The organism is Bradyrhizobium tropiciagri, assembly GCF_001189845.1.
Lineage (GTDB): Bacteria > Pseudomonadota > Alphaproteobacteria > Rhizobiales > Xanthobacteraceae > Bradyrhizobium > Bradyrhizobium tropiciagri.
The window spans coordinates 1-56,826 of the sequence record NZ_LFLZ01000024.1; the positions used below are offsets into that span (position 1 = coordinate 1).

General features: G+C 62.8%; 51 protein-coding genes, 1 tRNA gene and 3 pseudogenes (1 of these 55 only partly in view). 41 read left to right on the forward strand and 14 right to left on the reverse strand.

Annotated features, from left to right (window positions below; genetic code table 11):
• The first annotated feature begins 201 nt into the window (after positions 1-201).
• From AKN84_RS19940 to AKN84_RS19950, 3 genes are all read left to right on the forward strand, one after another.
• The gene (locus AKN84_RS19940; protein WP_050422359.1) at positions 202-1,200 is read left to right on the forward strand and encodes a GlxA family transcriptional regulator; all 999 of its coding nucleotides are present in this window, start codon (positions 202-204) and stop codon (positions 1,198-1,200) included.
• A 99-nt stretch (positions 1,201-1,299) separates the two neighbouring features.
• Positions 1,300-1,827 (forward strand): tautomerase family protein, encoded by a 528-nt coding sequence (locus tag AKN84_RS19945; protein ID WP_050422360.1) that lies wholly within the window; start codon positions 1,300-1,302, stop codon positions 1,825-1,827.
• 342 nt (positions 1,828-2,169) lie between these two features.
• Positions 2,170-3,870 (forward strand): vWA domain-containing protein, encoded by a 1,701-nt coding sequence (locus tag AKN84_RS19950; protein WP_050422361.1) that lies wholly within the window; start codon positions 2,170-2,172, stop codon positions 3,868-3,870.
• Between the two features lie 332 nt (positions 3,871-4,202).
• Here AKN84_RS19950 and AKN84_RS19955 read toward each other — a convergent pair.
• A pseudogene (locus AKN84_RS19955) lies at positions 4,203-8,091 on the reverse strand (PAS domain-containing protein).
• A gap of 370 nt (positions 8,092-8,461) precedes the next feature.
• On the opposite strand from AKN84_RS19955, the gene AKN84_RS19960 reads away from it, so the two are divergent.
• From AKN84_RS19960 to AKN84_RS19970, 3 genes are all read left to right on the forward strand, one after another.
• Positions 8,462-8,860, forward strand: a complete 399-nt coding sequence (locus AKN84_RS19960; protein WP_050422362.1) for a phasin family protein — start codon at positions 8,462-8,464, stop codon at positions 8,858-8,860.
• A gap of 258 nt (positions 8,861-9,118) precedes the next feature.
• Entirely contained in the window at positions 9,119-9,556 is a 438-nt protein-coding gene (locus AKN84_RS19965; RefSeq protein WP_050422363.1) for a phasin, read from the forward strand.
• Between the two features lie 186 nt (positions 9,557-9,742).
• Positions 9,743-9,819 (forward strand) — tRNA-His (locus tag AKN84_RS19970).
• A 494-nt stretch (positions 9,820-10,313) separates the two neighbouring features.
• Here the strand turns inward: AKN84_RS19970 and AKN84_RS19975 are convergent.
• The 3 genes from AKN84_RS19975 to AKN84_RS19985 all read right to left on the reverse strand — a co-directional run bounded on the left by AKN84_RS19975 (position 10,314) and on the right by AKN84_RS19985 (position 13,262).
• Entirely contained in the window at positions 10,314-10,511 is a 198-nt protein-coding gene (locus AKN84_RS19975; protein ID WP_050422364.1) for a hypothetical protein, read from the reverse strand.
• 67 nt (positions 10,512-10,578) lie between these two features.
• Positions 10,579-11,949 (reverse strand): styrene monooxygenase/indole monooxygenase family protein, encoded by a 1,371-nt coding sequence (locus AKN84_RS19980; protein WP_050422365.1) that lies wholly within the window; start codon positions 11,947-11,949, stop codon positions 10,579-10,581.
• A gap of 89 nt (positions 11,950-12,038) precedes the next feature.
• Positions 12,039-13,262: an acyl-CoA dehydrogenase family protein gene (locus AKN84_RS19985; RefSeq protein WP_050422366.1), complete on the reverse strand. Its 1,224-nt coding sequence runs from the start codon at positions 13,260-13,262 to the stop codon at positions 12,039-12,041.
• A gap of 511 nt (positions 13,263-13,773) precedes the next feature.
• On the opposite strand from AKN84_RS19985, the gene AKN84_RS19990 reads away from it, so the two are divergent.
• The 11 genes and pseudogenes from AKN84_RS19990 (at position 13,774) to AKN84_RS20040 (ending at position 24,614) form a co-directional block, all read left to right on the forward strand.
• Entirely contained in the window at positions 13,774-15,195 is a 1,422-nt protein-coding gene (locus AKN84_RS19990) for an LLM class flavin-dependent oxidoreductase (RefSeq protein ID WP_050422367.1), read from the forward strand.
• A gap of 6 nt (positions 15,196-15,201) precedes the next feature.
• A complete protein-coding gene (locus tag AKN84_RS19995; protein ID WP_050422368.1) occupies positions 15,202-15,972 on the forward strand; it encodes an ABC transporter ATP-binding protein in 771 nt (256 codons plus the stop codon).
• Positions 15,973-15,979: 7 nt separating this feature from the next.
• Positions 15,980-16,860, forward strand: a pseudogene (locus AKN84_RS20000) (branched-chain amino acid ABC transporter permease).
• A 3-nt stretch (positions 16,861-16,863) separates the two neighbouring features.
• Positions 16,864-17,931 carry a branched-chain amino acid ABC transporter permease gene (locus AKN84_RS20005; RefSeq protein WP_050422369.1) on the forward strand — a complete coding sequence of 356 codons (1,068 nt, stop codon included), beginning with the start codon at positions 16,864-16,866 and terminating at the stop codon, positions 17,929-17,931.
• 109 nt (positions 17,932-18,040) lie between these two features.
• Positions 18,041-19,363, forward strand: coding sequence for an ABC transporter substrate-binding protein (locus AKN84_RS20010; RefSeq protein WP_233475284.1), 1,323 nt, complete (start codon positions 18,041-18,043; stop codon positions 19,361-19,363).
• 19 nt (positions 19,364-19,382) lie between these two features.
• Positions 19,383-20,168, forward strand: a complete 786-nt coding sequence (locus AKN84_RS20015; protein ID WP_050422370.1) for an ABC transporter ATP-binding protein — start codon at positions 19,383-19,385, stop codon at positions 20,166-20,168.
• Between the two features lie 16 nt (positions 20,169-20,184).
• Complete coding sequence (gene sfnG / locus AKN84_RS20020) at positions 20,185-21,270, forward strand: dimethylsulfone monooxygenase SfnG (protein ID WP_050422371.1); 1,086 nt, start codon at positions 20,185-20,187, stop codon at positions 21,268-21,270.
• Positions 21,271-21,502: 232 nt separating this feature from the next.
• Positions 21,503-22,531, forward strand: coding sequence for an ABC transporter substrate-binding protein (locus AKN84_RS20025; protein WP_050422372.1), 1,029 nt, complete (start codon positions 21,503-21,505; stop codon positions 22,529-22,531).
• A 10-nt stretch (positions 22,532-22,541) separates the two neighbouring features.
• Complete coding sequence (locus AKN84_RS20030) at positions 22,542-23,534, forward strand: ABC transporter permease (protein ID WP_050422373.1); 993 nt, start codon at positions 22,542-22,544, stop codon at positions 23,532-23,534.
• Positions 23,534-24,322 (forward strand): ABC transporter ATP-binding protein, encoded by a 789-nt coding sequence (locus tag AKN84_RS20035; RefSeq protein WP_050422374.1) that lies wholly within the window; start codon positions 23,534-23,536, stop codon positions 24,320-24,322. The genes AKN84_RS20030 and AKN84_RS20035 overlap by 1 nt, the downstream gene beginning before the upstream one ends.
• Before the next feature lie 10 nt (positions 24,323-24,332).
• Entirely contained in the window at positions 24,333-24,614 is a 282-nt protein-coding gene (locus tag AKN84_RS20040) for a hypothetical protein (protein WP_128971007.1), read from the forward strand.
• Between the two features lie 213 nt (positions 24,615-24,827).
• Here AKN84_RS20040 and AKN84_RS20045 read toward each other — a convergent pair whose 3' ends face one another.
• On the reverse strand, positions 24,828-25,145 hold the full coding sequence (locus AKN84_RS20045; RefSeq protein WP_050422376.1) for a helix-turn-helix domain-containing protein: 318 nt from the start codon (positions 25,143-25,145) through the stop codon (positions 24,828-24,830).
• Positions 25,142-25,867 (reverse strand): AraC family transcriptional regulator ligand-binding domain-containing protein, encoded by a 726-nt coding sequence (locus AKN84_RS20050; protein WP_050422377.1) that lies wholly within the window; start codon positions 25,865-25,867, stop codon positions 25,142-25,144. The genes AKN84_RS20045 and AKN84_RS20050 overlap by 4 nt, the downstream gene beginning before the upstream one ends.
• Before the next feature lie 196 nt (positions 25,868-26,063).
• On the opposite strand from AKN84_RS20050, the gene AKN84_RS45755 reads away from it, so the two are divergent.
• Positions 26,064-27,044, forward strand: a complete 981-nt coding sequence (locus AKN84_RS45755) for an alpha/beta hydrolase (RefSeq protein WP_128971008.1) — start codon at positions 26,064-26,066, stop codon at positions 27,042-27,044.
• A 61-nt stretch (positions 27,045-27,105) separates the two neighbouring features.
• On the opposite strand, the gene AKN84_RS20065 is transcribed toward AKN84_RS45755, so the two are convergent.
• Genes AKN84_RS20065 through AKN84_RS20085 form a run of 6 tightly spaced genes read right to left on the reverse strand, consistent with a single transcriptional unit; the run spans position 27,106 to position 31,655 of the window.
• Positions 27,106-28,716: an ABC transporter substrate-binding protein gene (locus AKN84_RS20065; RefSeq protein WP_050422380.1), complete on the reverse strand. Its 1,611-nt coding sequence runs from the start codon at positions 28,714-28,716 to the stop codon at positions 27,106-27,108.
• Positions 28,679-29,152 (reverse strand): ABC transporter ATP-binding protein, encoded by a 474-nt coding sequence (locus AKN84_RS49150; protein WP_244485306.1) that lies wholly within the window; start codon positions 29,150-29,152, stop codon positions 28,679-28,681. The genes AKN84_RS20065 and AKN84_RS49150 overlap by 38 nt, the downstream gene beginning before the upstream one ends.
• Positions 29,149-29,505 carry an ATP-binding cassette domain-containing protein gene (locus tag AKN84_RS49155; protein WP_244485308.1) on the reverse strand — a complete coding sequence of 119 codons (357 nt, stop codon included), beginning with the start codon at positions 29,503-29,505 and terminating at the stop codon, positions 29,149-29,151. The genes AKN84_RS49150 and AKN84_RS49155 overlap by 4 nt, the downstream gene beginning before the upstream one ends.
• A gap of 22 nt (positions 29,506-29,527) precedes the next feature.
• A complete protein-coding gene (locus AKN84_RS20075; RefSeq protein ID WP_050422381.1) occupies positions 29,528-30,298 on the reverse strand; it encodes an ABC transporter permease in 771 nt (256 codons plus the stop codon).
• Positions 30,295-31,347, reverse strand: a complete 1,053-nt coding sequence (locus AKN84_RS20080) for a taurine ABC transporter substrate-binding protein (protein WP_157863325.1) — start codon at positions 31,345-31,347, stop codon at positions 30,295-30,297. Before AKN84_RS20080 ends, AKN84_RS20075 begins: the two co-directional genes overlap by 4 nt.
• A gap of 32 nt (positions 31,348-31,379) precedes the next feature.
• Positions 31,380-31,655, reverse strand: a complete 276-nt coding sequence (locus tag AKN84_RS20085) for a hypothetical protein (protein WP_128971012.1) — start codon at positions 31,653-31,655, stop codon at positions 31,380-31,382.
• On the opposite strand from AKN84_RS20085, the gene AKN84_RS20090 reads away from it, so the two are divergent.
• From AKN84_RS20090 to AKN84_RS20100, 3 genes are all read left to right on the forward strand, one after another.
• Complete coding sequence (locus tag AKN84_RS20090; protein ID WP_050422383.1) at positions 31,654-32,652, forward strand: alpha/beta hydrolase; 999 nt, start codon at positions 31,654-31,656, stop codon at positions 32,650-32,652. The genes AKN84_RS20085 and AKN84_RS20090 overlap by 2 nt on opposite strands.
• Positions 32,653-32,860: 208 nt before the next feature.
• Positions 32,861-33,643, forward strand: coding sequence for a MetQ/NlpA family ABC transporter substrate-binding protein (locus AKN84_RS20095; protein WP_050422384.1), 783 nt, complete (start codon positions 32,861-32,863; stop codon positions 33,641-33,643).
• Positions 33,644-34,070: 427 nt separating this feature from the next.
• Positions 34,071-35,045 carry an aliphatic sulfonate ABC transporter substrate-binding protein gene (locus tag AKN84_RS20100; protein WP_050422385.1) on the forward strand — a complete coding sequence of 325 codons (975 nt, stop codon included), beginning with the start codon at positions 34,071-34,073 and terminating at the stop codon, positions 35,043-35,045.
• A 40-nt stretch (positions 35,046-35,085) separates the two neighbouring features.
• Here AKN84_RS20100 and AKN84_RS20105 read toward each other — a convergent pair whose 3' ends face one another.
• Together AKN84_RS20105 and ftrA are read right to left on the reverse strand one after the other, a co-directional pair.
• A complete protein-coding gene (locus tag AKN84_RS20105; RefSeq protein WP_128971013.1) occupies positions 35,086-35,604 on the reverse strand; it encodes a nuclear transport factor 2 family protein in 519 nt (172 codons plus the stop codon).
• Between the two features lie 501 nt (positions 35,605-36,105).
• Positions 36,106-37,149 (reverse strand): transcriptional regulator FtrA, encoded by a 1,044-nt coding sequence (ftrA, locus tag AKN84_RS20110; protein WP_347337357.1) that lies wholly within the window; start codon positions 37,147-37,149, stop codon positions 36,106-36,108.
• 59 nt (positions 37,150-37,208) lie between these two features.
• On the opposite strand from ftrA, the gene AKN84_RS20115 reads away from it, so the two are divergent.
• From AKN84_RS20115 to groL, 20 genes and pseudogenes are all read left to right on the forward strand, one after another.
• On the forward strand, positions 37,209-37,964 hold the full coding sequence (locus AKN84_RS20115) for a carbon-nitrogen hydrolase family protein (protein WP_157863326.1): 756 nt from the start codon (positions 37,209-37,211) through the stop codon (positions 37,962-37,964).
• Between the two features lie 22 nt (positions 37,965-37,986).
• Positions 37,987-38,616: an MSMEG_1061 family FMN-dependent PPOX-type flavoprotein gene (locus tag AKN84_RS20120; protein ID WP_050422388.1), complete on the forward strand. Its 630-nt coding sequence runs from the start codon at positions 37,987-37,989 to the stop codon at positions 38,614-38,616.
• A 15-nt stretch (positions 38,617-38,631) separates the two neighbouring features.
• Complete coding sequence (locus AKN84_RS20125) at positions 38,632-39,390, forward strand: MBL fold metallo-hydrolase (RefSeq protein ID WP_050422389.1); 759 nt, start codon at positions 38,632-38,634, stop codon at positions 39,388-39,390.
• A gap of 119 nt (positions 39,391-39,509) precedes the next feature.
• Positions 39,510-39,815: a YciI family protein gene (locus tag AKN84_RS50720; protein ID WP_128971015.1), complete on the forward strand. Its 306-nt coding sequence runs from the start codon at positions 39,510-39,512 to the stop codon at positions 39,813-39,815.
• Positions 39,816-40,062: 247 nt separating this feature from the next.
• The gene (locus tag AKN84_RS20130) at positions 40,063-40,953 is read left to right on the forward strand and encodes a DMT family transporter (protein ID WP_050422390.1); all 891 of its coding nucleotides are present in this window, start codon (positions 40,063-40,065) and stop codon (positions 40,951-40,953) included.
• Between the two features lie 675 nt (positions 40,954-41,628).
• Positions 41,629-42,303 (forward strand): ABC transporter permease subunit, encoded by a 675-nt coding sequence (locus tag AKN84_RS20135; RefSeq protein WP_244485312.1) that lies wholly within the window; start codon positions 41,629-41,631, stop codon positions 42,301-42,303.
• Positions 42,300-43,028, forward strand: coding sequence for an ABC transporter ATP-binding protein (locus tag AKN84_RS20140; protein WP_050422391.1), 729 nt, complete (start codon positions 42,300-42,302; stop codon positions 43,026-43,028). Before AKN84_RS20135 ends, AKN84_RS20140 begins: the two co-directional genes overlap by 4 nt.
• Before the next feature lie 20 nt (positions 43,029-43,048).
• Positions 43,049-44,134 carry an ABC transporter substrate-binding protein gene (locus AKN84_RS20145; RefSeq protein WP_050422392.1) on the forward strand — a complete coding sequence of 362 codons (1,086 nt, stop codon included), beginning with the start codon at positions 43,049-43,051 and terminating at the stop codon, positions 44,132-44,134.
• 40 nt (positions 44,135-44,174) lie between these two features.
• The gene (locus tag AKN84_RS20150; RefSeq protein WP_050422393.1) at positions 44,175-44,600 is read left to right on the forward strand and encodes an OsmC family protein; all 426 of its coding nucleotides are present in this window, start codon (positions 44,175-44,177) and stop codon (positions 44,598-44,600) included.
• Between the two features lie 2 nt (positions 44,601-44,602).
• Entirely contained in the window at positions 44,603-45,934 is a 1,332-nt protein-coding gene (locus AKN84_RS20155) for an LLM class flavin-dependent oxidoreductase (RefSeq protein WP_050422394.1), read from the forward strand.
• Positions 45,935-46,348: 414 nt separating this feature from the next.
• Entirely contained in the window at positions 46,349-47,974 is a 1,626-nt protein-coding gene (locus tag AKN84_RS20160; protein WP_202814702.1) for an ABC transporter substrate-binding protein, read from the forward strand.
• Positions 47,975-47,983: 9 nt separating this feature from the next.
• Positions 47,984-48,544, forward strand: a complete 561-nt coding sequence (locus tag AKN84_RS49160) for an ABC transporter permease (RefSeq protein ID WP_244485314.1) — start codon at positions 47,984-47,986, stop codon at positions 48,542-48,544.
• The gene (locus tag AKN84_RS48555; protein WP_347337358.1) at positions 48,541-48,900 is read left to right on the forward strand and encodes an ABC transporter permease subunit; all 360 of its coding nucleotides are present in this window, start codon (positions 48,541-48,543) and stop codon (positions 48,898-48,900) included. The genes AKN84_RS49160 and AKN84_RS48555 overlap by 4 nt, the downstream gene beginning before the upstream one ends.
• Entirely contained in the window at positions 48,897-49,805 is a 909-nt protein-coding gene (locus AKN84_RS20170; protein ID WP_128971017.1) for an ABC transporter permease, read from the forward strand. Before AKN84_RS48555 ends, AKN84_RS20170 begins: the two co-directional genes overlap by 4 nt.
• Complete coding sequence (locus AKN84_RS20175; RefSeq protein ID WP_244485316.1) at positions 49,703-51,556, forward strand: dipeptide ABC transporter ATP-binding protein; 1,854 nt, start codon at positions 49,703-49,705, stop codon at positions 51,554-51,556. The genes AKN84_RS20170 and AKN84_RS20175 overlap by 103 nt, the downstream gene beginning before the upstream one ends.
• A gap of 30 nt (positions 51,557-51,586) precedes the next feature.
• Positions 51,587-52,810: an acyl-CoA dehydrogenase family protein gene (locus tag AKN84_RS20180; protein ID WP_050422397.1), complete on the forward strand. Its 1,224-nt coding sequence runs from the start codon at positions 51,587-51,589 to the stop codon at positions 52,808-52,810.
• Positions 52,811-53,015: 205 nt separating this feature from the next.
• Positions 53,016-53,540, forward strand: a complete 525-nt coding sequence (locus tag AKN84_RS20185; protein WP_050422398.1) for an OsmC family protein — start codon at positions 53,016-53,018, stop codon at positions 53,538-53,540.
• Positions 53,541-53,561: 21 nt separating this feature from the next.
• A complete protein-coding gene (locus tag AKN84_RS20190) occupies positions 53,562-54,623 on the forward strand; it encodes an LLM class flavin-dependent oxidoreductase (RefSeq protein ID WP_050422455.1) in 1,062 nt (353 codons plus the stop codon).
• A gap of 230 nt (positions 54,624-54,853) precedes the next feature.
• Positions 54,854-55,141, forward strand: a complete 288-nt coding sequence (gene groES / locus AKN84_RS20195) for a co-chaperone GroES (RefSeq protein ID WP_050422399.1) — start codon at positions 54,854-54,856, stop codon at positions 55,139-55,141.
• 85 nt (positions 55,142-55,226) lie between these two features.
• A pseudogene (gene groL / locus AKN84_RS20200) lies at positions 55,227-56,826 on the forward strand (chaperonin GroEL); it runs 25 nt beyond the window's last position.

The window sequence follows — 56,826 nt, forward strand, 5'->3', positions numbered from 1 at the left end:
GGGGGCGTCCACCCCATCAACCACCGCATTTGATCGTGAACGGGATTGTGGCTCCAGCGACGCGCAACAATGCGCAGTTGGGGTAATGGGTCCTGGCTTTCGCCAGGACGACGCTGAGGACGTTTTCAATTTTGGCGCGGCTTGTCCGGTCGCGCGCGCGATGGCAGGATTACCCCATTCTGGGCAAGATCGGACACGGCCATGCCACTCATCCGGATTTGGGTCTATGACGGCATCCTGGCTTCGGGCGTTGCCGGCATTGTCGACGTGTTCACCGCCGCCAATTCGGTGGCGGCGAGCCGGCCTCGGCGCGGCGACGGCAAGCCGGCGCCGTTGCGGTGGCGCGTCGAGTCACTGAATGGCCGGCCGGTGCAGACGGTGTCCGGTCAGGTCATCGGCGTCGACGGGCCGATCAGCGCGCGCTCTGCGGCGGATGCTGTGGTGATTCCGGGGCCGTTCGTCGGTGACATCGAGCGCTTCTTCGCGCGGCTCGATGTGATCGAGCCGTTGCTGGCCGCGCTGCGGCGGCAGCACGAGCGCGGCACCCTGCTCGCGTCCTATTGCACCGGCAGCTTCATCCTCGCCGAGGCCGGCCTGCTCGACGGCCGGGTCGCGACCACCCATTGGGCGAAGGGGCGGACATTCGCGATGCGCTATCCGGCGGTGGACCTGCGCGTCGCCGAGATCCTCACCGAGCAGAACCGGATCATCTGCTCGGGCGCGGTGACCACGTCGCTCAATCTTGCGCTGCGGCTGGTCGAGATGTTCGCCGGCGCCGACGTGGCGACCGAGACCGGCAAGCTGATGCTGATCGACGGCAACCGCGTCTCGCAGGCGTCCTACGCCAGCCGCACCCACGACATCAGGCATTCCGATGCACTGGTGGCGCGGGCGCAGAGCCTGATGGAGAGGTCGCTGCAACGGGGCTTCAGCCTCGCCCGGCTGGCCCGCGGCCTTTCGGTCAGCGAGCGCACCTTGAACCGCCGCTTCAAGCTCGCGGTCGGCGAGGCCCCGCTGCAATATCTGCAGGCACTGCGCGTCGATGTGGCCAAGCGTCTGATCGAATCCAGGCGGCTGAAGCTTGACGCCGTCAGTGCCAGCGTCGGCTACAACGATCTGTCGACCTTTCGCCGCCTGTTCAAGCGCGAGACCGGGCTCTCGCCACGCGAGTACCAGCGCCGTTTTGCGCGTGCCGCCTGACGCTGTGTCCGAATTACCTCTGAGAATGGCGATACTGCCACTGCTGCCGGAGGTACCCCGCGCATAGACCTCGAGTTGGCAACAACAGGAGGTCTCTCAATGCCAATGATCGATGTGACGATTCCCGAAGGAGCCCTGAAGCCGGAAGCGGAAGCGCGCCTCGTCAAGGAGCTCGGCGATATCCTGATCGGTCACGAGGGATTCGACCCGGCCAACAAGGTTGCGCAAAGCGTCACCGTCGTGTTCGTGCATCGGCCGGACGCGGTCTATGTGGCGGGCGCGCCGTCGCCGACGCCGCGCTATCGCATCGTCCCGACAGTGCCCGAGGGGCAGTACACCGAAGCCTCGCGCGCGGCCCTGGTGAAGGACGTGACCGCCGCCGTGGTGCGCGCCGCCGGCGGGTCGTTCGAGGATGTGGCGCCGCAGGTCTGGGTGTTTCCAACCGAGATCCCCGACGGGCAGTGGGGCAGCCGCGGTGTCATTCGTCCGCTATCGGACATCCAGGCCTTCATCGCCGGCGAGCACGAGCGCGAGGTCGGCGCAGCGCGCCTTGCGCGGCGGCGGCGCATCAAGGCGCTGGAGCTTCTTGCGGGCGCGCTCGATGCGGCGGGCCGCGGCGTCGACTAGTACATGGCAGCGTGCAAGGGAGCGTCATCCGTGATGACGCTCACAACCGTGGTGATGGCGATTGCAACGTTGGAAACGATTTAATCGTCATGTGCGTGTCGCATCAGTCCAAACAGCTGTCGCAATAGTCCAAGTGTCCAGACGCAAGTTGCGCCAATAGAAGGTGCTTTGGCGTTTCGTTGCGCGCACGCCGTCATTGTGTCGCGTCGGCAATCCGGCCAACAAAAAGCAAAATCGAGATTGATGGAGGGCGCGGCTGACGCAGCGCGGTGATCTCACGACACGCCGCGTCGTCGCAGCCGTCTTTGCCCTCCGATTGTCTCCAGCATCGAGGATCGATCCGTGATCAAGGTTTTTCGCCGCTTGTTCGTTGCCGGCCTGCTGTCGCTCGGCCTGGCGCTGCTGTCATCTCACGGCGCCCGGGCGCAAGGGGCCAATACGGGGACCGACACCATTCTCGTGCTCGATGCTTCCGGCTCGATGTGGGGCCTGGTCGACGGGCAGAGCAAGATCTCCGCTGCACGCCAGGCGGTCGATGCGATCCTGTCGAAATGGAATCCTGCGGATCGTCTCGGCGTCATGGTCTATGGCCATCGCTCGAAGGGCGATTGCAAGGACATCGAGCTGATGGTTCCGGTCAGCAAGTTCGATCCGGCGAGGATCAAGGCTGCGATCGACGGCATCAACCCGAAAGGCAAGACGCCGATCTCGGATTCGCTGCGTGCCGCCGCCGAGGCGCTGCACTCGACCGAGAACAAGGCCAACGTGATCCTGGTCTCCGACGGGATCGAGACCTGCGCGCCGGATCCGTGTGTGGCCGCGGCCGAGCTGAAGAGGGCCGGCATCGGCTTCACCGCCCATGTGATCGGCCTCGACGTCGCCGATCCCGCGGCCAAGAGCCAGCTGCAATGCATCGCGCGGGCGACCGGCGGCGTCTATCTCGATGCCGGCAACGCCGCGAGCCTGACCGGCGCGCTGACCAAGGCGGTGGCGGCGACGCAAGGCACCAAGGTCGCGAGCGAGGCGCCGCCGAAGCCGGTGGCCGCCGATCCCTATCTCGGCAAGAACATCCGCGGCGTGGCGCGGCTCGCCGAAGGGCTCGATCCGATCAGCGACGAGGACGTCAATTGGGGCGTCTACAAGCGCGCCGGGACCGAGAAGGGCGAGCATGTCAACACCTTCTACGGCGCGCCGTTCGCCGACAACATCGCGCCCGGCGATTACATCGTGGAGGTGAGCTACCGGCAGCTCAAGCGCGAGTTTCCGCTCAAGGTCGAGAGCGGCAAGCCGACTGCGCTCGACGTCATCCTCGATGCCGGTTACGTCACCAGCGAGGGCTCGGTGGCAGGCGGCGCGGGCAAGGTCGACGATGTGGTCTGGCAGGTCTTTGACAAGGGCGGCAGACTGATCGCGCAGGAATACGACGCGGTGCCGCGCTTCGTCCTCGCCGCGGGCAGCTATACGCTGACCCTGACCAAGGGGCAGTCGAAGACCAGCAAGCCGTTCTCGGTCGCTGCCGGTGACTTCAGCAACGTCCAGCTCACCCTCGATGTCGGCAAGCTGATCGTGACCTCCACCTATGCCGAGGGCGGGCCCAAGGTCGAGAAGGACATCGTGGTCGCGGTCCACCAGCCGGCGAACTCGAACGGCGACGAGGGCGAGAAGGTCGCGCAGGAATACGACGCCGAATCGAAGTTCGATCTGCCGACCGGCAGCTACGAGGTGAGGGTGGCGGTCGGCGAGGCCAGGGGAACGGTGCGCGCGGAGGTGAAGTCCGGCGCGCCGAGCCGCGTCACGGTCAATCTCAACGCCGGCGTGGTCGGGATCAAGGCCGACGGTGCCCAGGAGATCGACATCGTGGGCGCCGAGCGCGACATCAACGACGAGCGCAAGCGCATCTCTGTGACGTATGATGCAGCCGCCAACGTCGCGCTCAGCGCCGGCGACTATGTCGCTGTTGCCATCTATGCCGACGGCCAGAAGGCGGAAAAGCCGTTCTCGATCGCCGCCGGCAAGCGCCAGACGCTGGAGATCAAGCAGTAGGGCGACGGTAGCGTTGTCTCTTGGGTGCGCCCGCGAGGCTCACACGTCTTGCAAGGTGGGCACGCTCTTCTCTTGTGAGGTGAGTACGCTCTTCGGCTCCCTCCCCCCTTGTGGGGGAGGGTGGGGAGAGGGGTAAGCCCCGGGCGAGATGATTGACGAGAGCATCGCTTTCGCAATCTCGGTCGCGTCGTCGAACTGAGACCAACATGGAAAGAGTGTGCCGTGTGGCACCCCTCTCCCCAACCCTCCCCCACAAGGGGGGAGGGAGCCCGACCGCCTGTGCCTCCCTTACCGCAAGCGAGAGAGTGGACTTCGCGTAGAAGCACCACTTATCACGCCCTTGCCGCGGCGTGGGCGAAGGTCACCTCGATCAGCGTGCCGGTGCGGCCGCCGGTCCGGATCTGGAATTTGGCGCGGTTGGCTTCGACCAGCGCCTTGGTCAGCGACAGGCTGACGCCGCCGGAGCCGGCCTGATCGGTCGGCGTCGGGGCGCGGAACGGCTCCAGCGCGGCGGCGACCTCGTTGTCGTTGAGGCTCTGGCCGGTGTCGCGCACGCGCAGCATCACCTCGCCGAAATCCGACAGCGCGGTCGAGACGATCACCTGGCCGCCGGCATTGGCGAGATGGATCGAGTTGCCGATCAGGTTCAGCGTGATCTGGCGCAGCGCGCGGGCGTCGGCGACGACAGGCGGCAGCGTGTGCGCGAGCGAGGTGCGGATGATGATGCGCTCGCGGTTGGCCTGCGGCTGCATCACCGCGACGCAGCTCTCCACCATCTCGTTGAGGTTCTGGCTGGTGAAGGCGAGGTCGAGCTTGCCCGTCTCGATCCGCGACAGATCGAGCAGGTCGTTGACGATCGCGATCACCCGCTCGCCGGAGGCGCGGATGTCCTTCATGTATTCGACATAGCGCTCGTTGCCGAGCGTGCCGAAGCGCTCCGATATCATCACCTCGCGAAGCCGATGATGGCGTTGAGCGGCGTGCGCAGCTCGTGGCTGATCCGCGCCAGCATGTCGGTCTTGGCGTTGGCGGCGCGTTCGGCGAGCCGCCGCGCCTCGCGCACTTCGCCCTCGCTCTTCCTGGTCTGCGAGAGATCGCGGAACACGGCGAAGAAGTTCGGTCCGTCGGCGCGGGTGCGGCCCATCGTCACCGACAGCGGGATGAGGCCGCCCTGGCGCACGCGGCCGAGCGTCTCGCGGCCATGGTCGAGCAGGCTGGCGACGCCGGCGGATTTCACGCTCGTGAGATAGTCGAAGATGCCGTGCTGGCTCTCCGGCGCGAACAAATCGGCGAGATTGCGCGTGATGAACTCGTCGCCGTCATAGCCGAACAGCGCCTCGGCGCTGCGATTGCAGGAATGGATGTTGCCTTCGGCATCGAACATGATGATGCCTTCAGCCGCGGTGTCGAGGATGGCGCCGAGTTCTTCCGCGTCGGCGTGGCGGCCTGCGGCGGCGGCGGTGCAAGCACGGGCTCGGCGGCCGCGGCCTCCGGCTCAGGATCGCGATCAGACAGGGCAGCCGCGATCGCGGTGTCCTCGTCGAGCGTGCGCGAGAAGATCAGCGCCAGCGCGCAATCGTCGTCCCAGCTGATGGTGTGCAGCCGTGCCTCCGCGGACACCTGCTCTGCCTGGCCGTCCTGGTTGGCGGAGATCGTCACCGGGGTGCCGGTGCTGGAGCTGCTGCTTGCCTGCGAGACACCGGGCTCGACATAGAGTGCGTCGAGCCCGCCGGCGGCTTCGAGCGCGTGCAGGCTGTCATAGCCCATCCGCGCGAGGAAGGCGTGGTTGGCGTAGAGCAGGCGATCGAGCCGGTAGATCAGGATGCCGACCGGCAAGAGATCGAGCAGTGCGCGGTCGCGCCGGGAGTCAGCGCGCGGCGCGGGCTCGGCCGCGGCGAGCCAGCTGGGTTTTGGCGCGTCGGCCGGTGTCTCCGGTTGCGCGACCGTCTCTGGCTGCGATGGCGCCTCCGCCTGCTGCGATGGTTCGTTCGCGGGCGGCGCTTCGGCAACTGGCGCGATGCTGGCGCTCTCATTCGTCGTCGCGGTGAGGCCGGCCTCGCTCTCGAGCCGCGCCGACAATTGGCGCGCGAGCTCGTTGAAGGCGTTGTTCTCGACCGGCGTCAGCGACGGCGGTCTTGTGTCGCCGGCGGGGCGGAACGGCACCACATTCGGTGGCGGGTCCTGGCGCACTTCGTGCGCTTCCTCGTTCGTTTCCACGGCGTGATCCGGATCGGCTTGGTTTGAAGTCTCTGCTGCTATCGGCTCGGTCAATTCCTCGGGTGGTGCACTCGCGGTCGTATCGGGCGGCGGCTCCGCATGCGGCGGAGGATTTTCATGCGGCGGCGCATCGGTGCGCCGCGCAGGCGCAACGCCGGCCGACAGCGATCGCGGCGCGATCGAGCCGCTGAAGAACTCATAGCGGCGCAATGCGGCGAGTCGCGCAAGGCCGTCGAGGTCGCGACACACACCAAAGCCACGATAGCCGGCGAAATTCCGGCTGCGATCGAACACCGGCAGGCCGGACAATTCGACCGGCAGCCGGCCGCCGCCGTCGACGGGCCAGTTCAGCGTGATGCCGCTCCAGGTGTCGTGGCTGGCGAACGCCTGCAGGACGCGGCCTTCGGGATCGAGGCCGAAACTCTCGGCGATGTCGCTCCACAGCCTGCCGAAGCCTGCCGCGGTGTGCAGGCCGATCAGGCGGGTGAATTCGTCGGAGCCGAGCGAGAAGCGGGCCTCGTGGTCCATCTGCCACATGAAGCGCAGCGGATGCCGCCGCACCGGCAACGGCTCGTCGAGCCAGGATGGCGGCGGCGCCGACGCCAGCGTCGCTGGCTCCGGCTCGGCGGCGGGCGGCGGAGCAGGCGCATCCGCAATCGCATAGGGCGAGGGATCGGCAGGTGGCGCCGATGTTTCCGAAGTGGGCGCGTGTGCGGTCTCTTCGGGACCGGGCGTGGGCTCAGGTGCGGGCGCTTCGACCCCTGTCTCAGCGGGCAATTCGATCAGCGCTTCCGATATTGGCTCCTCGACCGCGGCGGTTTCGTCAGGCGTGGTGTCGAGAGACGTGGTCTCGACTGGTGCTGGCGCTTCGTGCGCGCGTTCTGCCGATGCGAGAGGTGGAGCAAGGTACGCAGGCGCTTCGAGCTCTGCCTCAGCGGGCACCTCGATCAGCGCTTCCGATATTGGCTCCTCGACCGCGGCAGTTTCGTCAGGGGTGGTGTCGAATGCGGCAGTCTCGATGGGCGCGGTCTCTGCGTGTGTCTCTTCCGACGCCGGAGATGGAGCAACGTCCGCAGGCTCGGATGCGATCGTGCTGACGACCGGCTCGATCGCGACCTGCTCTTCCAGCTGCGGATCCAGCGCATCGAACAGCGTGAAGGTGGCCGGCATGTCGCAGACCAGCGCGGGGGCTTCTTCCTGCGCGGTTGGTTGCTCGACGGCGGCAGGTACCGGCGGCGGCGCCACGGCTGCGGCCTCTTGCGGCGCGGCTGTGCCTGCCGGCGCTTCCGGGACAGCCGTCTCCGGCGCAACCGGCTCCGGCACGACCGGCGCCGCAGCTTTGGCGGCGAAATGCAGGGCGGGCTTGATCAGTGCGATCAGCGCGCGATCGGCGCCGCGGCCGATCCGCTGCAGCACGACGCGGCCGACTGCAACGCTCGCCGCCGCGCGGCCCTGCGCCAGCGCTTCGCCGCGCGCGGCATCGAGGCCGGCTTCGGTGAGATCATGCAGGCCGGGCAGCGAACGCGCCGCCTCATTGGCTGCGATCAGAAGTCCGTCGCCGTTGAAGGCGGCGGCCGGACGCGCCAGTCCCTGCACCAGCCGTTGCAAGCGCTCGGCGAGCGGCATGCTGCGGCCACTGGCATTGAGCGAGGTCATCAGGATGCCGTGGCTGCCGTCTGACAGCTCGATGCGCGCGCAGCCGCAGGTCGCGAGCATGCCGAGTGCCGCGCCGAAGCCGCGCAGCCGCTCCAGCCGCACCGCGCCGTTGGCGGCGAGGTTGTAACCGAGCCGCGCGACCTGGCGGCGATGTGGATCGGCCGGGCCGAAGGCGCGCTTCGCCAGCTCGGCGCCATTGGCGGCACCGAATACCTGCGCGCCGACCGGATTGGCCCAGAGAATCCGTGCGCCGTCGGCCGACCACAGCCATGCCGGCAGGGCGCCCGTCGCATGGTCCGCCAGCCTCACATCGCCGAGCGCCTGGATCTGGAATTCCGCGTCACTCATCACGCAAGATTTGACCGCATAGGTTTGGCTTTTTCCTCGCATTGCCGAAGCGCCGGCAGCCGCAGGACGACAGCCTTAACAGAAGGTTAGTATCGCAAGCGGGGGGCGGCAGGTCCATGTCCGCAGCGAAACTGCCCCCGCCAAAGGCGGGATAACGTTAACTCGGCTGAACGATCCACAGCCGATTGGCGTTGTCCGGCAGAGCGGCTGCGACAGCGTGTTGCGGAACCAGGGCGGCGCCGCGTCACACCTGCGATTGCAGTGCCGCGATATATCGCGCCGTCTATTCTACCTTGTAGTCTACCCTGTATTCCACCTTGGGCCCGCAGGGCCAACCGGCGGGCCGATCACCAAGCGAGGGAGAGCGACCATGAGCGACAACGGGCGTGACCATTTCGAGATCCCCAAGTTCGAGATCCCCAAGGATATGCGGTCGATGGCGGAGGCGAGCTTCGATCAGGCGCGCAAGTCATTCGAGCAGTTCGTGACCAACGCGCGCGACACCGCCGGCAAGCTCGAGGAGCGCAATGCCACGATGCGCGCCGGTGCCAAGGACCTGTCCACCAAGGCGCTGTCCTATGCCGAACAGAACGTGCAGTCGTCGCTCGACTATGCGCAGTCGCTGCTCAAGGCCAAGGACCTTACCGAGGTGATGCGGTTGCACAGCGAATATGTGCAGGGCCAGATGCGCGCGCTCGCCGAGCAGGCCAGCGAGATGGGCCAGGCCGTCAGTCGCGCCGCGATGGATGCGGTCAAGCCGAAGAGCTGACGGGACCGCCGATCCGGGCCGGCTGTGGCCGGCCCGGGCGCGGTAACGCATATTCCGCCACATAAAAAATATGGCGTCGCACGCGATCGCACGTTGCGTTGCACAAAATTGACATGATATGGGTGTTTATTAGGCGGGCCCGACGAAGGGCACTCCCGTGAATCAAGGCAGCGTGATCCATTTCAGCGCTCCCGGCCTGCTGGCTCCGGGACGTCCGCAATGGTCACATCTACTCACCCGTTGCGAAGGATTACACGTATGACCAACCCGTCCGATCCGTTTTCCGCCTCGATCATCCCGTTCGAAGTTCCCGAGCAGGTCCGCGCGTTCGCCGAGAAGGGCGTGCTGCAGGCCCGTGACAGCTACGCCAAGTTCAAGGACGCTGCCGAGACCCACAACTCGACCGTCGAGGCCGTCTTCACCTCGATGAACAAGGGCGCGACCGCCTATTCGGCCAAGCTGATCGAGTTCTTCAAGGCCAACACCAGCTCGTCGCTCGACTTCGCCCAGGAGCTGTTCAGCGTGAAGTCGCCGACCGAAGCGGTCGAGCTGTGGACCTCGCACGCCCGCAAGCAGTTCGAGACCTACACCGCGCAGGCCAAGGAACTGGCCGAGCTCGGCCAGAAGGTCGCCAGCGAGACCGCCGAGCCGATCAAGGCCAGCGCCGCGAAGTTCACCCAGCAGCCGGCCGCCTGATCGCGATCTGCCTGAGATAGCGAAAGGCCCGGACCTTGTCGGTCCGGGCCTTTTTGCTGCCGCGGACCGCTAAGCGGCCCGAGATAAGACCGGAAATCGGCGCGTTAAGCGCTTGCCAAAGACGGGCGTTGCACCTAGTTTCCGCCCGAAATCGCCGCCCCCTTGCGCGGGGCCGTGCGTCAGGATGCAGTTGTAGCTCAGTTGGTTAGAGCGCCTGTCTGTGGAACAGGAGGTCGGTGGTTCGAGCCCACCCAACTGTACCAGCAAAATCAATTTCTTACACTAGCACCCCTCGATGCCGCGAGCAGTCACCATAGCACAACTGCGGCGGAGAATGGATGACATACCACGAAATAAGTCGCTGATAGCTATGCTAGTTTTTGCGTCATGGCTGAAAGGCCGAGCTCAAATCGCAATTTTCAAAGTCTGCTAAGACAGGAGGTCAAATGAAAAAATATGCATAAAGATCAATATTTTGTCTGCGATTTTGCTCTTTCATAGCTACCGATTAGCTACCACTAGGGCTGGAACGCGATCTGGTTCTAGGAACAGTTCATTGTGACATCATGGCTGGAAAGACGCGGGTTTCAGCAAGACAAAGAAGCTGCCCGGAAAGGCAATTGTCAGAGGCGGTGCGGGAACGGCCCCGCGCGGACGGTGCGCGGCATCCTCAATGATGCCGTCGCGAGGCGGCATCATTGAAGCCAACCCGGCCCATGGCGTCCGCAAACCCAAGGGCAATGTATGAAGGCGTCGATTACGTGCCTCGGTGGCCTGCGCGATGGAGGTGCCGAGGCTGCTCGGTGAGATGCGTGTCGCCGCAACTCGCCACTTCGCCGAAGCGCACAATCTGCACGATGAAAACGCGAAAGGCCAGGTTCGCCGGGAAAGCCGCAAGGAACTGCGCTAGCGGCTGGATATGCGCAAGCGTCGTTTCGCCACTGTCACCGGCCATGACGCAAGCCGCACGATGCGATCTGCCCGGCCTTTGGTCGCCAACACCTGCGGGACAACGCAGTCGCTTATGTGGAGATAAGCGAACGCTCGTCGGCCTTAGCTTGCGCAAATTGCTTTGGTGCCTTGAACCTCGCCAGGACAGTCTCGGCGGCCTCTCCCGCCAAATCCGAGATGAACTTGCCGATCTGCTCTCGAGTCTGGATACCAAGCAGTGGCTTTGGCTCTGAGAGAAAATCGAAGAACGCGCTTCCGATCCTTGCGTTGACCGCAGCGGCCGGGAATAGCAGCTCGGCATGCGTTGCATATTTTTCGTCACCCAGGAACAGCCGGGTAACTTCCGTTGCAGCCTCGGCGCGATACTCCCAATGCGAATTGAATTGGTCCTGCAGCCACTCGTAGGTGATCTTGCCCGTGTGCTCCCTGAGCGCCCTTATTAGCAGCACGGATTGAACGACCGCATTCTGCGCTCCCTGACCACCGATCGGATCGAAGGAAACTGCGGCATCGCCGATCGCGGCAACAGGGTGTCCATTTTTCGTGCGGGCAACGGCACGCCGAACGGTCGGCGTGACTGCGCCGAGGAACCATGAGTGCGGGTCCTCATGCAGCGGCTCGAGCTGCTCGACCAACGCCAGATCTTCCGGGAAATATGTCGCGAACAGCTTCACCACGGCGTCGCGCGCGCTTTGGGTATCGGTCGCGGATTTGAACAGGTCGATCCACGGACTGCCTGGCTTGGCGAATCCGATGAAGGCTCGTGTGGCGCCGGCATCCTTGTGCAGGTAGGGGCCAAAAAAAGTTTCACCAAAATCGGCATGGATGGTGAACCAGTTGTGCCTGGCGCCGTCCGAACTGCGATAGGCGAACTGGTGATCGGCGCGATCCGCCCCCTTGAACGTCGCAAGCAGTAGATGCCGCTGCGGCTCCGCGTAGACAGTGCGATCCGGGTCAGCCGGGAACAGCGAGGACAGGCTGCCTTTTCCAGTCGCAACGAGGGTGAGATCGACCTCCGCGGCAATTGCATCGATATCCTCTGTCGTGACCGTACGCACGACGAATTTGCCGCCTCGGGCGAGGAAGCGACCCAGCCGATCGTCGGCGCGGAGCCGCGTATCGACAGCTTGCGCCCGATAGTTGAACGGACGGTCGAACTCGATGATCGGAGTTCGGGCTTCGCCGGTGCCGGAAAATATCCGAACGCTCATCCCGGTGCTGGTTCCGATATCGTAGAGGTCCTCGATAATCTCGGCATCGTATTCCAGGGATTTGCCGAAGTAGACGGCGGTCCCGGTCGGAGGCACATCGTTGCGCAGCGACGCGCGGTCTCGATCGCTGTAGATGGTGACGTCAAACCCGGCGTTGACGAGGCCAAGCCCGGCCGTCGTCCCGGCGAGACCTGCTCCGACAATGGCGACTTTCCGTTTGATGTTCGACACGTGGCTCTCCTGAAGAAATTGCTTATGCCAAGAAGCGAGGCCCGGGCATGCACCGTCTCAACGGGCTAAACTGCAGAGCGCGCAATCTTCTAACGGGTGTGCTGCCCAGCCCGACGAACGCCGGCACTCCATGCATATGGAAGGGCCTCGCCATTCAATTCATGTGCGCCGATTGCACGAAGCTTGAAGATCGCGGGATTGTGGGAAGCGATGGTGCGCGCGTTGCGCCAGTGCCGATCGATCGCGAGCTTCTCGGAGCTGAGAGAGGCCCCGCCAACCTCGAAAAGCGCGGTCACGGCGTCGAGAACCAGCTTGATGACGACCACCTGGGCCTCGGCTGCCGCGAGCTCGGAGGCATCGAGCTGCTGAGGGTCTTGGTGGCGACCGTCAAGGGTCCGCGCGAGCTCGTCGACCGCCGCGAGGACCGTCGCTCGCGCAGCGAATGCCGCGCTGAACAGCTGCCCGATGACCTGCTGCACAAGGGGATCATTCCGCGGCAGGTCGGCGACAGCGTGGGAAAAGGTGCGGGTTCGCGCCTTGATCCATTCGGTCGTATCGATGGCGGCGCGTTTTGCGATTCCTGCGAGGGTCGCGAGCAGGATCAACTGAACGTGGGCGGTTCCGAAGACGCGGCCTTCCGTTCCATAGCCCGGACCGACAATGCGGTCCGGACCGACCGTTACATCCTTGAACTCGGCCGTGCCGCTCGCGGTTAGCCTCTGGCCGAAGCCGTCCCAGTCGTCCTGAACGTCGACGCCGGGCTGGTTGGCGTCGACAAGAACCGTGACCCGTTTGCCGTCCTGGTCTGCCGCCACGATCAGATGATCGGCATAGAGGGTGCCAGTCGTATAGTATTTTGTGCCATTGAGCCGGAGCGCGGCTCCCTCCGACGTCACGGCGGTTTGATAGCGATCGACCGCGCCAATGCCAGGTTCAGTCACCGCGACGCCGAACAGTGCGCCGTTTGCGATTGTCGTGAGCCACCGCGCTTTGACGGTCTGATCCGTGTTGAGCCGCAAGTCCTCGACCAGGTTGAAGTGAGCTCTCAACGCCTGAGGCAGGTTGGAATCGGCGGCTGCAAGCCCGATCAGCAGGTCGAAGGTCTGACGAAGAGTTGCGCCAAGTCCCCCGAACTCAACTGGTACGCGCAAGGCCCCGAAGCCTGCCTCCTTCAACAGTCTGATCTCGTCGAATGGCAGTGTGCGGTTTCGTTCGCGCGCCACCGCCCCCGCCGCGATCTTCGCGAAGATCGGTGCAAACCGTGTTTCCAGCTCGTTGTCGCTCGTCGTGGGGTTTGCAACGTGAATGGTCATCGTTCCGCTTCAGCTCGTTCTGACATCAATCTTGATGCCTTGAAGAATAGTCTGCTCCCGGCCGTGAGCCAGACTGTATTTGCGCTGGATCGAAGACGAACGTTCGGAGCAGTGCGTCGTACGAAGAAAATTCTGCCGTACACCATGATGTCTGAATCTGTCGCGGCGCTATTCGCTCTTCGTCGAAGATCGGCCGAGATGAACGCGACGATGGTCAATTCGAGAGAAGTGTTCTCCGAAGCGAGGCGCGACGCGGCGGATCGTATCGAGATTCAAATGCGTCGGGGCGATTTATTGTCGTGGTCCGTATGAGTGCGCTGCTCAACGTTGCTCGACGATCACGGATTGGAATTCGTCGAGAGAGATTTTCTCATCCCGCAAATGGCTGCGACGAAAGATGCGCATCGAAAAGTACCGATAAACGCGATGGACCATCGATCGCTTGTTGTGGCGAGATACCGTCGAAGGAAGCGAGAGCATCGCAAATGAGCGATGCAACGGAGAGATGTGCATGGCGCGACAGATTCGGTTCAACGCGTTCGACATGAATTGTGTCGGCCATCAATCTCCAGGTGTCTGGGCGCACCCGCGAGATCGCTCTTATAAGTACAAGGACCTCGACTATTGGCAGGACCTTGGGCAAACGCTGGAACGCGGGATTTTCGACGGCATCTTCATCGCTGATGTCATCGGCTATTATGATGTGTACAAGAATTCCCTGTTCCATGCACTCGAGCAGGCGGCGCAAATCCCGGTCAACGATCCCTTGCAGCTTGTGGCGCCGATCGCGCTCGCAACCGAGCATCTCGGCATCGGCATCACAGCATCGACCTCATTCGAGCATCCCTACAGCTTCGCCCGCAGGCTCTCCACCGCGGATCACCACAGCAAGGGCCGTGTCGGCTGGAACATCGTGACCTCGTATCTGGAGAGCGGGGCGAAGAATATTGGTCAGGGCGGATTGCGCCGCCACGACAATCGGTATGAGGTCGCGACCGAATATGTCGAGGTTCTTTACAAATTACTCGAGGGTAGCTGGGAGGAGGGGGCTGTCCTGCGCGATGCCGGGAAACGGATCTTCACCGACCCGTCGAAGGTTCATGAAATCGGGCACAAGGGAAAATACTTCGACGTGCCGGGCTATCATCTCTGCGAGCCGTCGCCGCAGCGGACGCCGCTGCTCTACCAGGCGGGTGCGTCGGGCCCGGGCAAGGCCTTCGCGGCTCAGCACGCGGAATGCGTGTTTGTCGCCGCACCGATCAAGCCGGTTCTGAAATCCTATGTCGCCGAGGTGAGGCGGCAGGCGGCCGAAGCCGGCCGCGATCCGCGCAAGATCCTGACCTACAATCTGGTCACGGTGATTGTCGACGAAACCGACGCCAAGGCGGAGGCGAAGTTCAGGGAGTATCAGCAATACGCCTCCTACGACGGCGCGCTTGTGTTCATGTCGGGCTGGAGCGGCATCGATTTCGGGCAGTATGCGCCGACCGATCTGGTCAAGAAGGTCGAGACCAACGCGATCGTGTCCGTCGTCGATCATCTTGCCAGCGGCAGCAAGTCCTGGACCATCGAGGAGCTGGCGCGCTGGGGCGGCATCGGCGGCCTCGGTCCGGTGTTCGTCGGCTCGCCGTCGACGATTGCCGACATCCTGCAGGAGTGGGTCGAGGAGACCGACGTCGACGGCTTCAACCTCGCCTATGCGGTGACGCCGGAGACCTTCGAGGACGTGGTCAATCTGCTGGTGCCGGAGCTACAGAAGCGCGGCGTCTATCCGACGGGCTATCGTCCGGGGACGCTGCGCGAGAAGCTGTTCGGCGAGGGGCCATATCTGCCGTCGAGCCATCCTGCTGCGGCCTATCGTGATATCGAGGCGGTCAAGCGGAGCGCCGCCCAGGCGGCCGGCGTGGCCGGGCGACAGCCGGTCGAGGCCTGAGGCGCAATGTCCGGACCGATCCTGCAACTCCGCGACGTGTCCCTGTCCTTTCAGGGCATCAAGGCGCTCAACGCCCTGAGCTTCGAGGTCGCGCGTGGCGAGATCTGCGCGCTGATCGGTCCGAACGGAGCCGGCAAGAGCTCGCTGCTCAACATCATCAACGGGGTGTATCGGGCCGACAGCGGCAGCGTCACGTTCAATGGCGAGCGGTTCATCCGGATTCGCCCGGCGCATGCGGCGCATCTGGGCGTGGGCCGGACCTTCCAGCATAACGCGTTGTTTCGTCACTTAAGCGTTCTCGACAATGTGCTGGCCGGACTGATCAGGCATTCCCGAACGACGCTCCTCGAGCACGCCTTTGGCCTTGGCCGGGATCGACGCGAGTCCCGCGAGTTCAAGCGTCGGGCGGACGAGATCATCGCGTTCCTGGACCTGACCAGGCATCGCGACACAGTGGTGGCGACGCTTCCCTATGGCGTTCAGAAACGGGTCGATCTCGCACGCGCATTGGTCGGCCGTCCGAGCCTGCTGTTACTGGACGAGCCGATGGCCGGAATGAACCAGGATGAGAAGCACGTGATGAGCCGCCTGATCCTAGAGACCAATGCAAGCCTCGGCACCACCATCGTGCTGATCGAGCACGACATGAGTGTCGTGATGGGGCTCTCGCATCACGTGGTCGTGCTCGACTACGGCCGCAAGGTTGGGGACGGCTCTCCGGAAGAGGTGCGCAAGAATCCGGACGTGATCTCGGCCTATCTGGGCACGGCGCATTGAGGTCGAGATGAGCTTCTTCATCGAAACGCTGGTCGGCGGTCTGCTCGCGGGCGTCATGTACTCGCTGGTTGCGATCGGCTTCGTGCTGGTATTCAAGGCCTCCGGCGTTTTCAACTTCGCGCAGGGGTCGATGGTATTGTGCGCGGCACTCACTTTCGTGTCGCTGCGCGACAAGGGAATTGACTTCTGGTTGGCGGCGCTGATCACGCTGGCGGTGATGGTTCTGATCGCGATCGCGGTCGAGCGCGTCGTCTTGCGGCCGCTGGTCAATCGACCGCAGATCACCCTGTTCATGGCGACGCTCGGAGTGTCCTTCGTGATCGAGGGGCTCGCACAGATCGTGATGGGTGCGAGCGTGCACGAGCTCGATCTCGGCATCGTCGATACGCCGATCGAGATCGGCGGGGTTCAGGTCAGCCAGTTCGACCTCGTCGCAGCAGGCACCGCCGGGATTCTCGTGGTCGCGCTCTCGATCTTCTTCAACAAAACCCGCGTCGGGATCGCGCTGCGAGCGATCGCCGATGATCCGCAGGCTGCACTCTCGATCGGGATCCGGTTGCAAACCCTGTGGCAGATCGTTTGGGGTGTTGCCGGCTTCGTATCGCTGGTTGCGGGCCTGCTGTGGGGCGCACGCCAGGGCGTGCAATTCGCGCTGACTCTCGTGGTGCTGAAGGCGCTGCCGGTGCTCATCATCGGTGGGTTTACCTCGATCACGGGCGCGATCGTCGGCGGCCTGATCGTCGGTGCGGGCGACAGCCTGGCGGAAATCTACCTCGGAAGCCTGTTGGGAGGCAGCGTCTCGACCTGGTTTTCGTATGTGCTGGCGGTCGCTTCCTCCTGGTCCGGCCGGCCGGTCTGTTCGGCGAAGCGCCGATCGAAAGGATTTGACGCATGTCGACGATCGGCACAGAAGCCATCGAAGGGTTCAACCCGTCGCACGAGACCGCGCAGAGCGTGCGCGACCGGCTGCGCGCAGGCTCGGTTGTGGTGTTGCTCGCCGCACTCGCGGGCATTCCGCTTGTAGCGAACGACTACTGGCTCAACGCCGTCCTGATCCCGTTCCTGATCATGTCGCTCACGGCACTGGGGCTGAACTTGCTGATGGGCTATGCGGGACAGGCCTCGCTCGGCAGTGGCGGGTTCATGTCGGTCGGCGCGTATGCGACCTACAATCTGCTGCTGCGCCTGCCGGAACTGCCGCTGCCGGTCAGCCTGCTGCTCGGGGGCATCATTTCCGGGCTGGTGGGGGTCGTCGCGGGGCTGCCGAGCCTGCGGATCAAGGGCTTCTACCTCGTCGCATCGACGCTGGCGACCCAGTTCCTGCTGGAATGGCTGTTCAATCAATATGGCTGGTTCTCGAACTACTCGACCTCGAGCTCGATCTCGGCGCCGCGGCTGGCGTTCCTCGGCCATGATCTCTCGAGCCCGGCCGGTCGTTATCTCCTGACCCTCGCCACCGTCGTGGTGGTGACGGCCGTTGCGGCACGGCTGGTTCGCAGCCAGACCGGCCGGACCTGGATGGCGATCCGCGACATGGACACCGCGGCTTCGGTGATCGGCATTCCCGTATCCGCCGGAAAGCTGAAGGCGTTCTTCGTGAGCTCGCTGGTGATCGGGATTGCGGGCGCGCTCTGGGCCTTTGCCTATCTTGGCACCGTCGATGCACGCAGCTTCAATCTGGACCGTTCGTTCCAGGTGATGTTCGCGATCATCATCGGTGGCATGGGCAGCGTCCGTGGCAATTTTCTCGGTGCTGCCTTCATGATCTTCGTGCCGATCCTGCTCGATCATCTCGGGGGCGGGGTGTTCGGCGGCGCGGTCGATCCCGGACAACTCGAAAACTTTCAGAAGGCGCTGTTCGGTGCGCTGATCGTCTGGTTCCTGATCAAGGAGCCGCGCGGTCTTGCAGCATTGCTGTCGCGAGCGTGGACGCGGCTCGCATCGCGGATCAACCGTTAGCACACGACAAACCCGTCGCATGTGGGCGTGAACCACCTGCGCGGTCGAACATGAATTCTAAGGTCAAATGGAGGGTAAGCAGATGTCTTTGTGGAAGCAGAAGCGGATCATGAGCAAGGCAGTCGGACTGGCGGCGCTCGCTTTGTCGGCCGCTGTCGGTACCAGTGCCTCGGCGGAGGAGGCAAAAACGCAATACTTCCCGCTCGCGACCTTCCGGGTCGGCGCCTATGCGTCGAGTGGCATCCCGGTCTGGGCCGGCGAGATCGACTATTTCCGCTACATCAACGAGGTGGAAGGCGGCATCAACGGAATCAAGCTCGTCTGGGACGAGTGCGAGACCAATTGGGAAGTCGAGAAGGGCGTCGAATGCTATGAACGCGTGAAGGCTGGCAAGAACGGATCGCCGGTTCCGATCTTCTTGCCGCATGGTGATCCGATCTCGAAGGCGCTGACCGAGAAATCGGTGGCCGACAAGATTCCGCTGGTCACGATCGCGTATGGCCGGACGGAGGCTATCGACGGGCGCGTCTTCCCCTACAGCTTCCCCGTCGTCTTCAGCTTCTGGAGCGAAGCCTCGTCGGCGGTCAATTTCATCGCGGAGAAGGTCGGCGGCAAGGACAAGCTGAAGGGTCTCAAGATCGCGACCGTCTATCACGATTCACCTTACGGCAAGGAAACCCAGGTCCCGCTCGCCCATCTCGCGAAGACCTATGGCTTCGAGGACATCCAGATTCCGGTGCCGCATCCCGGCAATGAGCAGTCGGCGCAATGGGCCAAGATCCGCCAGCTCAAGCCCGACTGGGTGTTCTTGCGCGGCTGGGGCGTGATGACGCCGGTCGCAATCAAGACCGCCGCCAAGGTGGGCTTCCCGGTCGATCATATCATCGGCGGCATCTGGTCGGGCTCCGAGGAGGACGTCCGGCCCGCCGGCGCGGTCGGCAAGGGTTATCTGGCGGTCACGCCATTCCCTGCGGGCGCCAATTTCGAGATCCATCAGAAGCTGAAGAAGTACATCCTCGACAAGGGCCTGAGCGATCTCAAGGATCCCAAGAGCTTCGGCTCGGTCTACTACAATTCCGGCGTCGACGAGGCGATCGTCGCGGTCGAGGCGATCCGGACCGCGCAGGCACATTTCGGTGTGCGGCCGATCAATGGCGAGGAGGCGCAGTGGGGGCTCGAGCATCTCGACCTCTCCGAGAAGCGTCTCGCGGAAATCGGCGCCACAGGCCTGCAGCAGCCGCTTAAGCTTTCGGCCAAGGACCACGAGGGCGGCGGTGCCGGCAAGGTGCTGCAGTGGGACGGCGAGAAGTGGAACGTGGTGTCGAACGGCTGGGTGAAGTCCGATCGGGACCTGTTGCTGCCGCTGATCTACGAGCGTGCAGCCGCCTATGCCCGGGAAAAAGGCATCACGCCGCGCGACGCGACCAACTGACGTCGCCTGAGGGATCGCTATGAGCACGTCTTCGTTTCTCGAGGTCGACAACATCGAGGTCCTCTACGGTCAGGCGATCCTGGCCCTGCGCGGCGTGTCGCTCAGGGTCGAGCAGAGATCGGTCGTTGCTCTTCTCGGCGCCAATGGCGCCGGGAAGACCACGACCTTGAAGGCAATCTCCAACTTGCTTGGGTCCGAACGCGGTCACTTGAGCCGTGGCGCGATCACGTGGCGCGGCGAGGTGACGAGCCGGCTTGACCCGGCCGATCTCGTTGCCCGGGGCGTGGTCCAGGTTCTTGAAGGCCGTCATGTCTTTCCCCAACTTACGGTCGAGGAGAATCTGCTCAGCGGCGGCTTCGTGCGTCGGCCGAGCCGTCGCGCGCTCGCCGACGATCTTGAGCGCGTCTACACTTGGTTTCCGCGGCTCAAGCAGCGCCGCAGCGCGCGTTGCGGCCTGACGTCGGGCGGCGAGCAGCAGATGGTCGCGATCGGGCGCGCGCTGATGACGCATCCGACTCTCGTGCTGCTTGACGAGCCTTCGATGGGGCTCGCACCGATCATCGTGGAGGAGATCTTCCACATCATCCGGGATCTCAACAGGAACGAGGGGGTCAGCTTTCTGCTGGCCGAGCAGAACGCGCATCTCGTGCTTCAGTTTGCCGATCACGGATACATTCTCGAGAACGGCAGGGTCGCCGCGTCAGGCACGGCGGCCGAGCTGGCCGAACGTGACGACGTTGCAGAATTCTATCTTGGTGCCGCACCGGCTGGAACGGCGGTATCCCTTCAAACCCCGATCGTCTGAACAGGAGCGACGCCTCATGGCCATTCGTTTCGGATATTGGATGCCGCTCGGCAGCGGCGGATTCGTCATCAGCAACGTGCCCCAGCGTACCGATTGGACGCTCGACTACAATGCTTCGCTCGCGCGGGAGGCCGAAGAGCTCGGTTTCGAATATGGCCTGGCGCCGGCACGCTTCATCGCGAGTCATGGCTGGGAGCTGCAGCAGGAAGCCATCACCTGTACGGCGGTGCTCTCGGCCCAGACCAAGCGGCTGAAACTCATCAGCGCGATCCACACCGGCTTCTGGCATCCCGCGATGATCGCGAAGGTGGGCGCTACGATCGATGTCTATTCGAAAGGGCGATTTGCCATCAACATCCTGACCGGCTGGTTCAAGGATGAGTTCCGCGCCTTCGGTGAGCCCTGGCTGGAACATGATGAGCGCTACCGTCGCTCGGAAGAGTTCATCCAGGTGCTCAAGGGGCTCTGGACACAGGACCGTTTCACCTTCAAGGGCGATTTCTACAGCATCAATGATGCCTGGTTGAAGCCGCGCCCGATCTCGCAGCCCTATCCGGAGATCTTCCAGGGCGGCAATTCCAAGGCCGCGCGGCGGATGGCTGCGAAATATTCGGATTGGTACTTCCTCAACGGCACGACGGTCGAGGGTGCCAAGCAGCAGATCGACGAGGTCCGCGCGCTCGCCAAGGCAGAGGGGCGCACCGTCAAGTTCGGGCTCAACGGCTTCATCATCCAGCGGCCGACCGAGCGGGAAGCGCTCGAGCAGCTCGAGGCGATTGTCGCAGGCGCAGACCCCGAGATCGTGCAGGCCTTCGCCGAACAGGTGAAGCAGGCCGGCGCATCGACTGCGGACAAGATCGGGATGTGGGCGGATTCGAGCCACGCCAATCTGGTGCAGCCCAACGACGGCTTCAAGACTCGCTTATTTGGTCCTCCCGAGCTGATCGCCGAGCGCATCCGCGCTTACGAGGCCATCGGCGTCGACATGATCCTTTGCGCCTTCCTGAACTTTACCGACGAACTGCCGGCGTTCGGCCGCGAGGTGATTCCGCTCTTGAACTCGGCCAAAGCCAGCAGAGCCCATGAGCCTGAACCGGCTTGAGGCGGCCGCAGCAGAATGTGGAAAAGGAATGAGTTGCGACCGTATGCGAATTCAAAACAAAGCGCGCGCAAAGTGAACGATTAGCAGCGCGCGCGTCGCTATTTTCGCAGCTTGCTCGACACATTGGAACTGACGACGCATCATCACCACGCATCGACGGACACCGCGCCGGTCGTTGTAACGGTTCTCGTTGATCAACTTTGAATCATCAGATTGGGACTGGAGCTTCGAAATGAGCAAATCGGAACGACGTCACAAGGTCAGCCGGCGTACCTTCCTGCGGGCGACGGGTGCTGTGGGGCTCGTGGCATCCGGCGGCATCGCGGCGAGCAATGTTTATTCGCCGGCGATCGCCGGTCCGGCGCCGAAAATCAGGTTGGCCTGGACCGAGGTGGCCGCCTGCCACTCGCCGCTTGGCTTCGGCCTGGCGAAGGGGATTTATGCCAAGCATAACATCGACGTTGAGCTGTTCTACCAGGGAGCGAGCGGCCAGACATTGATTCAAGCACTGGCGACGGGCAAGGCCGACGCCGGCGCCGGCCTGATCGGCGACTGGCTGAAGCCGCTGGAGCAGGGATTCGATGTCAAGCTGTTCGTCGGCTCGCACGGCGGTTGCCAGCGCCTGCTGGCCTCGCAGGCGTCGGGGATCAAGGATGTTGTGGGTCTCAAGGGCAAGACGATCGCGAGCTATGATGTGGTTTCGCCGCCGAAAGTGGCCTTCCAGGTGACACTCGCGAAGGCGGGCATCGATCCGGAGACCGACGTCACGTGGAAGGTCGTGCCGTTCGATCTGGTCGGTGAAGCCGTCAATCGCGGCGAGGCTGACGTCGCGGCCCATCTCGATCCCTGGGCCTACTCGATCGAGAAGAAGTTCAACTTCGTCAAGATCGCCGATACCCAGACCGGCGTCTATCAAGGCCATACCTGCTGTGTGCTTGGCGCCAACGGCCCCTTTCTGAACGCCAACAAGGACGCGCTGCGCCGGCTTGCGGAGGCCAACATCGAGGTCCACGAGTACACTGCGAACCATCCCGACGAGGTGGCGGCCTGGTATCTCGAAACACTGAAGCCTGCGGGTTTGACGCTTGCCGAGCTCACCGAAATTCTCGGAACTCTGGTCTATCACGATCATCCGATCGGGCAGCCACTGGTCGATCAGATCAGGGTGACGGCGGAGGACCTCAAGCTCGTCAAGGTGCTGGACGCCTCGACGGATCCGAAGGCCTTCGCCGAGCGGGTTACCGTGAACCTGCTCGGCTGAGATTGGCACAATGAGCGAGGCGCAAGCGCTCGATGGCGCGGCCCAGGCGCAGCTGACATCGTTTCGACGGCTGTGGCGCGACGGCTTGTTCGCCGCGCTCTCCTGGGGGGCGGCTGCACTGGTGACGATCGGGCTGCCCGACGTCGTTCCCTGGGGAAGTGCCGGTCTGTTCGCCGCGATCACCGGCGCACTTGCTGTGCTCTTCGTGCTACTGTCACCGGTCGTCTACCGGCTCGGGCGCGCTGGCGAGGTCATGATCCATTACGGCCCATGGCTCGTCGCAATCGGCGTCTGGCTTGCCCTTTGGGAGCTCTCCACCGCAAAATTCGGTTGGCTGCCGAAGCCGTTCTTCTCTCCGCCACACGGGCTGCTCAACGTCTATGTGGCGGACGGAACGCGCCTGTTGATCTGCATCGGCTATACGCTGAGATTGTGGTCGCTCGGCTTCCTGTCGGGCGTGGCCGTCGGCTATGCCATCGGCGTGGCGCTAGGTTGGTCGAAACGATTCAGCTATTGGGGCATGCCCTTCCTCAAACTGATCGGGCCTGTGCCCGCGACGGCATGGATTCCCTGCACATTCTACTTCTTCCCGACCACGTTTGGAGCAAGCGTCTTCATCGTTGCTCTGGCGTCCGGCATTCCGGTTGCGATCTTGACCGCGTCGGGCGTCGGTTCGGTCAACCGTTCTTTCTACGACGTGGGGAGAATTCTGGGTGCTGACAATCGCTATTTGATCCGTCGGGTCGCAATACCCGCGTCGCTGCCCCACGTCTTCGTCGGCCTTTTCATGGCGCTCTATTACTCCTTTGCGGTGCTGGTCGTAGCGGAAATGCTCGGCGCGAAATACGGCCTCGGTTGGTACATCCAGTTCCAGACAGCCTATTCCGGCTACGCCAACGTCTATGCCGCCCTGATCATCATGGCCGCGCTCTGCGCCGGCATCGTTCGCCTGCTGTTCGTCGTTCGCGACCGCCTGCTGCGCTGGCAGGAGGGATTCATCTGATGCCGAGCGTCCCGCTTGCCTCCAGGAGTCCCGAACTCGTGAGCTCCGCGATCGATGTTCGAGCGGTAAGCCATCAGTTCAGCCTGTCCGGTTCGAAGCTGCCGGTCATCGATGCGATTGATTTCAGCGTCGTGCCCGGAGAATTTGTCGCGTTGTTGGGGCCGTCGGGCTGCGGCAAGTCGACCTTGCTTCGCCTGATCGCCGGTCTCGAGTTGCCGAGCAACGGCTCGATCCTCGCCGACGGCCTGCCCGTGATACGCCCCGATCCGTCGCGCATTCTGGTCTTTCAGGATCCGACCCTGTTTCCCTGGACAACGGTCTGGAAGAATGTGGCGACCGGCCTGGAGGCACGAGGGGTGCTCAAGCAGTCCCACGCGCGGGTGGACGCCGCCCTGTCCCTCGTCGGCCTCAGCGAATTCGCTGCGGCCTATCCGCATCAACTCTCGGGTGGCATGGCCCAGCGCGCGTCGCTGGCTCGGGCGCTCGTCAACGATCCGAAACTGCTGCTGCTCGACGAGCCGTTGGGCAAGCTCGACTCGCTCACGCGGCTGACGCTGCAGGCCGAACTGGTCCGCCTATGGCAGCGTAACGGCTTTACTGCGATCCTCGTCACGCATGATGTCGAGGAGGCGCTGCTGCTGTCGTCGCGCATCGTCGTCCTGAGCGAGCGACCCGCCCGCGTCAAGGCCGAGTTCAAGTTCGGCAAGCCCTATCCGCGGCATCGTGACGATCCTGAGCTCGTCGCGCTACGGCGGAGAATCCTCGACACACTCGGCCTCGCGACCTGAGGTGAGGTCGATGCGGCATGCACGAACTTGTCTGGCGCTGGGCATCGGCGTTCTCGTGCTCGCAGTGCTCTGGTGGTGGATCACATATCGTGATGTGGTCGGCTATGCCTATTTGTCGACGCGCGAAGCGGGCTTTTGCCTGGTCGGCCGCTCGGATCTTTGCGATTTAGCGCGGGCGCTCTGCCGCGGGACGCATCCCGCGATTGCGCTGGGTTACTGGTGGGGTACGTTCTGGATCGGTGTTGCAATCGCTTCGCTGAGCCTGGCATTGCCAGCACAGCGGCAGTCGTGATGGCCTCCACCTCGCTTGTTGGACCCGATAGATTCACGAACGATGTGGGTCGCGCCTCCCAGCTGCGCGCGAACGAAGGGATGACGCGTTCGCGCATGCGTACGCGGACTACTGCAAGATATTGTCACAGCAAATCGCGCAGGCTCTTTCCGGAGGGCGGGAAGAGGGCGACCATGGCACCGGCCGACCGGCTCTCCGCGCAGTTGCCCTTCGTCAAGCTCCCATCATTGCGCCGAGTGTCTGCAGCCGCCTACGAACGCCACCGTCATCCTCGCGCGGGAAGAAACTCCCGACGCGAATTTGGCTTGGCGTTGAGCCGGTCGTGTTCTTCAGAAACCGGCGCAGACTCCTCGCGTCGGAATAGCCGAGCTCCGCCGCGATCGCCTCGACGCTGTCATCAGAATCTCGCAGTCGGCGAACCGCGGACTGCGCCAGGGTGCGCTCGCGCGCGTGACGAAATCCGCCGTCGATCGCCAGCCGCCGCCGCAGTGTAGACGTGCTGACGCCGGCCTCTTTGGCGAGATCCTTCAACCGTGGCCGGCGCCGTCACGTAGACCCCCGCGGCCATTGAGCGACAGGTCTTCCGGCTCGACAAAGTCGAGCCACAATCGAAAGCACTCCCAGTGCGGGTTGGCCCCGGCCCGGCCCGTGCCGCGCCTGCCGAGCAGGGCGCGCGCAAACCGCATGCCGGTGACGGCCCCGTGACGGACGGGAGCGCCGAGGGCGAAGTGACGTTGGCCGAGATTGAAGTGAAAGGTATCGCGAGTCGTCACATCGACGACCGGCATTGCCGTTCCAAGAAAGTACATGCAATGCATGAACATCCAGCTGAGGTAGATATCCTCGAGCAGAACGGCATCCGCGTCTCGCGCCGAGTCAGCGTGGATATTGAGAATCGCCAGGTCGCTCGTGGTTTTGAGCTCGATCTGAACGGCGCTGGACGCGGTTCTATAGAGTCGCCCGACCGACAGGATCGCGTCCTCCAGCGTGGCGCAGCCAAGGGCTACTCTCAGCCCGAGAGCCGTGTAGGCGGGATCGATGCGGGCGCGCGTCAAGCCATGGGCTGCATCACTGATCCCCAACGCGGTGTTCAGACACAGCAGCAGATATTGCGCCGGACCGACCACGTCGCGGTTGTCCCCGTAACGCAGGTCGATCAGCGATGCCGCCATCATCTGCTCGAACGGCAGGCCTTGGCGAACCACGCCGCTGACGTGCCGGGTGATCCAGTCGAATGGCATGCGCTGATGCATGAAGCCTCGCAATCGCCGAGCCGTGGCGCTGATCCTAAGGGTAAATTGGAAGGGTCGCAATTTGCGCGGGGCCGGATCAGCCGGCCGCTCTGATCTCTCTGATCGCTTTTGTCCCCCCAATCCGCATGTCTCGGTCAGCGCGGGACGTCGGGCTACCGGCTACGCTCGAAATTGACTTGGTAGCAAGGAGCGCCCGATGGACCAGATCACCACCCCGCGCCAGCGTCGGCCGGAACTTGAGCAGGCTTTCGCACATCTCGCCGGGCTTGCCGCGTCGGCTGACCTCACCGGGATATCCGATCCGCTCCTGCAATTCGTTGCCGTCATCAGAGCCCTGATGCCGCGCTATGGCGACGTCGGCGCGGCACCTGCCCTCGACGGCGTCGAGGTTGTGCCGGTCGATGCCGGAGGCGTGCCGGCGGAGTGGGTCGTTGCGCCCGGCGCCGATCTCGCTCATCGCCTGGTTTACATCCATGGGGGCGGGTGGGTCGGTGGCTGTCCTCGCGACTATCGAGCCATAGCGGGTACGCTGGCGAGGCTCTCCGGCGCGGCCGTTCTGATGGTTGATTATCGTCTGGCTCCGGAGCATCGCTTTCCCGCGGGCCTGGACGATTGCATCACTGCCTTCGGCTGGGCTGCGCGCCATGGACCTGATGCGCACCGTCAGAGAGAGCATGAAGCGCAGGTGCATCTCAGTCTGGTCGGCGATTCAGCGGGCGGAAATCTGGCCGCCGCGACCTGCCTGGAATTGGTGTCCAGGGGCGCGCGCGTGCCTGATCGCCTGGCGCTGATTGCCGGTACCCTCGACAACCAGTCGCCGCCGGATCGGACTGCAACAGACGACCAGGTTGCGACGGCGGAATCTCTCGCTGCCGCCACCGCCGCGTATCTCGGTCCGGGCGGAGATCCGTCGGATTATCGTGTCTCGCCGGTTCGTGGACCGCACGCGCTGCTTGCCGGATTTCCACCCACCCTGTTGCAGGTGAGTGCGATCGAGACACTCGCTTATGACAGCCGAAATTTCGCGGCGCTGCTCGCGAACGCCGGTGTCCGGGTCAATCTGAGCATTTGGCCGGAGCTTCCCCACGTCTGGCACGCTTTTCTTGGCCTGTTTCCCGAGGCGAGCGAGGCGTTGCAGGAAATTGCGGCGTTCGTGAACCGGAGCATCGATCGCTGAGCGGTAAACCACGCTGAAGTCTTCGGTCCGCTTGCAGGCTCGCACGAGAACGATGTTCTCATCAACTATCGAGCCAGGCGTCTGAAAAATCCCCCGCGGTCAGGTCGACGCTGTTGTAAAGATTGCGCACGCGCGCATTGCTGACGAGGGTTGTCTCCAGCGCTACCAGTGGCAAGGCTGGCAGGTCGTCACTGGCGATCTGTTGGATCTGCCGGAATTGATCCGCGCGCCGCGCTTCGTCACGTTCCGTGGCCGCTTGCCGGAACAGCTCATCAACCGTCGGGTTATTGTAGTGGGCCGCATTGACATAGGGCAGTGGGTGCTTGATTCCGTCGGACCAGTAGATCCGCTGCACGCCGACCGTCGGGTCGAACAGCAGGCCGAGCCCGTTGAGGTTGATGTCGAAATCACGGTCGTAATAGACCCGCTTGATAAAGGTACCGAGATCGCCGTCGAGGATGTCGACGCGGATGCCGGCACGGCCGAGGGCGGACCGCAGGTAGCCGGCAGTCGCCTTGAATGCCGCCCCCGGAATGAAGGTCAGCTTCAGTGCAAACCGGATGCCGCCGCTTCCGCGCTTTAATCCCGCCTCATCGAGAAGGCGATTGGCCTCGTCGAGATTGAAGGGATGGTCGAAGCTCGTCGGGTCGAAATAGGATGAAAGCACTTCGGGAATCGGTGAGCGGATCCGGCTGGCATAGCCGTAATAGATCCACTGCCGGATGAAATCGCGATCGATCGTGCGCGCGATGGCGTGCCGCACGGCGCGTTGGGCGAGGTATTGGTTGTCGAGGCTGAACTCCAGCACGGCGGCGTTGTTGAGATAGGCGTCTCGCTGCGACGAGACGACAAGCTTCCCGCCTTCTGCCAGCCGTTTCACATCGCCGAGGGAAATGCTGCCGCTGGTGTCGGCTTCTCCCGTTTCAAGCGCCGTGGAGGCCGCGGCCGGATCACCAACGAACTTGACCACCACTCGATCCAGAAAGGGCCGCTCGGGCCGCCAATATTGTGGGTTCCGGCGCAGGCTGACGTGGCTGCCGCGTTTCCATTCCTCGAAGATGAATGGACCGGTTCCGATCGGTGCGTTGTTGTTGGGGCTGCCGTCGAGATTATCGGGTTGATAGGCGTGACGCGGAACGATCGGCGATTCCGCAGCCGCGAGCGCCTTCAGGAAGTAGGGTGTTGGCTTCGACAGCTTCACCACGGCGGTCAGCGCATCAGGCGTTTCGACACGATCGAGATTGGCGAAGCTGATCCGGCCGCGCGGCCCGACCTTTTGCAGCGCTTGCAGCGAAAACTGGACATCGGCGGACGTGAAGTCGGCGCCATCGTGCCATTTCACGCCGGGACGCAAAGCGAAGGCATATTCGAGGCCGTCTGCACTCGATTTCCAGGCCGTCGCCAGAAGCGGACGCGGTGTGAAGTCTGCATCGTAAGCCAGCAGACCCTCGGTAATTTTGGTGCTGATATTGCGGGTCTGCGTGTTGGTGTCGAGCAAGGGAACGAGCGTTCGCGGCTCTCCCTGCGTGACGACGGTCAACGTCCCGCCGCGCCGCGCTTCGGCCGCGAGCGCAGGCGAGCCGGCGAGCGGCAACGCGAGCGCGCCGGCCCCCGCCTTCAGGACATTTCGCCGATCAATGAGACCGCGGATACGATCGTAAGTCGTCACCATGTGGCAAGCTTTCCGTTGTTGCGTGTTGAGAGCGTGCGGCCTGCTCGCGCAACGTCGCCAGGATCGACCGTTTCAGCTCGCCGAACGTGGGCGTCGCGATGATCTCCTGATAGGCGCGCGCCCGCGGATAGGGGACGGCGATCTCTTCGACGATCCGGCCAGGGCGGCCGCTCATGATGGCGATGCGGTCCGACAGGAACAGCGCTTCTTCGATGTCGTGCGTGACGAACAGGACGGTGGAGCGGCGCTGCTCGCGCGCGGCCAGCAGCAGCTCTTGCATCGCGAGTCGAGTCTGGGCATCCAGTGCCCCGAATGGCTCGTCCATCAAGAGGAGCAGCGGCTGCGATATCCAGGCGCGGGCGATCGCGACGCGCTGGCGCATTCCACCGGACAGCTCATAGACGGCATGATGCTCGAAGCCGCGCAGGCCCATCATCTCGACCAGCTCTCGCGCCCGTGGCCGATATTCGGACGCCGGCGCCCGGCCAGACGCGATGCGAAGGTGATGTTGTCGATGACAGACAACCATGGGAACAGCGTCGCTTCCTGAAACACGATGCCGCGATCGGGAGACGGGCGTCCGACCGGCTTGCCATCGATCGTCACGCGGCCGTGCGTGGGTTGTTCGAAACCCGCCAGCAGGTCGAGCACGGTTGATTTACCGCAGCCGCTGGGTCCCAGCAGGCACACGAATTCGCCTTCCGCAACGCCAAGCGAAAATCCGTCGAGCGCGACGGTCTTGCGTCGGCCGCGCCGGTCTTCGAAGCGCTTCTCGACATCTTCAAGCACGATCAGTGGAGAGGTCGTCATCTCAGGCGCGTCCTGACCAAGGGGCCACCCAGCGCTGCAGCCCCACGAGCGCCAGGTCCAGCGCGTAGCCTGTGCCGCCGAGCATGACGATGCCAAGCATGACGACGTCAGTGCGCAGATAGGAGCCGGCGTTGACGACCATCCAGCCGACGCCGGCGTCGGAGGCGATCATCTCGGCCGCGATCAGCGTCGTCCAGCCGATCCCGAAGGACAGGCGCAGCGTCACGAACAGCTCGGGCAGGATGTGGGGCAGGATCACGTAGCGAAACAGCGCCAGGCCGTGAGCGCCAAGCGCCTGCCCGGCGCGGATCCGTTGTCTCTGCACGGTGGCGACCGCAGCCGCCGTTCCGACAATGATGCTGAGCGCGGCCGAGATGAAGATCAAAAGAACTTTCGAGGTCTCGCCGATGCCGAACCAGAGGATCACGAGGGGGATCAGTGCGAGCTTCGGAAGCGGCCGCAGGAACTGGACGAAGGGGTCGAGCACGGCGCCAAAGCCCGGCGCCGCTCCCATGGCAAGCCCGAGCGGCACGCCGATCAGCGTCGCCACGGCAAACGCGCCCAGAGCGCGGGCGAGACTGAGCGCCAGATGCTGCCAGAGCGGGGTACCACGATAGCCGTCCCGCACCAGATCGATCGCGGTCGTCACGATCTCGGATGGCGGCGGGAGCAACAGCGGTTCGACGAGATGAGTGCGCCCGGCGATCTCCCACGCCAGCGTGACGCCGGCGACCGCGGCGAGGCCGATCAGGAAACGACGGATGGCGTTCAAGATGGGAACGCGCGCCGCAACAATGCGTAGTTCACCGCGGGAACGAATGAGGCGGGGACATCGTCGCGTTTGATCTCGCCTGTCTCGGCCAGGAAGGCAGCGGCATCGCCGAGCGCCTTGATGAGCGGTGCATCCTTTGCTGCGACCGGCCCCTCGCCCCAATATTTCGGACCGAGCTGATCCTGGAAGGTGGGATAGCGCAGCCCGGCCAGGGTGTCGCGCACGGCTTCGAACGGTGCGCCGAAATCCTTCGCCAGAATCCGCGACACGCCCTCCGGATCGGACCGGTATCGGTCGAACTGCGCCTGAACGGTCTGCAGCCAGGCCACCACTGTCTCGGGGGATCGCTCGGCGAATTCGCTCCGCACCACGGCACTGTTCCAGACAAAGACGCCCGAGGGCTGCAATTGTTCGGAGACCAGCAATTGCTGGCCGCCGTCCGCCAGAAGTTCCGCCCAGAACGGACCATTGATGTAGGTCGCGTCGATGTCACCGCGCTTCCAGGCGGCGATCGTGTCCGGCTGGCTCAGGGGCAGGCGCTTGATCTTGCTGGCATCGAGCTTGTTGATGCGGATCACGGCCTCGAGCGCGAACGCCATCGTGGAGGCGGGAGCAACCGCGATGCGCCTGCCCTCGAGATCCCTGAGCGTGGTGATGCCCGGTTTGGCGACGAGCCGCTCGCTGGTGGCGACGATCTCCGGCGAGCCCAGAATTTGAATGGGCAGTTTACGCGAAAGCCCGGCCACGATCGGCGTGTTGCCGAAGATCGCGAAATCGATTTGCTTGGCGGCAAGCAGCGACAGCGCCGGCCCACCTGATGGGAACGGCACCCACTCGACTTTGACACCGAGCGACTTGTCGAAACTGCCGTCGGTCTTGCCGACCACCCAGGCTCGTGCCGCCGTCAGATAGCCGATGCGGACGACATCGGGCTTCGCCGTGGTCTGCGCGCGGCTGCGTGCTGCCGTCAGTGACAACGCGCCGGCGCCGAGGCCCAGTCGCAGCACGTCGCGTCGTCCCGGCCTGCCCGTGCGGATATATGTCGTCATGGTACACCTTCGTGAATGAGGTGCGCAGATCGTCATCGCGACGGCGTCGAGTCAATCGCGGCCGGAAAATAAGATATTCGTTTCAGCGTGCCGCGAACGAACGCAATGAATTGCGCTTCCGTCGCGCGTGATGAATGAAATTCATTCTTCAGGAAGACGCCGAAACCGACCTTGATGAAGTTCGCCGTCTGCGGGCCGAGCAGAACTGAATCGTTCTCAATTCGCGAGCCTATTTGGAATTGACGGCGGCAAGCGTGAACGCCCAAATGCGCGTCGCAAAATCCTCGTGTCTTGAAGGAAGTTCGCATGAAGCGCTTGTTGTCGTCGCTGCTGGTGTTGCTCTCGGCTGCGTGGTTGCCGGCTTCGGCGAAGGAGCCGCGCCAACTGGTCACGCAGGATTATCACGTCGCGTCGGCGACGCCGGGCGTTCAGATCTTCCTGCGAAACAAGCGCGCGAAGGACCTCATGACGTTCGACGCCTCGCGCACGGTCCTCTATGTCCACGGGTCGACGCAGCCATCGGAAACCGTCTTCGATCTGGCTCTGGGGCAAGGATCGTGGGCGGACTACATCGCATCGCATGGCTACGATGTCTGGCTCGTCGATGTCAGGGGTTACGGTGGCTCGACGCCTCCCACAGACCAGTCGAAGCCATTTGCAACGACCAGGGAGGCGGTCGAGGATTTCGGTGCCGCGGTCGACCACGTCCTCGCCCAGCGCAAGATATCGAAATTGCAGCTGATCGGCTGGTCGTGGGGGACGCTGATCGCCGGCAGCTACGCAGCCGCACAGCCGCAACATGTCGGTGGTCTGGTTCTGCTGGCACCGCCCTGGCTCTCATCGTCCGGCGGCAAGATCCCGGAAGCGGCCTGGCAGGAATGGATCGTCGACGCGGCGTTGAAGCGCCTTCAGACCGGCGTACCGAACGGACAGGCCGAGGCGATCTTCCCTCCGGCATCGAAGAAGATTTGGGAGCAGGCTCTCCTCTCTGTCCAGCCGGCTGCCAACGCGCATAATCCGCCGCGTTTCCGCTCGCCGACGGGCGTCGTGGCCGACGGCGCCGAGTACTGGAGCGTCAACAAGGCAATCTACGATCCCGGCAAGATTTCAGCGCCGACGCTCATCATTCGCGGTGAATGGGACGAGCTGACCCCGCTCAGCCAGTCGCAGGCGCTGTTCGCGCTTCTGCGCAACGCGCCCGTGCGTCACTTGATCGAGATTCCGCGCGCCACGCATTTCGTCGAGGTCGAGACGGGACGCGACGTGCTGTTCCGTGAGGTGCAGAGCTTTCTTGATCGCAATTGACGGGTCTTGGGCGATTGATGGCGTCGGTTGCGCGCAGCGCGCGGAACGGTGTCGTCGCTGATGAAAGAATGTCGCCGCGATCACAATGCGCGGAGCATGGTTCTTCCATTCCGGAAATCATCTTTGGTTTAGAGTTTCATTGAGCGCGCGCGGAGTTTTTCCCATTATACGCTACCTCCATTCAACACAGCTGTAAGATGGCACGACAATGAAAAACCGCTTGCTCGCACTTATTGCCGGAGCCACTCTCCTTGCCGCGCCTGCTTTGGCCGATCAGAAGATCAAGGTCGGAATATCCGGCGGTGATTCCGAAATCGTCTGGGCGAAGGTGAAGGAGATCGCGGCCAAGGACGGGCTCGACGTCCAAGTGGTGGTATTCAACGATTACCTGTTGCCGAATGCCGCGCTTGATGCCGGTGATCTCGACGCCAATGCGTTCCAGCACAAGCCGTTCCTCGACAATCAGACCAAGACAAGAGGCTACAAGATCACTCCGGTGGGTGAGACCATCGTTGCGCCGATCGGCTTCTACTCAAAAAAGGCAAAATCAGTCTCCGAGATCAAGGATGGATCATCGATCGGCATTCCGAACGATCCCTCCAACGGCGGCCGCGCACTTCTGCTGCTGCAGGCTCAGGGCTTGATCAAGCTCAAGGATGGGGTTGGCATCTTGCCGACCGTGCTGGACATTATCGACAATCCGAGGAAGCTCAAGATCCGCGAGATCGATGCGGCGCAGCTCCCGCGCAGCCTTGACGACGTCGACGCGGCGGTGATCAACACCAACTATGCCGTACCGGCCGGGCTGATCCCAGGCAAGGATTCCATCGCGATCGAATCCTCCGTCAACAATCCGTATAATAATTTCATCGCCGTCCGCGAGCGCGACAAGAATGCCCCCTGGGTCGCCAAGCTGGTGGAGGCCTATCAGAACGACACCATCCGACAACTCATCAAGGATAAGTTGCCCGGACAGATCCCCGCGTTTTGAGGCATGAGACGGGCGCATGGACTCATCAATTGGGCGTTTGGCGTTGGCCGCAGGCATCGTGCTCGCCAAGCGGAAGCCCCAAGGCACTGGGCTTCGCGTTCCTGCCGCTTATGGGAAATGTGACGTCGGTTGTTGGCCCCCTTGGTGGAGGGGAAGCGAGTGTCGCGTCAACGCTCGCTGCGATACCTGATGGCCCTTCTTTCGTAACTTCGAAGGTCCTTCTTGGCCCCGAGGCCGGCGGACTGAGGGCCCAGTCCATTCATCATGGCAAATTTGGCATGCAAACGAGCGCCTCTTTGCAACACTCTTTCATTGCGGGATTGAAGGACGAAAGCCTTTTTTCGATGCGGCTGATTACAAAGAAGCTCCGTCCGCGCACGGTCGAGCGCGCTTCCCGTAGCCACCACCCGCGAGCCGAGGAACGGCAATGTCCACTTCCCGACGTCAGATCATCACCAGCGGCCTCGGTCTCCTTGGTACGGCCTTGCTTTCGCCACGCGTCAGTATCGCCGCGCCGGGCGGCGTTGTGCCGAAGGAGTTCAAGGTCGGCTTCCAGAAGGGCGCAGCCATTTTGGTTCTGGGGCGAGAGCAGCAAGTGATTGAAAAGCGGCTGAAGCCATTGGGTGTGGACGCCGTCCAATGGGTGGAATTTCAGTTCGGTCCCCCTATGCTGGAAGCTCTTGGCGCGGGGGCTATCGACATCGGCTCGGTGGGCGACACACCACCTATCTTCGCGCAAGCCGCCGGCTCCCCGTTGGTATATGTGGCGTCCACGCCGTCCGCCGAGCACGCCGTGCTGGTGCAGCACGATTCGCCTATCAAGACCCTTGCAGAACTCAAGGGCAAGCGCGTCGCCTTCTCCCGAGGTTCCAGCGCCCACAACGTAGCGGTCAAGGCGCTGGAACTGGCCGGCCTGGGCCTCAAGGATATCGTGCCGACCTATTTGGCGCCTGCGGACGCCACTGCCGCCTTTAACGGCGGTACCATTGATGCCTGGGTGGTGTGGGATCCGTTCTACGCGATCGCTCAGGAGCGCTACAATGCGCGCATTATTGCCGACACCTCCGACAAGCGGCTGGCCAGCTCGTCGTACTACCTGTCGAGCCGTGACTTCGCCGACAAATCTCCCGCTGTGCTGTCCGCTGCGCTCGACGAGATCGGCAAGCTGACGGAGTGGTCCGGCCAGCATCGTGATGAACTGGCCAAACTGGCTGCTGCCGCCACCAGTATCGACGAGAAGTCATGGCGCGCTGCCTTCGCGCGGGCAAGCTTTACCTTCGGTGAGGTGACTTCAGCGCAGGTCGCTCAGCAGCAGCAATTGGCTGACACCTTTTATGAACTTGGCATTGTGCCCAAGAAGGTCACGGTTGCCGACATCGTTTGGCATCAGCCCAAGAGCTGACGTCGCCGCGGCGTATCGGCGACGAAATCGGGTGCGTCTCTCAGGTGTCCTTCAGGAAAATGGGATCGATCTCCATGGATGGAGGTGGAGCGGCACTCATGAATACCGGCTGGATTGTGTGTGATTTGAACTGCCACGAATTGTCGTCGTTCAGCACACACTCATTGATCAAATCCGCCACCATCATTGGAGGATTTGACTGTCGCGTGGATGGATAGGTCAGACCACCGTAGAAAACGATGATGCCCACCACCGTCGCGGAGCGTTCGCTGCTCGACGTGACGTGCAGATTGGTGATCAGGTGGCGCACGGCCTTCACGCCGCTGATCGCCAGTCGATCCGCTGCCTTCTGGCCGATTTGATTGGCGCGCCACTCATAAAATGCGCGGATCTCTTCACGTCCTTCAAACCGGTTGTGACCCACGATCTTCACACCGTCCGGCGTGAAGAAGTCATGCGCCGTGCGCCCGTCGTTGAAGTCGACGTCATACCAATATGTCACCTCGAGACGATGAAGGGCATGCCAGAGAAGCAGGTCGTCGTGGGGCGTCATCGGCATGCAGACTACTCCGGAGAGCTGGCGGCGCCGCCGCCGACCTTCATCCGCGAGCGGAACCGATGGAACGCTTAGTGCATTGCTGCGAAGGTCGCGAGATCCATCTCGCCATCGCCCTATGCTCCGACGATAGCATCATGCAGGTGTTTTGCCCGACGTGTCAAACAGCTTGATCCGACGTGTTGCCGTGCGCACATCGCTATTCGTGCAAGCCCTTGATCTGACGCGGCTCGGCTACTGTGCATGGGGATGTTTTCGCCGTTTTGGCGAGAAGTCAGTTTACGCCGAGCGCCGCTGCGGCATCGGGCGGTCGAAACGGCTCGGTACTGGATCAAGCCCGGGCCTGTCGCGCAGCATGCCGTCGCGATACTCGCCTCGGAACGGGCCGCGTTTGCGCAGCAGCGGCACGACCTGGTCCGTGAAGACGGTGAACTGTGCCGTCTAGGCAATATAGGCATTGGATGAGCGGTCGCGGGTTCGGTTGGCAAAGGAAAGGGCGATAGCTCAGCGATCGTCCGCGCCAGCCTGAGAGCGGGCGGACGCCTGAAAGACAGCGCGATAGCGCACTGGACTCGTGCCGAGCCGCTGTCTGAAATGATGCCGCAGCGCTTCGACCGAGCCGAACCCCGTGGCGGTTGCGACGCCTTCGATTGGAAGCTGCGTCGCCTCGAGAAGCTCCCGAGCCCGCGACACCCGTGCCTGCACCACCCATTCGCCAGGTGTCATGCCGGTTGCTTCCTCGAACCGTCGGATGAAGGTGCGGCGGCTCATTCTTGCCCGCGAAGCGAGACCGTTGATCGCCAGGTCTTGATCGAGGTGGCGTTGCGCCCACGCAAACACGGAGGCCAGCGCATCGCCCTCAGCCTTGCGAACGGGTTGCGGAATATACTGCGCTTGCCCGCCTTCGCGATGAGGTGGCACGACAAGCCGCTGCGCCACCTGATTGGCGATCTGCGCGCCATAGTCTCGTCTGACGATGTGGAGGCACAGATCGAGACCTGCAGCCCGCCCGGCCGAACTCATGATGTCGCCATCGTCGACGTAGAGCACGTTTGGATCGACTTTTATCGTTGGATATTTGCGTGAGAGCAGTTCGGCTTGCGCCCAATGCCCTGTGGCACGGCGACCATCGAGCAATCCGGCGGCAGCGAGGACGAACACGCCGGCGCAGATAGATGCGATCCTCGCACCCCGTCGATGTGCACGGCGGAGTGCGTCGAGCAGCGCTGCAGATGGCGCGTCCTCGGTATTCTCCCATCCGGGAACGATGATTGTGGTGGCTTGCCCCAGTGTCTTCAGGCTCGCATCGGCGACAATTCTGACGCCGTTGTTCGCAACAAGCGGCCGTCCTGGATGCTCGGTGCAAACGACGACGCGATACCAGCCAGCTCCCATATCGGTCAGGCCGAACACTTCGACGGCCATCCCAAGCTCAAAAGCGTTCACGCCATCATAGGCGAGCACGGCGACAAGTTGCTCCCGTCGTGACGGAGCTGGTTTCTGGGCGGCGCGGGTGCGGAATGGCATCATCTTAACGCTATACGGCATTCGTGCCACTCGTCAATCCGCCTCGCTCGTCACATTATCTTGGCGAGATGGAGAACACTGTGAGCTTTCGAATAGCGACCTGCGAATTTCCCGATCGTGCTTATGAAGCAGGGGCGATGTGGCGCAGGCTCGAAAGTGAGTTCGCCAAAGCGCCCGTCGATCTCTTGGTCCTTCCCGAGCTGGCAGGCGTTGACAGCTTTTGGGAAAGTCCCGTGTTCAGCGAGGCGGTCTGGCGTCAAGCCGTTGCCACGCATGCCGGGATCTCGGACGAGCTGAAGCACCTCACGGCGAAGCGTATCGTCGGGACGCGGGCGGTCGAGGTGGATACACGGCGGTGGAACGAGACCTTTCTTTGGAAACCGGAGACCGGTCTCATCCGAGGCAGACCCAAGGCGTGGCTTCCCCAGCAGGAAGGTGGCTGGGAAGCCACCTGGTTCACGCGGGGGCCACAGAACGTGCTGCCGGTGCGGGACGGCAGACTCTGTTTCGCCGAGCTGGTGTGCACGGAGATCATGGTGAGCACCGCGGTGCGCTGCCTCGGACAGGCCGGGGTTCAGTTGATTGCGGCGCCGCGAGCGACCGGCAGCCATGCGCGCTGGGAAGTGGCGACGCGGATGGCGGCGATTGCGGCCGGCGCCTTCGTAGTCACGGCAAACCGCCGCGGCGGCAACCTTGCCGGCGGGAGCTGGATCGTGGCTCCTGACGGGGACATCCTTGCGCGCACGAGCGAGGCCAATTCAATCATCAACCTTGACATTGATCTGGCCGCGGCCGACGCGGCCAAACAGACCTATCCGCGCAACGTCAGGGATTGACTGGATTGAGGAGCCCCCGCCGATGCTCGAGGAGTTGACCTATCTTACGTCTGCCGAGGAGCTGCGGCCACCGTATCTTGCGCCATCGGCGCTGATGCGCGCCAAGCTGCTCGACCGGCTGGATCGCCATTGCTGCAACTTCATTGCGCATGCGCCGCTTGTCATCATCGGCTCTTCGCATCCCGAGCGCGGCTACGACGTCAGCCCCAGGGGGGATGCCCCGGGGTTTGTGCATATCTTCGATCCCCATCACCTGGCGATTCCGGATCGGCCCGGCAACAACCGCCTCGACACGATCGAGAATCTCTTCGCCAATCCCGCAATCGGCCTGCTGTTCATCATTCCCGGCATCGAGGAATTGCTACGGGTCAACGGCACCGCGCGTCTCACGCGTTCGCAGAAGCTCCTCGAATTCATGGCCGTCGGCGGCAAGATCCCGAAGCTCGCCATCATCGTGAGCGTCACGGAAGCATTCCTTCATTGTACGAAGGCGCTCAAGCGCAGCCGTCTCTGGCAGGGCGATTATCGGCTGGATCGGGCCAAGCTGCCGTCGCTCGGACAGATGATTTCCGATCAGACCGAGCCCGCGGGTCTTACCGTCAAGGACATCGAGGCGCGAATTGAAGCCGACGCGCAAAAAAATCTCTATTAGCAACGGAAATGACGGATGAAGCTGCAACTCCTGCGAAACGCAACATTGAAGCTTACTCTCGGCGAGCGGACGATACTCATCGATCCGTTCTTCGCTCCGAAGCACAGCCGCCCCTCCATTGCGGGACGCTCACCAAATCCGCTGGTCGATCTCCCCGTGAGTATCGATCGGGTCCTGGACGGCGTCGAGCTCGTTATCGTTTCTCATCTCCATTCGGATCATTTCGATTCCGTGGCGCAAGGTCTGGTCCCCAAAGATCTGCCGATCGTCTGCCAACCCGGAGATGACACCAAGATACGCTCCTTTGGCTTCGAAAAGGTCACGCCACTTCACGACAACCTTGTTTGGCGCGGCGTTAAGCTCACCCGACGCGAAGGTCGTCACGGCTTCGGCCCTGTCGTCGAGAAGATGGGGCCGGTCATGGGGTTCAGCGTTGAACTGGAAGGCGAGCCGAGCCTCTATTGGGCGGGCGACACGGTCCTTTACCCGCCGGTCGAGGAGACGATTCGAAGCACCGACCCGGATATCATCGTGATTCATCCGTCCGGAGCGCTCTGGGAGGGGCAATCGATAGCCATGGATGCGGAGCAAGCCGTGACGCTCGGCAGCACCTTTTCGCGTCCGATCATCGTCGCGACCCATTTGGAGGCTCTTGATCACACGACCGTCAGCCGAGATGACCTGCGGCACAAGTTGCTCGCCCAGAACATCGCTGCCGAACGATTTCTGATCCCCCATGACGGCGAAGTGCTGACCCTCGGCGTCCCAGCTTGAGCAGAAACGACGACGAAGTGCGATGGCCATTCCAACAAATTGGACGGACAAGAAACAGACAGTGTTAGTGTGCGTACCATTCGCGGCATTCCCAACCCTCAAGCCGGTGGAGCAATTGGATGACGAGATGGGTTGCAATCTTTGAGGACCATCCTGAAGCCGAAAAGGGCTGGATACGGCAACAGCACTCGCAAGATCATTTTGCCTATCTTGCGCAAAATTGCGGAAGGATCCTTCTCGCCGGCGGGCTACGGAATTCGCCGGACGAATGGTACGGTGGTGGATTGTGGGTATTGGAAGTGAAAGATCGGAACGAAGCCGTCTCGCTCTGCGAACAGGATCCATATTTTCGACTTGGCCTGCGACGAGGATATCAACTCTACCTATGGGGCAAGGCACCGTGCTACGGCGATGTCCAACTATAGCTCTGGAGGCCGTGTGGTCGGGCATGACTGGGATTGTTCCGAAGTCAGGGCTTGGTGCGCATGCCTCAATAGTTTGCTCATCGCACTATGCGACGGATCACCTGGCCGTCCTCGAAAAAGGACGGTCACTTCCGGGAAAGATTGACCTCGCGCGGTCAGTGGAAAAGCGTTCTCATCCCCAAGTCCGGGGCGTCATCCCACAGCAATGCGCGTTTTGATCTCAACTCCTGGACATGAACGCACTTCGATGAATGTCGTAGCCCCGCTGCTCTTTCTGGTCATGTGGAGCAGCGGTGCCATTTTCGTGAAGCTTGGCCTCATGAGTTCGTCCGTCTGGACGTTCCTCGCCATCCGCTCCACCGGCGCAATGCTCGTTCTCGCGGTCGTCTTGGCCATCGGCTTCCGATCTGACCTTCGCGCCGCCTTAATGTTGCCTCGTCGGATCATTCTCTGGGCGGTCTTTGTCGGCGTCTTGCTGCAGGCAGGCTACCAAGGCGCGTACTTTCTGGCGATCGCTCACAAACTGTCACCCGGCACACTCACGATCATCCTTGGCGCTCAGCCCTTGTTGACGCCATTTGTCGCCCGGGAACGGACGTCATGGGCGGGCAAGGCGCTCCTGCTTACAGGATTTTTCGGATTGGTATTGGCGGTTGCCGGTACACGCGAGTTGGGTGATGGTTCGGTGCTGGGACTTACTTTCGGGGTAGTTGCGCTTGCGGCTATTACGGTAGGGGCCGCCTTGCAAAAACAGATCGGGGTCACCGTGGCCCGCTCGATCCTGTGGCAGTATATCGGCTCAGTACTGATCTTTGGCGCGATCGTAACGGTGACCGGCTGGTACGCCACCCCAAGTATCAGCTTCCTGGTCTCTGCGACATGGATGATCCTGGTCGTGTCCGTTGGTGCGAACGTACTGCTCCTATATATGTTGTCGCGACATCCGGCCTCGAAAGTTGGTGTCGTATTTTACTTTGTACCGATCGTTACCTTGATCGGGGAGCATTACATCTACGGTACGGCTCACAGTGCAGAAGCAGTGATCGGGGCCGCGATCGTCGTCCTGTCCTCACTGACATTCGCCAAGCTCGACGTCCTGCTGTCGCATCTAAGCACGCGCACAGCGGACAAATCGTAGTCAACCGAGTGCATTATAGTGACGCCTTTGATTGCACAGCGTCCCGCCAGCTACCTTACGTCAGTCTGCGCCATCCACGATGCAGGCATCAGGCTCAAGGGAGGGCTGCCACTTGTCGGTATGGTAGCCGAGAAAAAGAACGATCGATGCTTCACTCGGGGAGATAGGGCTTCATCGCAGATGATGTTCGTCTGTGAGCTATCTGGGCGAGGGAAACCCGACGGTACTTGAGGCGACTGCGGCAATAGGTGACTGGAAAATCAGTCCATGATGGCCATGAAAGGACGTTCTGCAAACTACGGTGGAAGTTAGAACGACATTGGCGTCAAACGTCGAAAAATGAATTTCAGTCCCATCGAATTGTAGGCAAGAGTTTGCGAAGCTGACTGCGTCTCAAACGAGACGGAGTACATCGAACGAATGACAGATGCGTCGTTTCTTTCTTCGTCTGCCGGCGAGGCGGCGACGCGAGCGGTTGTCCGCATGGAAGTCGCCTTGCGAACAGGCGCACCGATGGTGACGGTCGTGGCGGATGTGCCGCGCGAGAGCGACGCATCTGCGTCCCGCGCGCAAGCGGTGCAGTGGCGTTCATTGCTTCTGCCTTGGCTGCCACCATTGGGATTGCTGGCTGTTTGGCAATGGTTGTCGGCTACGGGCATAGTCTCGACAGCTATCGTGCCCGCGCCATTGGACATCTGGAACGCCGCGCGCCAGCTTGCCGAACGCGGAGAATTGCAACACGACATCCTGGTCAGCCTGCGGCGCGTCGCGATCGGCTTCAGCATCGGGGCGGCAAGTGGCCTGTTGTTGGGCTTGGTCGTCGGACTGTTCGTTGTGGCGCGTGACCTTCTCGATCGCTCGCTGCAGATGGTCCGGACGATCCCACATCTCGCACTCGTGCCATTGATGATCCTCTGGTTCGGGATCGGCGAGGAGCCGCGGCTGATTCTCGTCGCGATGGGATCGCTGTTCCCGGTCTATATCAATACTGTCGGCGGCATTCGCAATGTCGATCCCAGGCTGATCGAGCTCGGTAGGTCCTATGGACTGGGGCGCGCGGAGCTTGTGTGGTCGATCATCCTGCCGGCGGCGCTGCAGCCGATCCTGGTCGGAATCCGCTATGCGCTTGGCGTGGCCTGGTTGACGCTCGTCGTCGGCGAAACGATCGCCTCGCGCGACGGCGTCGGATACCTCGTCCAGAATGCCCGCGAGTTGCTCCGCATCGATATCATCATGCTGGCCATCATACTCTATGCGATCGCGGGCTGGCTGTCCGATCTCGTCACGCGCCTGATTGAGCAACGCCTGCTCCGCTGGCATCCCAACTATGCCGATCGAGGGGCGCCATGAACGGCGCAGAAGTCAGCCTGCGCTCGGTCAGCAAGTCATTCGCCGGCCGCTCGGTGCTGCGCAAGGTCGATCTCGACATCGCGGCCGGCCAGTTTGTTTCGATCATCGGCCCGAGCGGCGCCGGCAAGTCGACGCTGCTGCGCCTCGTGGCGGGGTTGGATGCGCCTTCCGTAGGCCGTATCGAGCTGCGTACGACCGGCCACAGGGCGGATGTCCGCTTGATGTTCCAGGAGGACCGCTTGCTGCCGTGGCGAACGGTGCTCGGCAATGTCCGATTGGGCCTCAAGGGCCGGGACCGGGAGGCTCGCGACATTCTCCGCGCCGTGGGATTGCAGGGACGCGAGACCGAGTTTCCGGTTGCACTGTCCGGCGGTCAGCGCCAGCGGGTGGCGCTGGCCCGAGCGCTCATCCATGAGCCGGACCTGCTGTTGCTCGACGAGCCGTTCGGTGCGCTCGACGCCATCACCCGCGCGGCGATGCAGTTGCTGCTGGAGCAATTGCTCGCTGCACGGCCCCGGACTGTCCTGCTGGTTACGCATGATGTGGAGGAAGCGCTGCTGCTCTCCGATCGGGTGCTCCTGGTCAAGGATGGCGGCGTCGCGCGGGACCTCGTGTTCGACCGCCAGCGTCCGCGTCACCGCGGCGATCCGGCGCTGGCCGCCCTGAAAGAAGAACTGCTCGACGGCTTATTGACGGCAGAAGGCAATTTGCCGGCGGTCGCATGACATATCGAAAGGATATTTGCATGACTTCGAGAGGTCCAATTGTCGGGCGTGGCCGCTCCGTTTCGCGGCGAACATTCCTGGCGTCGGCCGGCGTCACCGTCGCAGCTGCCGCCGGCATGCGCGGCGGGCCGCTCGCGCATGCTGCCGACGCCGTTCCGCCGCAACTAACCGTGGCAGTGATCGGCGATGGCCGAACCGGCGTTTGGGCCTCTCTGCGAGCCGGAGCCGGCGGTCGCAATCTCGAGCAGGACCTCGGGACCAGGATCATCTGGCAACCGGGATTCACCGCTTCACTTCCCGTGATGGAGGCGGTGAAGGCGGGAGCGGTCGACTTCACATTCGCGACCGCAACCGCCGTCGTGAACGCCGTGCCGGCGCGTGTGCCGATCGTGCCACTTGCGGCCTATCCGCTGCCGGCCGACGAGGTCGATTTCCTGGTGCAGGCCAACTCTGCGATCAGGACCGCGGCGGATCTGAAGGGCAAGAAGATCGCCCATCAGAATGGGACGACTGGCACCTACAGCTTGATCAAGTATCTGGAGAGCGCCGGGCTGAGATTGTCCGATGTGCAAGCGGTCAGCCTGAGCGGAGCGGACGCATTCACGGCGTTTGCGCAAGGGAGCATCGACGGCTGGATTCACTGGCAACCCGCCACCGCCCTCGCACTGACAAAGCTCGGCGACAAGGCGCGCCTGTTGTCCGACGTCAAGACCTACGACTACGCCTTCTATGTCGCGCGAGGCGAGGTCGCGGTGAATTATCCGCAGGTCCTTGCCAAGTTCATGAAGATCATCCGTGAGACGCAAGCCTATATCTTCGCGCATCCCGCGGAGTCGGTCGCGCTGTGGGCTTCTCAGGGCGGCTTCCCGCCCAACGGAACCGAGCAGGCGGTGTACGAGAAGCTGGTTCGCGACGCGAGACTATCGGAATCCACGGCGGTGGCGTTGAAGCCGGTCGACGAAGCCGCTGCCGCATCCACCCAGGACCTGGCGGATAATTTCCACGCCCTGGGCGTCTTGCCGAACAAGGTCGACGTACGGTCTTTCCTGCTTGGCGCGCAATTCGACGCGGCAAAGCAGGCCGTCGCCTTGGCACTCGGTGCATAGCCAGCGACACGAAAACCAAGGCACACGGAGAAAGTATCACATGGGTATCCAGGCTGGCGAGACGGTCTTTATCACCTCTGCGACCACCGGCCTGTTCGGCCGCTATCTGGTCAGCGCAGGCACGAACCATTTCGTTTCCGATCAGCGTGCCGCTGCTGGCGGGCCCGGCGAGGCGATCACGGCCGGCGAGTTGCTCCTGTCGTCTCTTGGCAGCTGCTCGCTCGGCCTCATCCAGAAGACCGCGAAGGAGCACGGCATCGTCTTGCGCGAGGCGGGGACCGAAGTGTTGTTCCAGCGTCACGCCAGCGATCCCACGCAGTATGAAGCGATTCGCATCGCAGTACGGCTGTCCGGGGTGACTGCGCGTGAGGCCGAGACGCTGGTCGGCGGCTTCACCTCTAACTGTCCGATCTACAACACGCTAAAGCGTGGCGGGCCCGTCGAAATCACCTGGACCGTGAGCTGATCATGACTGCCAAGAAATTGCATCTTGCTGCCTTCGTCTCCGCCGGTCCGGTCTCGGGCAGTCATGGCGGATGGCGGCATCCGAAAGCGGACGGCGACCTGCTGTCCGCTGCCTACTACCAGAATATCGGCCGGTTGCTGGAGGAGGGCCGGTTTGACCTGCTCTTCATTCCTGACATTGTCGCCATTCCGGATACGCTTGGTGGCAGTCTGGACAGCCAGCTCCGCTATGGGGCCCTGGGGGCTCTGCGGCTCGATCCGCTGGTGGTGCTGTCGGTCATCGCGGGCGCGACCAAGCACCTCGGGCTCGGCGCGACCATCTCCACGACCTACACCCAGCCGTACAGTCTGGCGCGCGCGCTGGCGACGCTCGACCATGTCAGCGGCGGTCGCGCTGCATGGAACATCGTGACCTCATTTCAGGAAGCGGAAGCCCGCAACTTCGGGCTGACCGAGCAGCTCTCGCGCGACGAACGCTACGACCGCGCCGATGAGTTTCTCGATGTCACGACCAGGCTGTGGGACTCCTGGCAGGACAACGCTCTGGTTCGCGATCGTGAGGCGCCGCTGTTTGCCGATCCTGCCCGGGTACACCGGATCAACCATGCCGGCAAATGGTTCAACGTCCAGGGTCCGCTCAATGTCAGTCGGCCGCCGCAAGGCCGTCCGGTTTTCATCCAAGCGGGGGCGTCGGCACGTGGCCGCGATTTCGCGGCGCGCTGGGCCGAGATCATCTTCGTAACTCCCGGCTTGATCGACGTAGCCGTCGAATTCCGGAATGACCTGCGTGCCCGGGCCGCGCGGTTCGGCCGCGATCCGGACTCGCTCAAGGTGCTGCCTGGCATCGTTCCTGTGATCGCCGACACCGAGAAGCAGGCCCAAGCGCTGCACGATGAGCTCTATGGGCTCGCCCATGCCGAGGCCGGACTCTCGACATTGTCCTATCATCTCGGTGTCGACCTCTCGCTGTTTCCGCAGGATCAGGTCTTGCCGGAGAACCTCAATGTCCCCGGCGTCGAGGGGCACTATCGCGAGGTCTCCGAACTCACCCGTCGCTCCGGTCTCAACCTCGCCGAGCTCGGGCAACGTTATGGCGCTGGGCGTACAACCAGCGGCTTCACCGGCACTCCCGGTCTGGTCGCCGATCGCATGCAGGAATGGTTCGAGGCCGGAGCCTGCGACGGCTTCATGCTGCAGATCCCTTATCTTCCCGGCGGCGTCGAGGACGTGGTGCACCGGCTGGTACCCGAGCTGCAACGCCGCAGCTTGTTCCGCAGGGAATATGACGGCTCGACTTTGCGGGATTCGCTCGGGCTGGCTCGGCCGATGAGTTGATTCGTACGGGCGATGCCGGCTGATCCTGCACGGTGCTGCCAGAAGATTGATGAAGGCTTTCGCTGTTCGACCAATTGGGTGAGACGGACGTGACAGCGTTCCCGCATCACTCCCCAATTATCAGGGGATATTCGGAGATCCGCCGTTGCGTCACGTTCAGGCAGCATCGGATTGTCGGCTTCGCATCGTGTTGGATCGATTTCATCCGTCAATGATGCTGGCTTGCGAATTATTTTTCAAACTTCGCTTGTGGACAGCGTGTCGATCGTTTGCATGTTGCGCTCATGCGCGGCCACGAATTAGATCGCACTGCAACAGAAGCGATGCCTGCAAATAATGGTTGAGGCGCAGACATTCTCCATCCTCCAAATGGAAAATGTTCGATGCGCCGGTGACGCAGGCATTGGAAAAAAAATGCAGGTGACGCGAATGAAGAACAATAATTTGCTCGTAAACGGAATTGCGATCGCGTTGCTGGCGACAAATGCGGCACAGGCAGCGGATGCGCCAGTTTCCGGCGGCTCGCTGACATGGGGTGTCACGACAGAGCCATCCTGCTTCGATCCGCACCGTTCATCACAGCAGGCCGCGTTCTTCGTCGCGCGCAACTATATCGACTCGCTGATCGCGAAGAAGACCGACGGCACTTTCGCTCCATGGCTCGCGGCGGAGTGGTCGATTTCAGCGGACGGCAAGGAATATACCTACAAGCTCCGCGACGACGTCGTTTTCCATGACGGCGAGAAATTCGACGCAGCGGCAGTCAAGGCAAACTTCGACTTCATCTTCAAGCCGGAGAATGCCGCAACCGCCGTCTCCCTCTTGCAGACTTTCGATCGCGCCGAGGTGGTCTCGCCCTATGTCGTGAAACTCGTCCTGTCAAAGCCGGATTCGAGCTTCCTGGAATCGACGTCGAACGTGAAGCTGGGTCTGATTTCGCCGAAGGCGCTGGAAAAGGGTGACCTGTGCGGCGGTGGGCGCGCGCTGGCAGGCACCGGGCCGTTCATCTTCGAGGGCTACACGCGCGGCCAATCCGCGGTGTTCATTCGCAATCCCGCCTACAAATGGGGACCGGGCAATGCGGCCCATGACGGCCCGGCCTATCTGGATCGCGTGACGTTTCGGTTCCTGCCCGAATATGCCGTGCGCACCGGCGCTTTAACGTCGGGGCAGGTCGACCTGATCGAGGGGGTGCAGCCGACCGACGCGCCGCTGTTTGCCGAGCAGCCGGGTTTCAAGCTGCTCGTGGGACCATCCGGCGCCAGCACCTCCTTTACCTTCAACATCAACTATACGCGTCCACCGGCTGACGACGTTCGCGTGCGTCGTGCGTTACGTGATGGCTTCGATCTCGAGCCGATCGTCAAGCAGGTCTATCTGGGAACGGTGCCGCGCGCCTGGTCGATCATCGGGCCTGCCAATCCTGCGTACAACAAGGCGCTCGTCGGCTCCTGGGGCAATGACATCGCGGGGGCCAACAGGCTGCTCGATGAAGCGGGCTGGACCGGCCGCGACTCCGAAGGCTTTCGAACCAAGGATGGCAAGCGTTTGTCGATCGAGGTCGGCTATCCACAGCCTTATGTGCGGGACAACCGCGATATCCTGATCCAGGGTGTTCAGGCGTCGCTGCGGAAGAACGTGGGTTTGGATCTGAATTTGCGGCTCATCACTGCCGGCGAGTATGCCAAGAACAATGCCAACGGCACCTGGACGATCTATCCGAACACGGACAATCCCTCTGATCCGGCGCGCGAGCTCTGGGACATGCTGGGCTCGAAGGGATTCCTGTATGCCAACATCTCCAATCCGGATCCGGTGATCACCGGCCAGATCGATGAGGCGCTTGCGTCGACCGATCCGGTACGCAAACGGGAGCTGACGGACGCGGTCCAGAAGCGCGGCGTCGATCAGGCCTTCATCGTGCCGCTGTTTGCGCCAAGCTGGTTCCTGGCGGCCAAGAGCACCGTCAACGGTTTGAGTTTCGAGGCTGGCCTCGACTCGCCGTCCAGTGCGTACGACTTCTGGATCGCGAAGAAGTAGGGCAGCTGGATGTGGTCCCGTATCATATCCAGGCTGTTCACCAGCCTGGTGGTCGCCTGGGCGAGCGTGACCGCGACGTTCCTCGCGCTCCACGCTCTGCCGGGGCGCATCCAGGACATTCTTGCCGGAGACCTCGAATATCCCGGCCTGCGCGAAGCGATCGCCGCCGAATGGGGGCTGAACCGTACTCTGCCTGAGCAGTATCTCGACTTCCTCTTCCGTACCTTTCGCGGCGATTTCGGCACCTCCTACGTGCTGCGGCAGCCCGTGATCGAGGTGGTTGGTTCACAGCTGCTGCCGACGGTCGAGCTTGCTCTGACCGCAGGCGTGCTCGCGGTCGTGATCGCAGGCGGCATCGCGCTCCTGACGGCCGGCCGCGGCAGTTTCTCGCGAGAGATTGCATCAGTCGTCGAACTGGTTTTCGCCTCGACGCCGGTATTCTGGCTCGGCATTCTGCTGCTGATGGCATTCTCCTTCAACCTGCGCTGGTTCCCCGTATCGGGCGCGAGGGGTGGAAGTCGATCGTCCTGCCGTCGATCACCCTGGCGCTGCCGACGGCGGGTCTGCTGACGCAGGTCCTGCGCGAGGCCATGGAGAAGACGCTCGACGCGCCGTTCGTGACGACGGTGCGGGCGCGCGGCGTCGGCGAGTTCATCATCCGGTGGCGACACGTGCTGCGGCATGCCTTGCTGCCGGCAGTGACGTTGGGGGGCTGGCTGATCGGCGGCCTGCTTGGCGGCGCGGTGATCACCGAAAAGGTATTCGGCCGACCGGGCCTTGGCACGGTGACGCTCGGCGCTGTGCTTACGCATGATGTGCCTGTGGTGTTGACCGTGGTGCTGCTCGCTGCATTCATCCACGTCGCCGCCTCGACCCTGCTCGACATCCTTTATGTGCTGATCGATCCGAGATTGAGGGCTCAATGACCGCGCCGTCGCACCGCTCGTTCGAACAAGCCGTCCCTCTCGATCGGCCCGAAGACCTCGTCGGGTTCGAAACCTCGCTTCCAGTGATCGCGGTTCGGCGTCGTCCGCCCCTTGCGTTCACGGTGGCCGTGGCATTCGTGGTGCTCCTGATCGCTGCGGCGACGGCGCCGTCACTATTCACCCATTTCGATCCGCTCGTCGGCGATTTCAGCGAGGGTCTGAAATCGCCGGGCTGGGCGCATCTGTTCGGCACCGATCGCCTCGGCCGCGACGTCTTTGCGCGAACCGTCTACGGCACCCGGTACTCGCTTCTGATCGGCTTCGGCGGCGTTGCCGTCGGGCTCGGTCTGGGCGTGCTTCTGGGAATCATCGCCGGCCAGCGCAATCGGATCCTCGATGAATCCGTCTCGCGTCTGTTCGACATGCTGTCGTCCTTTCCGGGTGTGTTGCTTGCGATGCTGATCGTCACCTTCCTCGGCCAGGGCATGCTCAACATCGCGATCGCAGTCGGAATCGCCGGCATTCCCAAGTTCGGCCGGGTGGTCCGGGCACAGACTCAACTGGTGCGTGACGCGGATTACGTGACACAGGCGACAGTCTATGGGCTGAGCCAGTGGCAGGTGTTTCTGCGGCACGTGTTGCCCAATGTGCTGGTCGCCATCCCGATCATTGCGACCGTCTATATCGGCAGCACGATCCTGATCGTATCGGGTCTCAGTTTTCTGGGCCTGGGCCCGCAACCACCGACGCCGGAATGGGGCGTCATGCTGGCGGAAAGCCGGGACGTCCTGCGTGTGGCGTGGTGGCCGGGCGTGTTTCCGGGCCTTGCCATCACGGCCACCGTGATTGCCTTCAGTGTAATCGGCAATTTCCTGCAGAAGAAGTTCGAGGGGCGGGTGGCATGAGCACCGACCAACCCGCGATCGAGCATGTTGGGCCGCTCGTCGAAATCCAGGGCCTGAATGTGGGCTTTGTCGCCGCGAATGGCGGCCGGCCGATCGTGATCGACGTCGATCTGACGATCCGGCCCGGCGAGTGCGTCGCACTGGTCGGCGAGTCCGGTTCAGGCAAAAGCGTGACCGCGCGAAGCCTGTTGAACCTCGCCGGAGAGGGCGCCAGGACGACCGCCCGTCGCTTCGAGATCAAGGGACGCGATGTGCGCGGCTATTGGGAGGCCGACTGGCGCAAGCTGCGTGGAACGGTCACCGGTCTCGTCATGCAGGATGCGCTGGTCTCGCTCGACCCGCTGCGCACGATCGGACAGGAGGTCGCCGAAGTGATCTCCAGTCACAGGATTCTGACCGATCCTGCATCGATCCGGGAGCGAACGCTGGACACGCTGTGCAAGGTCGGTATTCCCAATGCTGCGGATCGTGCGTTGCAGTACGCGCATCAACTCTCGGGCGGATTGCGCCAACGTGCGCTGATCGCATCGGCAATCGCCGCCAATCCCGATCTGATCATTGCGGACGAGCCGACCACGTCTCTCGACGTCACCGTGCAAGCGCAAGTCCTGCAGGTGCTCGCGGAACGAATCCGCGAAGGTGCGGGCGTATTGCTGATTAGTCACGATCTCGCTGTCGTCGCCGGAATCGCGGACCGGGTGATGGTGATGCGTGACGGCAGGGTCGTCGACAGCGGACCGACCCGCGACGTGCTGACCCGGCCGCGACACTCCTATACGCGGCAGCTGATCGCGGCGGTTCCGTCGGTCCGCTCGCGCGGAGCGCGGCTCGCGTCGGCGCGAATTGAGCTTGCGGCAGTGAACGTCGGAAACGGAGATGCCGTTACGATCACGCGTGAGCCGTTGCCGGACCGCCGCGAGGCCGGTGAGGTGGTTCTGGAGGTCGAGAAGATCTCCAAGAGCTTCATTTCGCCCCAGGCGATGGGGCGCGTCCGTTCGACTGTGTTGCAGGACGTCAGCTTCGACGTTAGGGCGGGCGAGGTTGTCGGCATCGTAGGCGAGTCGGGTTCGGGCAAATCGACCTGTGCCAGGATCGTTCTCGGCCTGCTTTCACCCGATCAGGGAGAGGTGCGGTTGCTCGGCCGCCCCTGGTCGGCGATATCAGAAGCGGCGCGGCGGCCGCTCCGGCGTAAGCTGCAATATATTCCGCAAGATGCGCTCAGCAGCTTCGATCCCCGCTATCGCGTTCAGGACATCATCGCCGAGAATCTTTCGGACATGCCGGGGCGCAAGCAACAGCATGAACGCATCGTTTCGCTGCTTGAGCTCGTCGGTCTGAGTGCCGAATACCTCGAACGCCGGCCGAGATCGCTATCCGGCGGCCAGCGTCAGCGGGTCTCGATCGCGAGGGCATTGGCGGTCGAACCCGCCCTGATCGTCTGCGACGAGCCGGTGTCGGCGCTCGATATCTGCATCCAAGCTCAGGTGCTGGACTTGCTCGGGGAGTTGCAGTCGAAGCTTGGCATGGCACTGCTCTTCATCTCGCATGATCTCGGCGTGATCGAACATCTGGCCGATCGGGTGCTCGTTTTCCACGACGGTCGCGTGGTTGAGCAGGGGACCGTCGAGGCGGTGCTCGGACATCCGCAACAGCGCTACACCCAGGCGCTGCTGGCCGCAGTCCCGGATATCCAGCGTGGATTGACCGCCAGGGCGCAAGTGGCCGGCGCATTCGTCGCCGGCCCTTCCTAAGGGGACAGAGGCCGCAACAGGAGGATAGCGATGACGCAGATCGATCAAGCCTGGGGCAGTGGCCCGTCGTCACGATATGAAGGCCTTGCGGAGCCCTTTCGGCCGTTATTCCGCTCGATCAGGGACACCGCCGTCGCACGCGATCTTGAGCGGCGCCTGCCCTATGACGAGATCAAGGCGTTGCGCGCGGCTGGCTTCACGACCGTGCGGGTGCCGGACGAGTTTGGCGGCGCCGGCGCGACGCTGCCGGAGCTGTTCAACCTGCTGATCGAACTGTCGGAGGCCGACTCGAACGTCACCAATTCGCTCCGCTCGCATTTTGGCTTCACCGAGGATGTGCTCAACTCGGCCGATCCGACGCGCCGCGAATTGTGGCTGCGCCGCATCGGCGAGAAGACCCTGTTCGGCAATGGGCACAGCGAGGTCGGCGACAACAAGTTGCAGGCCTTCTCGACCACTGTTTCCAGCAGGGACGGCCGGCTGGTGCTCAACGGCCGGAAATACTACACGACCGGCACGCTGTTCGCCGACTGGATCAACATCGCGGCCCAGCATGAGAATGGCGAGCCGGTCGGTGTCGTCGTTTCCCGCCATTCGCCCGGGGTTGAGGTGCTCGACGATTGGGACGGCTTTGGCCAGGCGCTCACGGCGAGCGGCACGACGATATTCAAGGATGTTCCGGTCGAGGGTAACCAGGTTGTCCCGGCGACTGCGCGGTTCAGATATTCCAATCCGTTCTACCAACTGGTGCACCTTGCAACACTCGCGGGCATTGGGCGCGCCGCGGCCAACGATGTTGCCCAACTGGTCAGGCAGCGGACGCGGGTTTTCAGTCACGGCAACGCCGATCGTGTCGCGGCGGATCCACAAATCCTCCAGGTCGTGGGCAGGGTGCGCGGCAACGCCTATGCGGCGGGGGCAATCGTGCTCAAGGTGGCTGAAGCCTTGCAGCGCGCCCATGAATCGCAGCTCTCTCGTGATGAGGATCGAATTGCCGCTGCCGTCGCCATCGCCGAGCTCGAACTCGATCAGGCGGTCACGGTTGTCTCAAGCCTGATCCTGGAAGCGACCACGATCTTCTTCGATGCCTTGGGTGCGTCATCGGCAGCGCGCAATCTGGCACTTGATCGCTACTGGCGCAATGCGCGGACCATCACCAACCATAACCCTCGCGTTTATCGGGATCGCATCGTCGGTGATTTCGCGGTCAACGGAACGCCTCCGCCGGGCCAATACCGGATCGGCACGGCGTAAGACGGCGGCAGGCTGCGTCGCCTGCCGAACGACGCGTCTGTGACTGCGACGGTTTTCCTTCACACCGCTTAAGCGGTGGAACGAATGTGTTGTCGATCCAACCTGCGGGGCTCTGTTCATCGTTTTTGTCGTAGCTCGATTGATAAGCAGGCCGTGCGGCCGCACAATTTCGTCGTCGTAGCTTACTCAAGCGAAGGGAATTGCGATGAGCTTCAAGTTCAAGGACGTGTTCACCGGAACCCAGGCTGCATTGAGCGTAGACCCGGCGCAGGCTCAGGCCGCGTTCCATGCGCAGTCGCGCCTCGGTGATGGTGTCAACAGCGCCGTTTCAATCCGCCAGTTTCATGTCGCGGTGGACGAGCCTCCGGGCCTTGGCGGGAATGACACCGCGCCGAACCCGGTCGAATACGTCCTGGCTGCATTGGGGTCCTGCCAGGAGATCACCTACCGGCTCTATGCGGACGCGCTCGGCATTCCGCTTGATAGTGTCTCGGTTCGTCTCACCGGGACAATTGATCTGCGCGGCTTCTTCAACGTACAACCAGACATCCGAGCGGGCTTTCAGGGGATCGAAGCCGAGGTGATCCTCGACAGCTCAGCCCCGGAAGCGGAGCTGGAGCGTCTCAAGCAGGTCGTCGACACCCATTGTCCGGTGCTCGATATCCTTCGCAATCCGACGCCTGTGCAGCTTTCGTTGCGGCGGGGATCGTTGAGCGTGGCGGCCGAGTGATTGGACCGCGAGGTTTCGAGCATGACGTTACCCCTGCGATTTGGCGTATGGGCGCTCACCCATGGCAGCTGGGCCTCCCGACATCATCCCACTGATCCGCCCGATGCGTCATGGAAACGCGTTCGTGCCCAGATTTTGCAGGCCGAAGCGCTCGGGTATGAATCCACGCTGCTTGCGCAGCACATCATTCATCCAAGCGGTGATGACCAGGATCTGCTCGAAACCTGGACCGGCGCGGCCGCACTTGCCGCCTTGACCGGCCGGATCGAGCTGATTGCCGCGATCAAGCCCTTGCTGGTGCACCCGGTCGTGCTCGCGAAGATGGCGCTGCAGATCGAGAATATCAGTGAGGGGCGGTTCGGCATCAACTTGGTCAATGCGTGGTACCGTCCGGAACTGGAGCGCTCGGGAATTGGCTTTCCCGATCATGACGATCGCTATGCCTATGGGCGGGAGTGGGTCGAGATTTTCGAGCGGCTGACATCCGGCCATCGCGTGGATTTCCAGGGTCGGCACTTCAGCATCGAGGCCTATCAACTACGTCCGCGTGATCAGTTCCGGCCACGACCGGCGATCTATCTTGGCGGCGAGTCGGAGGCGGCACGGGCGCTCGCGGCCCACGCCGCGGATGTCTATTTCATGAATGGGCAGCCGCTTCGGGATATTCGCGCTCTGATCCAGGATGTCGCCCACAGGCCGCGTATTGGAGCGCCGATCCGCTTCGGGATGTCCGCCTTCGTCATCGCCCGCGAGACGGATGCCGAAGCGGAGGCCGAACTGACGGAGCTGTTTGCCATCTCGGAGCAGGACAAGCCGGCGCGCGCCCGGCTGGTGGCGAATGCGGATCCCGAAGCGCAGATGTTCAAGACGGCGGCCAAGGAGGCGAGAGTCGGGACCAATGGCGGCACCTCGGCGCGGCTGGTCGGAAGCTATGACACGGTCGCTAGGCGTATCGTCGAGTTCAATGCGATTGGTGTCGAACTCTTCATGCTGCAATTCCAGCCGGTCGACGAGAACATGGCGCGCTTCGCCGAACACGTGATCCCCCGCGTGCGGCACTTGCAGGGCAAGGCCGCAGCTTAGCGGCGCGACACCCTGCGGGTCTCGCTATCGAGGACTTGCAGGGTGTCATTGCATTTCACCAACCGAAACGTTTTCCGCGTCGCGCTGCATCGGCAGCAATCGTCTATTTCGGCAGCGCAATTTGACATGGACACGAAATCATCGCGACCATAACGTTTTGAAGACGTCAAAGGCGAAATTGCGCCGTTGATGCGCGAACTTGAACGCAGAAATTTTCGAAGGTAGTCCCGATGAGCTTTCGTCCGTTGCATGATCGTGTGGTGATCCGCCGCATTGAGGAGACCAACAAGACCAAGGGTGGAATCATCATTCCCGACACGGCGAAGGAGAAACCTCAGGAAGGAGAGGTCGTCGCTGTCGGCGGCGGGGCGCGGGATGAAACCGGCAAGCTACATCCACTCGACGTGAAGAAGGGCGATCGGGTCCTGTTCGGAAAATGGTCTGGGACCGAGGTCAAGATCAATGGTGAAGATCTGCTGATCGCCAAGGAATCCGACATCCTCGGCGTGATCGTCTAGACCTCGTCATCAACAATACCTCAACGATGTCAAACCGCGCAGTCTTGCACGCGGCAGGGACAGTTTTGCTCGAAGGACAACGCATATGGCTGCAAAGGATGTGAAATTCTCGACCGATGCCCGCGATCGCCTCTTGCGCGGCGTCGATACACTTGCCAACGCCGTCAAGGTGACGCTCGGTCCCAAAGGGCGCAATGTCGTCATCGAAAAGGCATTCGGGGCTCCGCGGATCACCAAGGACGGCGTGACTGTCGCCAAGGAGATCGAGCTCGAGGACAAGTACGAGAACATCGGTGCGCAGCTCCTGCGCGAGGTTGCCTCAAAGACGAATGACCTCGCCGGCGACGGCACTACGACTGCCACCGTGCTGGCGCAAGCGATTGTTCGGGAGGGCGCAAAGGCCGTCGCGGCCAGCCTGAATCCCCTCGACCTCAAGCGCGGTATCGATTTGGCCGTCGCCGAAGCGATCAAGGACATCGAGAAGCGGGCGCGAAAGGTCCAGTCCTCCGAAGAAGTCGCTCAGGTCGGCACGATCTCGGCGAACGGCGATGTCGCGGTCGGAAAGATCATCGCCAACGCCGTCAAGAAGGTCGGCAACGATGGCGTCATCACCGTCGAGGAGGCGAAGAGCCTCGACACCGAGCTCGATGTCGTGGAGGGCCTCCAGTTCGACCGTGGCTATCTGTCGCCCTATTTCGTCACGAATGCAGAGAAATTGCTGGTCGAGTTCGAAGATCCTTATCTTCTGATCCATGAAGCCAAGCTGAATTCGCTGCATCCCTTGCTGCCGGTACTTGAGGCGGTCGCGCAGTCCGGCAAGCCCCTGCTGATTGTCGCCGAGGATGTCGAGGGCGAGGCGCTCGCGACCTTGGTCGTCAACAGGCTCCGCGGTGGACTGAAAGTGGCTGCCGTGAAGGCGCCGGGGTTCGGCGATCGGCGAAAGGCGCAGCTCGAGGATATCGCGGTCCTGACCGGGGGACAGACGATCTCGGATGAGCTCGGGATCAAGCTCGAGAATGTGACGCTGTCGCAGCTTGGCCGTGCCAAGCGGGTCCGGATCGACAAGGAAAACACCACGATCGTCGGCGGCGCCGGCAAGCGCAAGGATATCGACATCCGGATTGCCCAGATCAGGGCGCAGGTCGAGGAGACCACTTCGGAGTATGACCGCGAGAAGCTGCAGGAACGCCTTGCCAAGCTCTCGGGCGGCGTTGCCGTGATCCGCGTCGGTGGCGCGACCGAGGTCGAGGTCAAGGAAAAGAAGGACCGTGTCGACGACGCGCTCAACGCCACGCGAGCGGCAATCGCGGAAGGCATTGTGCCCGGCGGCGGCGTTGCGCTGTTGCGGGCAAAGGCCGCCATCGGCCGGCTGAGCCATGGCAATGCCGACGTGCAGGCGGGAATCAACATCGTACTCAAGGCGCTGGAAAGTCCGATCCGGCAGATCGCGGAGAATGCGGGCGTGAGGGGTCCATCGTGGTTGGGAAGATCCTGGAGCAGCGATCGCCGACCTACGGCTTCAACGCACAGACCGAGGAATATGTCGATCTGATCGAGGCTGGCATCGTCGACCCGGCGAAGGTGGTGCGAACTGCATTGCAGGATGCGGCCTCGGTCGCGTCATTGATCGTGACCACGGAAGCGTTGGTCGCCGAACTGCCGAAGGACAAGCCAGCAATCGCAGC

Coding starts and splice junctions, on each gene's coding strand:
- sfnG (WP_050422371.1), top strand. CDS start 20,185: ATGGCCATTCGTTTCGGATATTGGATGCCGCTCGGCAGCGGCGGATTC.
- AKN84_RS20025 (WP_050422372.1), top strand. CDS start 21,503: ATGAGCAAATCGGAACGACGTCACAAGGTCAGCCGGCGTACCTTCCTG.
- AKN84_RS20010 (WP_233475284.1), top strand. CDS start 18,041: ATGAGCAAGGCAGTCGGACTGGCGGCGCTCGCTTTGTCGGCCGCTGTC.
- AKN84_RS20160 (WP_202814702.1), top strand. CDS start 46,349: ATGCAGGTGACGCGAATGAAGAACAATAATTTGCTCGTAAACGGAATT.
- ftrA (WP_347337357.1), bottom strand. CDS start 37,149: ATGCCGTATAGCGTTAAGATGATGCCATTCCGCACCCGCGCCGCCCAG.
- AKN84_RS20145 (WP_050422392.1), top strand. CDS start 43,049: ATGACTTCGAGAGGTCCAATTGTCGGGCGTGGCCGCTCCGTTTCGCGG.
- AKN84_RS20100 (WP_050422385.1), top strand. CDS start 34,071: ATGTCCACTTCCCGACGTCAGATCATCACCAGCGGCCTCGGTCTCCTT.
- AKN84_RS20150 (WP_050422393.1), top strand. CDS start 44,175: ATGGGTATCCAGGCTGGCGAGACGGTCTTTATCACCTCTGCGACCACC.
- AKN84_RS50720 (WP_128971015.1), top strand. CDS start 39,510: ATGACGAGATGGGTTGCAATCTTTGAGGACCATCCTGAAGCCGAAAAG.
- AKN84_RS19945 (WP_050422360.1), top strand. CDS start 1,300: ATGCCAATGATCGATGTGACGATTCCCGAAGGAGCCCTGAAGCCGGAA.
- AKN84_RS19995 (WP_050422368.1), top strand. CDS start 15,202: ATGTCCGGACCGATCCTGCAACTCCGCGACGTGTCCCTGTCCTTTCAG.
- groES (WP_050422399.1), top strand. CDS start 54,854: ATGAGCTTTCGTCCGTTGCATGATCGTGTGGTGATCCGCCGCATTGAG.
- AKN84_RS20130 (WP_050422390.1), top strand. CDS start 40,063: ATGAATGTCGTAGCCCCGCTGCTCTTTCTGGTCATGTGGAGCAGCGGT.
- AKN84_RS20120 (WP_050422388.1), top strand. CDS start 37,987: ATGCTCGAGGAGTTGACCTATCTTACGTCTGCCGAGGAGCTGCGGCCA.
- AKN84_RS20050 (WP_050422377.1), bottom strand. CDS start 25,867: ATGCATCAGCGCATGCCATTCGACTGGATCACCCGGCACGTCAGCGGC.
- AKN84_RS45755 (WP_128971008.1), top strand. CDS start 26,064: ATGGACCAGATCACCACCCCGCGCCAGCGTCGGCCGGAACTTGAGCAG.
- AKN84_RS20185 (WP_050422398.1), top strand. CDS start 53,016: ATGAGCTTCAAGTTCAAGGACGTGTTCACCGGAACCCAGGCTGCATTG.
- AKN84_RS49160 (WP_244485314.1), top strand. CDS start 47,984: ATGTGGTCCCGTATCATATCCAGGCTGTTCACCAGCCTGGTGGTCGCC.
- AKN84_RS19940 (WP_050422359.1), top strand. CDS start 202: ATGCCACTCATCCGGATTTGGGTCTATGACGGCATCCTGGCTTCGGGC.
- AKN84_RS20065 (WP_050422380.1), bottom strand. CDS start 28,716: ATGGTGACGACTTACGATCGTATCCGCGGTCTCATTGATCGGCGAAAT.
- AKN84_RS20180 (WP_050422397.1), top strand. CDS start 51,587: ATGACGCAGATCGATCAAGCCTGGGGCAGTGGCCCGTCGTCACGATAT.
- AKN84_RS20030 (WP_050422373.1), top strand. CDS start 22,542: ATGAGCGAGGCGCAAGCGCTCGATGGCGCGGCCCAGGCGCAGCTGACA.
- AKN84_RS49150 (WP_244485306.1), bottom strand. CDS start 29,152: ATGATGGGCCTGCGCGGCTTCGAGCATCATGCCGTCTATGAGCTGTCC.
- AKN84_RS20005 (WP_050422369.1), top strand. CDS start 16,864: ATGTCGACGATCGGCACAGAAGCCATCGAAGGGTTCAACCCGTCGCAC.
- AKN84_RS20015 (WP_050422370.1), top strand. CDS start 19,383: ATGAGCACGTCTTCGTTTCTCGAGGTCGACAACATCGAGGTCCTCTAC.
- AKN84_RS19965 (WP_050422363.1), top strand. CDS start 9,119: ATGACCAACCCGTCCGATCCGTTTTCCGCCTCGATCATCCCGTTCGAA.
- AKN84_RS19985 (WP_050422366.1), bottom strand. CDS start 13,262: ATGACCATTCACGTTGCAAACCCCACGACGAGCGACAACGAGCTGGAA.
- AKN84_RS19990 (WP_050422367.1), top strand. CDS start 13,774: ATGGCGCGACAGATTCGGTTCAACGCGTTCGACATGAATTGTGTCGGC.
- AKN84_RS20085 (WP_128971012.1), bottom strand. CDS start 31,655: ATGCGAACTTCCTTCAAGACACGAGGATTTTGCGACGCGCATTTGGGC.
- AKN84_RS20125 (WP_050422389.1), top strand. CDS start 38,632: ATGAAGCTGCAACTCCTGCGAAACGCAACATTGAAGCTTACTCTCGGC.
- AKN84_RS20090 (WP_050422383.1), top strand. CDS start 31,654: ATGAAGCGCTTGTTGTCGTCGCTGCTGGTGTTGCTCTCGGCTGCGTGG.
- AKN84_RS19960 (WP_050422362.1), top strand. CDS start 8,462: ATGAGCGACAACGGGCGTGACCATTTCGAGATCCCCAAGTTCGAGATC.
- AKN84_RS20040 (WP_128971007.1), top strand. CDS start 24,333: ATGCGGCATGCACGAACTTGTCTGGCGCTGGGCATCGGCGTTCTCGTG.
- AKN84_RS20190 (WP_050422455.1), top strand. CDS start 53,562: ATGACGTTACCCCTGCGATTTGGCGTATGGGCGCTCACCCATGGCAGC.
- AKN84_RS20095 (WP_050422384.1), top strand. CDS start 32,861: ATGAAAAACCGCTTGCTCGCACTTATTGCCGGAGCCACTCTCCTTGCC.
- AKN84_RS20155 (WP_050422394.1), top strand. CDS start 44,603: ATGACTGCCAAGAAATTGCATCTTGCTGCCTTCGTCTCCGCCGGTCCG.
- AKN84_RS20140 (WP_050422391.1), top strand. CDS start 42,300: ATGAACGGCGCAGAAGTCAGCCTGCGCTCGGTCAGCAAGTCATTCGCC.
- AKN84_RS19975 (WP_050422364.1), bottom strand. CDS start 10,511: ATGGCCGGTGACAGTGGCGAAACGACGCTTGCGCATATCCAGCCGCTA.
- AKN84_RS20105 (WP_128971013.1), bottom strand. CDS start 35,604: ATGCCGATGACGCCCCACGACGACCTGCTTCTCTGGCATGCCCTTCAT.
- AKN84_RS20170 (WP_128971017.1), top strand. CDS start 48,897: ATGACCGCGCCGTCGCACCGCTCGTTCGAACAAGCCGTCCCTCTCGAT.
- AKN84_RS20080 (WP_157863325.1), bottom strand. CDS start 31,347: ATGACGACATATATCCGCACGGGCAGGCCGGGACGACGCGACGTGCTG.
- AKN84_RS20035 (WP_050422374.1), top strand. CDS start 23,534: ATGCCGAGCGTCCCGCTTGCCTCCAGGAGTCCCGAACTCGTGAGCTCC.